55 protein-coding genes and 1 riboswitch (2 of these 56 only partly in view) are annotated in these 55,573 nt (G+C 70.8%); of the genes, 33 read left to right on the forward strand and 22 right to left on the reverse strand.

The window, feature by feature from the left end; translation table 11 throughout:
• The 5 genes from mctP (AB0L53_RS33545) to AB0L53_RS33565 all read right to left on the reverse strand — a co-directional run.
• Positions 1–1,037, reverse strand: partial view of a monocarboxylate uptake permease MctP gene (gene mctP / locus AB0L53_RS33545; protein ID WP_364002520.1) — the 5' portion only. The gene continues 574 nt to the left of window position 1, outside the view; 1,037 of the gene's 1,611 nt are visible here — the first part of the coding sequence; it begins with the start codon at positions 1,035–1,037; its stop codon lies beyond the left edge, outside the window.
• Positions 1,034–1,243 carry a DUF3311 domain-containing protein gene (locus AB0L53_RS33550; protein ID WP_358439938.1) on the reverse strand — a complete coding sequence of 70 codons (210 nt, stop codon included), beginning with the start codon at positions 1,241–1,243 and terminating at the stop codon, positions 1,034–1,036. The genes mctP (AB0L53_RS33545) and AB0L53_RS33550 overlap by 4 nt, the downstream gene beginning before the upstream one ends.
• 133 nt (positions 1,244–1,376) lie before the next feature.
• Positions 1,377–2,987, reverse strand: a complete 1,611-nt coding sequence (gene mctP / locus AB0L53_RS33555) for a monocarboxylate uptake permease MctP (protein ID WP_364002524.1) — start codon at positions 2,985–2,987, stop codon at positions 1,377–1,379.
• Positions 2,984–3,190 (reverse strand): DUF3311 domain-containing protein, encoded by a 207-nt coding sequence (locus tag AB0L53_RS33560; RefSeq protein WP_358542951.1) that lies wholly within the window; start codon positions 3,188–3,190, stop codon positions 2,984–2,986. The genes mctP (AB0L53_RS33555) and AB0L53_RS33560 overlap by 4 nt, the downstream gene beginning before the upstream one ends.
• A gap of 131 nt (positions 3,191–3,321) precedes the next feature.
• Positions 3,322–3,870, reverse strand: a complete 549-nt coding sequence (locus tag AB0L53_RS33565; RefSeq protein WP_358542953.1) for a VOC family protein — start codon at positions 3,868–3,870, stop codon at positions 3,322–3,324.
• A 77-nt stretch (positions 3,871–3,947) separates the two neighbouring features.
• On the opposite strand from AB0L53_RS33565, the gene AB0L53_RS33570 reads away from it, so the two are divergent.
• The gene (locus tag AB0L53_RS33570) at positions 3,948–4,838 is read left to right on the forward strand and encodes an SDR family oxidoreductase (RefSeq protein ID WP_364002528.1); all 891 of its coding nucleotides are present in this window, start codon (positions 3,948–3,950) and stop codon (positions 4,836–4,838) included.
• A gap of 83 nt (positions 4,839–4,921) precedes the next feature.
• Here the strand turns inward: AB0L53_RS33570 and AB0L53_RS33575 are convergent, their stop codons facing one another.
• The 3 genes from AB0L53_RS33575 to AB0L53_RS33585 all read right to left on the reverse strand — a co-directional run bounded on the left by AB0L53_RS33575 (position 4,922) and on the right by AB0L53_RS33585 (position 8,940).
• A complete protein-coding gene (locus AB0L53_RS33575; protein WP_364002531.1) occupies positions 4,922–5,863 on the reverse strand; it encodes a WYL domain-containing protein in 942 nt (313 codons plus the stop codon).
• The gene (locus tag AB0L53_RS33580; RefSeq protein WP_364002534.1) at positions 5,845–7,428 is read right to left on the reverse strand and encodes a CocE/NonD family hydrolase; all 1,584 of its coding nucleotides are present in this window, start codon (positions 7,426–7,428) and stop codon (positions 5,845–5,847) included. Before AB0L53_RS33580 ends, AB0L53_RS33575 begins: the two co-directional genes overlap by 19 nt.
• Before the next feature lie 63 nt (positions 7,429–7,491).
• Positions 7,492–8,940 carry a glycosyltransferase family 39 protein gene (locus AB0L53_RS33585; RefSeq protein WP_364002537.1) on the reverse strand — a complete coding sequence of 483 codons (1,449 nt, stop codon included), beginning with the start codon at positions 8,938–8,940 and terminating at the stop codon, positions 7,492–7,494.
• A 294-nt stretch (positions 8,941–9,234) separates the two neighbouring features.
• On the opposite strand from AB0L53_RS33585, the gene AB0L53_RS33590 reads away from it, so the two are divergent.
• The 4 genes from AB0L53_RS33590 to AB0L53_RS33605 all read left to right on the forward strand — a co-directional run bounded on the left by AB0L53_RS33590 (position 9,235) and on the right by AB0L53_RS33605 (position 14,389).
• Positions 9,235–11,364 (forward strand): anthranilate synthase component I, encoded by a 2,130-nt coding sequence (locus AB0L53_RS33590; protein ID WP_364002540.1) that lies wholly within the window; start codon positions 9,235–9,237, stop codon positions 11,362–11,364.
• Positions 11,365–11,511: 147 nt separating this feature from the next.
• A complete protein-coding gene (locus tag AB0L53_RS33595) occupies positions 11,512–12,660 on the forward strand; it encodes an amidohydrolase family protein (RefSeq protein ID WP_364002542.1) in 1,149 nt (382 codons plus the stop codon).
• A 56-nt stretch (positions 12,661–12,716) separates the two neighbouring features.
• Positions 12,717–13,610, forward strand: a complete 894-nt coding sequence (locus tag AB0L53_RS33600; RefSeq protein WP_364002545.1) for an ATP-binding cassette domain-containing protein — start codon at positions 12,717–12,719, stop codon at positions 13,608–13,610.
• The gene (locus AB0L53_RS33605) at positions 13,610–14,389 is read left to right on the forward strand and encodes an ABC transporter permease (RefSeq protein ID WP_364002548.1); all 780 of its coding nucleotides are present in this window, start codon (positions 13,610–13,612) and stop codon (positions 14,387–14,389) included. The genes AB0L53_RS33600 and AB0L53_RS33605 overlap by 1 nt, the downstream gene beginning before the upstream one ends.
• Here the strand turns inward: AB0L53_RS33605 and AB0L53_RS33610 are convergent.
• Both AB0L53_RS33610 and AB0L53_RS33615 read right to left on the reverse strand, forming a co-directional pair.
• Entirely contained in the window at positions 14,386–14,874 is a 489-nt protein-coding gene (locus tag AB0L53_RS33610) for a MarR family transcriptional regulator (protein WP_357953048.1), read from the reverse strand. The genes AB0L53_RS33605 and AB0L53_RS33610 overlap by 4 nt on opposite strands.
• Before the next feature lie 13 nt (positions 14,875–14,887).
• A complete protein-coding gene (locus AB0L53_RS33615) occupies positions 14,888–15,238 on the reverse strand; it encodes a DoxX family protein (RefSeq protein WP_364002551.1) in 351 nt (116 codons plus the stop codon).
• A 153-nt stretch (positions 15,239–15,391) separates the two neighbouring features.
• Here AB0L53_RS33615 and thyX point away from each other — a divergent pair, with 153 nt between their 5' ends.
• Positions 15,392–16,174 (forward strand): FAD-dependent thymidylate synthase, encoded by a 783-nt coding sequence (thyX, locus tag AB0L53_RS33620; RefSeq protein WP_364002554.1) that lies wholly within the window; start codon positions 15,392–15,394, stop codon positions 16,172–16,174.
• 19 nt (positions 16,175–16,193) lie between these two features.
• Here thyX and AB0L53_RS33625 read toward each other — a convergent pair whose 3' ends face one another.
• Both AB0L53_RS33625 and AB0L53_RS33630 read right to left on the reverse strand, forming a co-directional pair.
• Entirely contained in the window at positions 16,194–16,502 is a 309-nt protein-coding gene (locus AB0L53_RS33625) for a hypothetical protein (RefSeq protein ID WP_225292858.1), read from the reverse strand.
• Positions 16,503–16,505: 3 nt separating this feature from the next.
• Positions 16,506–17,585 (reverse strand): exo-alpha-sialidase, encoded by a 1,080-nt coding sequence (locus tag AB0L53_RS33630; RefSeq protein ID WP_364002557.1) that lies wholly within the window; start codon positions 17,583–17,585, stop codon positions 16,506–16,508.
• 140 nt (positions 17,586–17,725) lie between these two features.
• Between AB0L53_RS33630 and AB0L53_RS33635 the strand changes: the two genes are divergently transcribed.
• Positions 17,726–18,544, forward strand: a complete 819-nt coding sequence (locus AB0L53_RS33635; protein WP_364002560.1) for a helix-turn-helix transcriptional regulator — start codon at positions 17,726–17,728, stop codon at positions 18,542–18,544.
• Positions 18,545–18,808: 264 nt separating this feature from the next.
• On the opposite strand, the gene AB0L53_RS33640 is transcribed toward AB0L53_RS33635, so the two are convergent.
• Both AB0L53_RS33640 and AB0L53_RS33645 read right to left on the reverse strand, forming a co-directional pair.
• Entirely contained in the window at positions 18,809–19,927 is a 1,119-nt protein-coding gene (locus AB0L53_RS33640) for a globin domain-containing protein (RefSeq protein WP_364002563.1), read from the reverse strand.
• A gap of 321 nt (positions 19,928–20,248) precedes the next feature.
• Entirely contained in the window at positions 20,249–20,743 is a 495-nt protein-coding gene (locus AB0L53_RS33645; RefSeq protein WP_364002566.1) for a CAP domain-containing protein, read from the reverse strand.
• A gap of 604 nt (positions 20,744–21,347) precedes the next feature.
• Between AB0L53_RS33645 and AB0L53_RS33650 the strand changes: the two genes are divergently transcribed.
• From AB0L53_RS33650 to AB0L53_RS33690, 9 genes are all read left to right on the forward strand, one after another.
• Positions 21,348–22,892, forward strand: coding sequence for an ATP-binding protein (locus AB0L53_RS33650; RefSeq protein ID WP_364002569.1), 1,545 nt, complete (start codon positions 21,348–21,350; stop codon positions 22,890–22,892).
• 31 nt (positions 22,893–22,923) lie between these two features.
• Entirely contained in the window at positions 22,924–23,322 is a 399-nt protein-coding gene (locus AB0L53_RS33655; protein WP_358439993.1) for a roadblock/LC7 domain-containing protein, read from the forward strand.
• On the forward strand, positions 23,319–23,675 hold the full coding sequence (locus AB0L53_RS33660) for a DUF742 domain-containing protein (protein ID WP_357953033.1): 357 nt from the start codon (positions 23,319–23,321) through the stop codon (positions 23,673–23,675). The genes AB0L53_RS33655 and AB0L53_RS33660 overlap by 4 nt, the downstream gene beginning before the upstream one ends.
• Entirely contained in the window at positions 23,653–24,249 is a 597-nt protein-coding gene (locus AB0L53_RS33665; protein WP_358542997.1) for an ATP/GTP-binding protein, read from the forward strand. The genes AB0L53_RS33660 and AB0L53_RS33665 overlap by 23 nt, the downstream gene beginning before the upstream one ends.
• Positions 24,246–25,442: a cytochrome P450 gene (locus AB0L53_RS33670; protein WP_364002574.1), complete on the forward strand. Its 1,197-nt coding sequence runs from the start codon at positions 24,246–24,248 to the stop codon at positions 25,440–25,442. Before AB0L53_RS33665 ends, AB0L53_RS33670 begins: the two co-directional genes overlap by 4 nt.
• Positions 25,439–26,662, forward strand: a complete 1,224-nt coding sequence (locus tag AB0L53_RS33675; RefSeq protein ID WP_364002577.1) for a cytochrome P450 — start codon at positions 25,439–25,441, stop codon at positions 26,660–26,662. Before AB0L53_RS33670 ends, AB0L53_RS33675 begins: the two co-directional genes overlap by 4 nt.
• Positions 26,663–26,789: 127 nt before the next feature.
• Positions 26,790–27,476, forward strand: coding sequence for a gamma-glutamyl-gamma-aminobutyrate hydrolase family protein (locus AB0L53_RS33680; protein WP_364002580.1), 687 nt, complete (start codon positions 26,790–26,792; stop codon positions 27,474–27,476).
• A gap of 9 nt (positions 27,477–27,485) precedes the next feature.
• Positions 27,486–28,400 carry an alpha/beta hydrolase gene (locus AB0L53_RS33685; protein ID WP_364002583.1) on the forward strand — a complete coding sequence of 305 codons (915 nt, stop codon included), beginning with the start codon at positions 27,486–27,488 and terminating at the stop codon, positions 28,398–28,400.
• Positions 28,397–29,188: an enoyl-CoA hydratase/isomerase family protein gene (locus AB0L53_RS33690; protein ID WP_364002586.1), complete on the forward strand. Its 792-nt coding sequence runs from the start codon at positions 28,397–28,399 to the stop codon at positions 29,186–29,188. The genes AB0L53_RS33685 and AB0L53_RS33690 overlap by 4 nt, the downstream gene beginning before the upstream one ends.
• A 208-nt stretch (positions 29,189–29,396) precedes the next feature.
• Here the strand turns inward: AB0L53_RS33690 and AB0L53_RS33695 are convergent, their stop codons facing one another.
• Both AB0L53_RS33695 and AB0L53_RS33700 read right to left on the reverse strand, forming a co-directional pair.
• On the reverse strand, positions 29,397–30,578 hold the full coding sequence (locus AB0L53_RS33695) for an acyl-CoA dehydrogenase family protein (RefSeq protein ID WP_364002589.1): 1,182 nt from the start codon (positions 30,576–30,578) through the stop codon (positions 29,397–29,399).
• A 26-nt stretch (positions 30,579–30,604) separates the two neighbouring features.
• A complete protein-coding gene (locus AB0L53_RS33700) occupies positions 30,605–31,195 on the reverse strand; it encodes a methyltransferase domain-containing protein (protein WP_364002592.1) in 591 nt (196 codons plus the stop codon).
• Between the two features lie 175 nt (positions 31,196–31,370).
• On the opposite strand from AB0L53_RS33700, the gene AB0L53_RS33705 reads away from it, so the two are divergent.
• The 4 genes from AB0L53_RS33705 to AB0L53_RS33720 all read left to right on the forward strand — a co-directional run bounded on the left by AB0L53_RS33705 (position 31,371) and on the right by AB0L53_RS33720 (position 35,269).
• Positions 31,371–33,035, forward strand: a complete 1,665-nt coding sequence (locus AB0L53_RS33705) for a histidine kinase (protein WP_364002595.1) — start codon at positions 31,371–31,373, stop codon at positions 33,033–33,035.
• Positions 33,032–33,754 carry a response regulator transcription factor gene (locus AB0L53_RS33710; RefSeq protein WP_364002597.1) on the forward strand — a complete coding sequence of 241 codons (723 nt, stop codon included), beginning with the start codon at positions 33,032–33,034 and terminating at the stop codon, positions 33,752–33,754. The genes AB0L53_RS33705 and AB0L53_RS33710 overlap by 4 nt, the downstream gene beginning before the upstream one ends.
• A gap of 88 nt (positions 33,755–33,842) precedes the next feature.
• Positions 33,843–34,430 (forward strand): phosphoribosylanthranilate isomerase, encoded by a 588-nt coding sequence (locus tag AB0L53_RS33715; protein ID WP_364002600.1) that lies wholly within the window; start codon positions 33,843–33,845, stop codon positions 34,428–34,430.
• Between the two features lie 62 nt (positions 34,431–34,492).
• Positions 34,493–35,269 carry a GNAT family N-acetyltransferase gene (locus AB0L53_RS33720; RefSeq protein ID WP_364002603.1) on the forward strand — a complete coding sequence of 259 codons (777 nt, stop codon included), beginning with the start codon at positions 34,493–34,495 and terminating at the stop codon, positions 35,267–35,269.
• A gap of 270 nt (positions 35,270–35,539) precedes the next feature.
• On the opposite strand, the gene AB0L53_RS33725 is transcribed toward AB0L53_RS33720, so the two are convergent.
• Positions 35,540–36,910, reverse strand: a complete 1,371-nt coding sequence (locus tag AB0L53_RS33725; protein ID WP_364002606.1) for an MFS transporter — start codon at positions 36,908–36,910, stop codon at positions 35,540–35,542.
• Positions 36,911–37,141: 231 nt separating this feature from the next.
• Between AB0L53_RS33725 and AB0L53_RS33730 the strand changes: the two genes are divergently transcribed.
• From AB0L53_RS33730 to AB0L53_RS33765, 8 genes are all read left to right on the forward strand, one after another.
• Positions 37,142–37,723, forward strand: coding sequence for a CDP-alcohol phosphatidyltransferase family protein (locus AB0L53_RS33730; RefSeq protein WP_357953009.1), 582 nt, complete (start codon positions 37,142–37,144; stop codon positions 37,721–37,723).
• 4 nt (positions 37,724–37,727) lie between these two features.
• Positions 37,728–40,232 carry a mannose-1-phosphate guanyltransferase gene (locus tag AB0L53_RS33735; RefSeq protein WP_364002611.1) on the forward strand — a complete coding sequence of 835 codons (2,505 nt, stop codon included), beginning with the start codon at positions 37,728–37,730 and terminating at the stop codon, positions 40,230–40,232.
• A gap of 293 nt (positions 40,233–40,525) precedes the next feature.
• A complete protein-coding gene (locus AB0L53_RS33740; RefSeq protein ID WP_357645236.1) occupies positions 40,526–41,038 on the forward strand; it encodes an FHA domain-containing protein in 513 nt (170 codons plus the stop codon).
• Positions 41,039–41,096: 58 nt separating this feature from the next.
• On the forward strand, positions 41,097–41,759 hold the full coding sequence (locus AB0L53_RS33745) for a MerR family transcriptional regulator (protein WP_364002614.1): 663 nt from the start codon (positions 41,097–41,099) through the stop codon (positions 41,757–41,759).
• A 109-nt stretch (positions 41,760–41,868) separates the two neighbouring features.
• Entirely contained in the window at positions 41,869–42,339 is a 471-nt protein-coding gene (locus AB0L53_RS33750; protein WP_214634355.1) for a bifunctional nuclease family protein, read from the forward strand.
• Positions 42,340–42,487: 148 nt separating this feature from the next.
• Positions 42,488–43,108 carry a MerR family transcriptional regulator gene (locus AB0L53_RS33755; protein WP_357953000.1) on the forward strand — a complete coding sequence of 207 codons (621 nt, stop codon included), beginning with the start codon at positions 42,488–42,490 and terminating at the stop codon, positions 43,106–43,108.
• 34 nt (positions 43,109–43,142) lie between these two features.
• A riboswitch (glycine riboswitch) is annotated at positions 43,143–43,235 on the forward strand.
• A 156-nt stretch (positions 43,236–43,391) separates the two neighbouring features.
• Positions 43,392–46,229, forward strand: coding sequence for an aminomethyl-transferring glycine dehydrogenase (gene gcvP / locus AB0L53_RS33760; protein WP_364002618.1), 2,838 nt, complete (start codon positions 43,392–43,394; stop codon positions 46,227–46,229).
• A 223-nt stretch (positions 46,230–46,452) separates the two neighbouring features.
• Positions 46,453–47,253: a tetratricopeptide repeat protein gene (locus tag AB0L53_RS33765; protein WP_364002621.1), complete on the forward strand. Its 801-nt coding sequence runs from the start codon at positions 46,453–46,455 to the stop codon at positions 47,251–47,253.
• Between the two features lie 133 nt (positions 47,254–47,386).
• On the opposite strand, the gene AB0L53_RS33770 is transcribed toward AB0L53_RS33765, so the two are convergent.
• Complete coding sequence (locus AB0L53_RS33770) at positions 47,387–48,277, reverse strand: helix-turn-helix transcriptional regulator (protein ID WP_364002623.1); 891 nt, start codon at positions 48,275–48,277, stop codon at positions 47,387–47,389.
• Between the two features lie 175 nt (positions 48,278–48,452).
• Here AB0L53_RS33770 and AB0L53_RS33775 point away from each other — a divergent pair, with 175 nt between their 5' ends.
• The 3 genes from AB0L53_RS33775 to AB0L53_RS33785 all read left to right on the forward strand — a co-directional run bounded on the left by AB0L53_RS33775 (position 48,453) and on the right by AB0L53_RS33785 (position 51,310).
• Positions 48,453–49,469, forward strand: a complete 1,017-nt coding sequence (locus AB0L53_RS33775) for a zinc-dependent alcohol dehydrogenase family protein (RefSeq protein ID WP_364002626.1) — start codon at positions 48,453–48,455, stop codon at positions 49,467–49,469.
• A gap of 102 nt (positions 49,470–49,571) precedes the next feature.
• Positions 49,572–50,849 carry a multidrug effflux MFS transporter gene (locus tag AB0L53_RS33780; protein ID WP_364002629.1) on the forward strand — a complete coding sequence of 426 codons (1,278 nt, stop codon included), beginning with the start codon at positions 49,572–49,574 and terminating at the stop codon, positions 50,847–50,849.
• Between the two features lie 227 nt (positions 50,850–51,076).
• Positions 51,077–51,310 (forward strand): hypothetical protein, encoded by a 234-nt coding sequence (locus tag AB0L53_RS33785; protein ID WP_364002632.1) that lies wholly within the window; start codon positions 51,077–51,079, stop codon positions 51,308–51,310.
• 94 nt (positions 51,311–51,404) lie between these two features.
• On the opposite strand, the gene AB0L53_RS33790 is transcribed toward AB0L53_RS33785, so the two are convergent.
• Positions 51,405–51,758, reverse strand: a complete 354-nt coding sequence (locus AB0L53_RS33790) for a hypothetical protein (protein ID WP_364002635.1) — start codon at positions 51,756–51,758, stop codon at positions 51,405–51,407.
• Between the two features lie 82 nt (positions 51,759–51,840).
• On the opposite strand from AB0L53_RS33790, the gene AB0L53_RS33795 reads away from it, so the two are divergent.
• Entirely contained in the window at positions 51,841–52,431 is a 591-nt protein-coding gene (locus AB0L53_RS33795) for an alpha/beta family hydrolase (protein ID WP_364002637.1), read from the forward strand.
• A 169-nt stretch (positions 52,432–52,600) separates the two neighbouring features.
• Here the strand turns inward: AB0L53_RS33795 and AB0L53_RS33800 are convergent, their stop codons facing one another.
• Positions 52,601–52,798 (reverse strand): DUF5999 family protein, encoded by a 198-nt coding sequence (locus AB0L53_RS33800; protein WP_214634349.1) that lies wholly within the window; start codon positions 52,796–52,798, stop codon positions 52,601–52,603.
• 203 nt (positions 52,799–53,001) lie between these two features.
• Positions 53,002–53,562: a TetR family transcriptional regulator gene (locus tag AB0L53_RS33805; RefSeq protein WP_357645222.1), complete on the reverse strand. Its 561-nt coding sequence runs from the start codon at positions 53,560–53,562 to the stop codon at positions 53,002–53,004.
• 113 nt (positions 53,563–53,675) lie between these two features.
• Here AB0L53_RS33805 and AB0L53_RS33810 point away from each other — a divergent pair, with 113 nt between their 5' ends.
• The gene (locus AB0L53_RS33810; RefSeq protein ID WP_364002642.1) at positions 53,676–54,074 is read left to right on the forward strand and encodes a hypothetical protein; all 399 of its coding nucleotides are present in this window, start codon (positions 53,676–53,678) and stop codon (positions 54,072–54,074) included.
• A gap of 253 nt (positions 54,075–54,327) precedes the next feature.
• Here AB0L53_RS33810 and AB0L53_RS33815 read toward each other — a convergent pair whose 3' ends face one another.
• Positions 54,328–55,573, reverse strand: the 3' portion of a protein-coding gene (locus AB0L53_RS33815; RefSeq protein ID WP_364002645.1) for an RNA polymerase sigma factor. The gene runs 80 nt beyond the window's last position; only the last 1,246 of its 1,326 coding nucleotides appear in the window; the start codon falls outside the window, past its right edge — the gene reads right to left on this strand; its stop codon occupies positions 54,328–54,330.

Consider the following 55,573-nt stretch of genomic DNA (forward strand, 5'->3'; position numbering starts at 1 on the left):
GCCGGGACGAGCGCGCCGATGCCGACGGCGGCGTAGGCGACGCCCGCGAACCAGTCGGGGAACATCTGGTCGAACAGCGCCGGGATGATCGTGTTGGTGTCCGGCTTGCCGTTGGCGCCCATGACCGGCTTGGTGCCCGCCGCGATCGCCATGAAGCCGAGCAGCGCGATCAGGCCGAGCAGGAAGCTGTAGGCGGGCAGCGCCGCCATGTTCCGCTTGATGACGCCGCGGTTCTTGGAGGCCAGCACGCCGGTGAGGCTGTGCGGGTAGAGGAAGAGCGCCAGCGCCGAGCCGAAGGCCAGCGTGATGTACTGGAGCTGGTTGTTGGCGTTGAGGGTGATCCCGTCGCCGGGCGCCGGGCTCGCGTCGAACTTGGCCTTGGCCGCGTCGAAGATCGACCCCCAGCCGCCCAGCTTGGCCGGGATGTAGATGACCGCCGCCAGGATCACGATGTAGATCAGCGTGTCCTTGACGAAGGCGATCAGCGCCGGCGCCCGCAGCCCCGACTGGTAGGTGTAGGCCGCCAGGATGGCGAAGGCGATGATGATCGGCAGGTGCCCGGTGATGCCCATCGTCTTCAGCACGGCCTCGATGCCGACGAGCTGCAGGGCGATGTACGGCATGGTCGCCACCAGGCCGGTGATCGCGATGATCAGCGCCAGCGTCGGCGACCCGAACCGGGCCCGGACGAAGTCGGCCGGGGTGACGAACCCGTGCACGTGCGACACCGACCACATCCGGGCCAGCACCAGGAACACCAGCGGGTAGACCACCACCGTGTACGGCAGGGCGTAGAAGCCCAGCGCCCCGGCCCCGAACACCAGCGCGGGTACGGCCACGAAGGTGTAGGCGGTGTAGAGGTCGCCGCCGACCAGGAACCAGGTGATCCAGGAGCCGAAGTTCCGGCCGCCCAGCCCCCACTCGTGCAGGCTCTCGATGTTCTCGGGCCGCCGCCATTTGGCCGCCACGAAGCCCATGACGCTCACCGCGAGGAACAGCACCGCGAAGACGACCAGTTCGGTCACATTGGCGTTCACTTGGTCATCCTGTACACGATCGTGGTGCAGCCGACGCCGACGATGATGAAGGCGATCTGCAGCCAGTAGAACAGCGGGAAGCCGAGCAGCCGGGGCTCGTCGGCGTTGAACAGGAAGGTCAGCAGCGGCAGCACGATGGGCAGCACCAGCAGCCAGTTCCAAGGGCTGCGGTCACTGCGTGCCCGCTCGGGTTCCCCGGTTGTCATCGACCCCTCCGAAGCATGGATCAGGAGCCGGTCTACGCTCTTAACCGGCTCCTGACATCTCGTCAATGGGAGGAGATTAGCTTTTCCAGGGGATTAATCCCAATGTCGGCTGGGTTACGGTTTGGCCTAAATGTCACGTCGAGCCGGCCAGGTCGAGGTCCTTGATGCGCGGGTCTCCCTCGTCGGCCGTGTAGTGCTCGGGGGCGGTGCCGTCGGGGCCGTCGGCGACCTTGAGCGCACGGAACAGCAGCGTGCCGAGCAGCGCCACGATCAGGTTCACGGCCAGCGCCAGGAAGCCCGCGTAGATCGTCATCTTGGTGTCGAGGCCCAGCTTGGACAGCGCGAACGCCGACCCGCCGAAGTGCTCGTGCTTGGTGGCCGGGTTGGCGACGTTGTAGAGCATGAGGATGCCGGCGCCCATCCCGGCGACCCAGCCCGCGATCAGCCCGCCCTTGTGGAACCAGCGGGTGAACAGGCCGATGGCGACCGACGGCAGCGTCTGCAGGATGATCACGCCACCGATGAGCTGCAGGTCGATGGAGAACTGCGGGTCGATGAACAGGATGAACAGCACCGCGCCGACCTTCACCACCAGCGAGGTGACCTTGCTGACCCCGGCCTCCTGGGCGTCGGTCGGATCGCGGTTGATGTACTCGCGGTAGATGTTGCGGGTGAACAGGTTGGCCGCCGCGATCGACATGATGGCCGCCGGGACGAGCGCGCCGATGCCGACGGCCGCGAACGCGACGCCCGCGAACCAGTCGGGGAACATCTGGTCGAACAGCTGCGGCACGACGGTGTTGACGTCGGTGCCGATCGGCTTGATCTTCGCCGAGATCGCCATGTACCCGAGCAGCGCGATGAGCGCCAGCAGCAGGCTGTAGGCGGGCAGCGCCGACATGTTCCGCTTGATCACGTCGCGGTTGCGCGAGGCCAGCACGCCGGTGACGCTGTGCGGGTAGAGGAACAGCGCCAGCGCCGAGCCCAGCGCCAGCGTGACGTACTGGAGCTGGTTGTTGGCGTTGAGCAGGGTCCCGTCGCCGGGCGCCGGGGTCGCGGCGAACTTGGCCGTGGCGTCGCCGAAGATCTGGCTCCAGCCGCCCAGCCGGGCCGGGATGTAGATGATCGCGACGAGGATGACCAGGTAGATGAGGATGTCCTTGACGAAGGCGATGAGCGCGGGCGCCCGCAGCCCTGACTGGTAGGTGTAGGCCGCCAGGATCACGAACGCGATGATCAGCGGCAGGTCGGTGAGCAACCCGCTGCCGGACACGCCCATCGTCTTCAGCACGGCCTCGATGCCGACCAGCTGCAGCGCGATGTACGGCATGGTCGCCACGATCCCGGTGATGGCCACCAGCAGCGCCAGCGTGGGCGAGCCGAACCGTACCCGCACGAAGTCGGCCGGCGTGACCAGGCTGTGCACGTGCGACACCGACCACAGCCGGATCATGATGAGGAACACGATCGGGTAGGTGATCACCGTGTACGGCACCGCGAAGAACCCCGCGGCGCCCGCCCCGAACAGCAGCGCGGGCACGGCCACGAAGGTGTAGGCGGTGTAGAGGTCACCGCCGATGAGGAACCAGGTGATCCACGCCCCGAAGTTGCGCCCGCCCAGCCCCCACTCGTTGAGGCTGGCCAGGTCGGTGGGCCGGCGCCACCGGGCGGCGACGAAGCCCATGCCGCTGACCACCAGGAACAGGACGGTGAAGACGATGATCTCGGTCAGGTGCTCGCTCACCGCTGCCTCCGCTTGGTCATCTGGTAGACCAGCGTGGTCGTGATCACGCCGAGGGCGATGAAGGCGATCTGCAGCCAGTAGAACAGCGGGAAGCCCAGCAGCCGGGGCTCGTCGGAGTTGTACAGGAACGTCAGCAGGGGGATGGCGATGGGGAGGAGCAGCAGCCAGTTCCAGGGGCTGCGGTCACTCTTGTCATCGGGCAAGGCGGTCTCCTAGGGGAGATGCGGCTCTTGCCCTCGCAGACTAGTGAGGTGATTATTTCGGTCAGGTCACCGATCGACGAGTGGTCGGCTCCCCGCGACGAACGGTCGCTTCCACGATGGGGTCCGGCCGCTCAGACGGTCCGCTCGGCGGCGGTCCTCGGCTCGTGCCGTACGTCACCGGGCTGCCCGACCGGCCGGGTCCAGGCGGCGAACTCCACCAGCACCCCGTCGGGGTCCTTGAAGTAGATCGACCGGACGAACACGCCCTCGTGCATCTCCGGCGCCACGCCGAACTCGCTGTCGTCGTGGTTGAGCAGCACGCCCACATCGATGCCCTTGGCCAGCAGCCGTTCGCGGTATTCCTCGATCCGCTCGGGCGGCACGTCGAAGGCGATGTGGTTCATCGACCCGACGGCCGACAGCAGCTCGCCCCGATCGGGCAGGTGGCGCGGCGCCGACACGCCGGGCACGCCCTCGGGCGCGTCGGGGAACCAGAAGAAGGCCAGCGCGTTGCCGCCGCCGCAGTCGAAGAAGAAGTGCTGCCCCCAGCCCATCGGCAGCTCGATCGTCTTGATCAGTGGCATGCCGAGCACGCCGGAGTAGAAGTCCACGGTCTGCTTCATGTCCGAGCAGACCAGGGCGACGTGGTTGACCCCGCGTAACTCGAATTCGCTGTTCATAGTAACTATCTACTTATCACAGGGGTCCCACGGAAAACATGACAGGAGATGTCCTCTTTCCGGGCGAGCATGGACCCATGATTGCTCTGGTGGCGGGCGCGACCCGCGGTACGGGACGAGGAATAGCGGTTCAGCTGGGCGCGGCCGGCGCGACCGTCTACTGCACCGGCAGATCGACGCGGGAAAGCCGCTCGGAGTTGAACCGGCCCGAGACCATCGAGGAGACGGCCGAGCTGGTCACGCGGGCGGGCGGCACCGGCATCGCGGTGCGGGTGGACCACCTGGACCCGGCGCAGGTCCAGGCGCTGGCCGAGCGGATCGAGCGCGAGCAGGGGCGGCTCGACGTGCTGGTCAACGACGTGTGGGGCGGCGAGCCGCTGTACGAGTGGGACACGCCGGTGTGGAAGCACGATCTGGACAACGGGCTGCGCCTGCTCAGGCTGGCGATCGACACCCATCTGATCACCAGCCATCACCTGCTGCCGCTGCTGATCCGCCACCCGGGCGGGCTGGTGGTCGAGGTGACCGACGGCACCACGGGCTACAACGACACCCACTACCGGGTCTCGCCGTACTACGACCTGGCCAAGGTGTCGGTGAACCGGCTGGCCTTCAGCCAGGCGCACGACCTGGAGCCGTATGGCGGCACGACGGTGGCGCTCACCCCTGGGTTCCTGCGCTCGGAGGCCATGCTGGAGCTGTTCGGCGTCACCGAGGAGACCTGGCGCGAGGCGGCGCCCGACCCCGCGTGGGCGGTGTCGGAGACCCCGGCCTACGTGGGCCGCGCGGTCGCCGCCCTGGCCACCGACCCGGACAAGCGGCGCTGGTCGGGCCGGTCGGTCTCCAGCGGCGAGCTGGCCCAGGTGTACGGGTTCACGGACGTGGACGGCAGCAGACCGGACGTGTGGCGCTTCATCACCGAGGTCCGGGAGGCCGGTAAGGAGGCCGACCCGGAGGACTACCGGTAGAGAGCCGCCCGCCGGTAAGGACTACCGGTAGAGAGCCGCCCGCCGGTAAGGGCTACCGGTAGAGAGCCGCCCGCCGGTAAGGGCTACCGGTAGAGGGCCGCAAGCCGGGCCGCCGCCCCGGCCACCAGGGCGCGCAGCTCCGGTGGTTCGAGCACCTCCGCCTCCGGCCCGAAGCGCAACACCTGGCCGTAGGCCACCTGGACCGACTCCACCCCCAGCCGGACCGTGCCGTCGGGCTGGAGCGAGGCCAGCGCGTCGGGCAGGGCGGCCGGGTCGGCGATGTGGCGCAGCAGGCGCACGCCCGCCTCGCTCAGCCGCAGCGTGATGGTCTCGCGCAGCAGCGAGCGGGTGAACGCCGCCGACTGCCCGGCCCAGAAGGCCGCCAGGTCGAACCCCGGGTCACGCTCGAAGACCCGGCCCAGCACGTCGATCTCCCCGAACCGGTCCACCCGGTAGATCAGGAACCGCTCGCCGCTCCTGGCCGCCAGATACCACGCGCCGGCCTTGAGCACGAGCCCGTACGGCTCCACTGTCCGCTCCGCGCCCTTGTACCGGGCCGTCACGGCGAGGTCCCGCCAGACGGCCCTGGCCAGCGGCGCGAGCGCGGCCGGGGGCGGGGAGTCGCCGGCGAACCAGCCGGGCGCGTCCAGGTGGAAGCGCTGCGCCGCCGTCGCGGGCGCGTCGCGCACGCCCGGTGACAGCGCCGCGGCGGCCTTCAGCCGGGCCGTCGCGGCCACCTCCTCCAGCCCCATCTCGCGCAGCGCCGCGGGCACCCCCGACAGGAACAGCGCCTCCGCCTCGGCCCGGTCGAGCCCGGTCAGCCGGGTACGGTAGCCGTCCAGCAGTCGGTAGCCGCCGCCGCGCCCCCGATCGGCGTAGACCGGCACCCCCGACTCCGACAGCGCGAGCACGTCGCGGTGGATGGTCCGCTCGGACACCTCCAGCTCCCCGGCCAGCTCCGCGGCCGTCATCCCGCCGCGCCCCTGCAGCAGCAGGAGCAGCGACATCAACCGCGCGGCGCGCACAGCGGCAGGATCATGGCCGAGGGATGCTCGGGGGAGTGGAACACCTCGACGTCGGCGGGCACCATCTTCCCGCCCAGCCCGAGCGACTGGCCGGTGCCCGGATTGCGGGCGATCGTCGGGTAAGCCCCGGCGGCGACGTGCACCCGGATCCGGTGGTCGCGGGCGAACCGGTGCCCGACCGGCCACAGGTCCACCAGCACCCGCCGGATGTCATCGGCCGCCGAGTCGGGACCCAGGCGCCGCACACCCTCGCACACGTTGAGCGAGCGGCCGTCCGGATGCACGTCGCAGACACGCACGACCACGTCCACGTGCGGCGTGCTCGACCTGACGAACAGCTCGGCGCCGACCGGCCCGATCAGCTCCACGTCCGACTCCAGCGCGGCGGAGCTGTAGACCAGCACGTCGCGCCGCGCCTCCAGCCGCCGCTGGTCCCTCGGCCTGGAATCGGCCAGCAGCACCGGGCCGCCGAGCACCGGCGTCGGATGGTCCGGGTGGTAGCGGAAACGGTCGGGCTCGTCCTCCTGCGGGAGCTCGGTGCCGAGCCCGAAGCCGTGCTGCAGATGCCACCGCTCCGGCCGCATCTCAGGCACCGGCCAGTCGGGGTAGTCGCGCCACTCCTCGGCCCCCGTCACGTACAGCCGCACCGGATCGGGGCGCAGCCCGGACGGATCGTCCAGCAGATGCGCGCGGAACCAGGCCAGCGCGTCGGCCATGGCCGGCCGCCCGTGCCGGCGGTCCACGTGGTACCAGGGCCCGATCGTCAGGTACGGCCGCCGCCCGGCCGCCCGCATCGCCTGGTAGTCCTTGAGCTGCCACGGCAGGAACACGTCGTACCAGCCGCCCAGCATGGTAACGGCCGCCTCCACCTCGCCGACCTTCGGGGAGAAGTCACGCTTGTCCCAGTACGGCACCGCCGGGTCGGCATGGTGCTCCAGGAGGTTCTGGAAGAAGGGCAGTGGCCGCCCGGCCGACACCTGGTCCAGTTCGGCCACCGGCCGCCCGGACAGGACCGCCCGGCGGGTGAGCCGGGGCGCCGTCAGCATCGCCGTACCTCCGAAGGGGCGGGACATGGCGTCGGTCAGCGTCGTCCAGCTCAGCGCGGACTCCAGGGCGAACGCCCCGCCCACGTAGGCGGCGTCCCTGAACTGCGAGGCGGTGATCTGCGTGGCCATGGCCTTCAGCTCCGGCCCGGCCTCGGCCGCGATGGCCCACTGCGCGTAGCCGAGATAGGAGGGGCCGAACATCGCGAACGAATCGCCGTACCAGGGCTGGGCGCGCATCCAGGCGACGGTGGCCAGGCCGTCGTCGTGCTCGTCGCCGAGGGGGTCCAGCGTCCCGCCCGAGCCGAAACCGCCCCGGCAGCTCTGGATCACCACCTGGAAGCCGCGCCGGGCGAAGCCCCGGCCGCACATCCAGCCGAACAGGCCGCGCCGGCCGTACGGGGAGCGGATCAGGATCACCGGCGCCCGGTCCCCCCTGACCGGCGCGTAATGGTCGGCCAGAAGGGTCACGCCGTCGGGCATCGGAATGGGAAGGTCACGCCGGACCCGCACACGTCGCATTACCTACCAGTAACAGATGCCCCCGGGGTCCGGTAGCCCGGGGGCACCCCAACGGCCGGGGCGTCAGTCGAAGTGCTGGTAGCGGGGCCAGGCCACGCTCCACGGCTGCTTGAGCCCCCGGCACAGGAAGATGCCCATGCCCTGCAGTTCGTTGTCGACGCCGACGCCGTTGTCGACGCGGTCCTTCTGCTCGCACTTGTCGTACTGGAAGTCCATGCCGCGTGGGCCGATGTTCACCATGACCGCGACGGTGGCGTTCTCGGGCGGTGGACCGTACTCGTGGAGCTGGTTCTGGCCGCTGTAGACGCGCGGGACCCCGGCGCGCACGAGCGCGCCGTGCTCGCCGTAGCTGCCGGTCATGACGATGGCCCGCGCCTGGTCCTCCGGAGGCAGCGCGCGCAGCACGTTCTGGACCTTGGCCGCGAACTGCGGCCAGCCGATGGACTCGCGCACGACCTCGTCGATCGCCGGCACCGGGGTGGCGGCCAGGCTGGCGGCCGGGATGAGCGGCAGCGCGATCACGGCCGACACCAGGCCGTTCACCACGAGGGACCCGGCGGCCAGGCGTACCTTGCCCAGACCCGCCGCCTCCACGCTCACGCAGCCCGCCGCGAACAGCAGCAGGATCAGGCCGGCCGTGTAGTCGAAGCGCCCGCCGCTGATCAGCGTCGCCACGGCCGCGGCGGGATAGGCGACGGCCAGCGCCCGCACCCGCCGGTCCCGCCACAGGCGCACCCAGCCGAACGCGCCGATGATCGTCACGACCGGCCCGAACAGCGTGAGCTGCATGGGCACGAACAGCGCCCGCAGCTCGCCGCCCCGCTCCGAGCTCAGCGCCGCCGCCATCTTGAGCTGCGGCCAGTCGTGCGTGGCCTGATAGAGCAGGTTCGGTACGGCCAGCGCCGCCGCGATCAGCGCGCCACCCCACAGCCAGGGGCTGGCCAGGACCCGGCGCGGCCCCACGGCCACCAGCCCGACCGCGAGTCCCAGCAGCAGCATGACGATCAGGTGCTTGTTGTAGGTCGCCAGCCCGGCGATCACGCCGACGGCCGGCCACCACCGTGGCTGCTCGCGCATGAGCGCCTTGGTCATGAACAGGATGGCCGCCGCCCAGAACGGCAGGTCGAAGCTGAGCGTCAGCAGCGTGTGCCCGGCGATGAAGGTGTAGGCGCCGGTGGCCGTGCCGAGCGCGGCCAGGATCTGCGCGACGCCACGGCCGCCCAGCTCGCGGGTGATGAGCGTGACGAGCACGACGAGGATCGCCGCGGCCAGCGCGGGCAGCACCCTGATCCCGAAGAGCGTGTCGCCGAACACGGCGATCGACAGCTTGGCCGCCATCGGCGCGAACGCGGGCTGATCGACGTACCCCCAGGCGGGGTGCTCGGACAGCACACGGAAGTACATCTCATCGCGGTGATATCCGTAGCTCCCACTGAGCAGCAGCAGCACCGCGAACAACAAGATCGAGATCAACGTGACCGAGCGCCACGCTAGTAACGGGGGGCGTTCCATGATTGCTAAAGTTAGCCGTTCGTCAGAACTCCCGTCAGGAGTTGCGCACCCCTATTTGCCGGGCGTTTCGCCCATCTGGGGGCGTCTCGGCGCGGGCGCGTTGCGTGATCATCGCGAGCCGGTTACGCTTGCCACATGCGAATCTCGTTGCAGCTTCAGTGGTGGCGCCGCTAGTAGGCGGCGCGTGATTCGCATTCCTCAACGGACGGCCGCCCCGGAAGGCGGCCTTTCTCGTGTCCGCCCCCGGGGCATCAGTGTCGGTGTTCGATCATCGGTTTTCGACAAGGGGCAGCAGTGGAGACGAGCGGATATACCACCGCCGGGGGCATCGGCGTCGAGCGCGAGGTACGCCAGGTGCCTGAGGAAGCGCTCGAAGAGATCGTGACGGCGCTCGGAGAGAGACGCGGCGGCGCCTTCTCCTCCGGGATGGACTACCCGGGCCGCTACAGCCGATGGGCCTTCGGCTACGTCGACCCGTGCCTGGAGCTGGTCGCCAGGGGCCGCCACATCTCCGCCAGGGCGCTCAACGCCCGCGGCAGGGTCGTGCTGCCCGCCGTGGTCTCCTGCCTGCTGGCCGCCGGCAAGCCCGTCGAGGAGCCGACCGCCGACCACGTCGAGGTCTACGTGCCCGAGTCGGGCGACCTGCTCACCGAGGAGATGCGCAGCCGCCGGCCCACCGTGTTCACCGCGATCCGCGAGGTCATCGCCGCCTTCCGGGGCGACGACCCGCACCTGGGCCTCTACGGCTCCTTCGGCTACGACCTGGCCTTCCAGTTCGAGCCGATCAGGCAGGAGCTCGTCCGCCCCGACGACCAGCGTGACCTGGTGCTGCACCTGCCCGACAGGCTGGTGGTGATCGACCGCCAGCGCGAGACCAGCGTCGAATACCGCTACGAGTTCACCGTCGACGGCGCCACCACCCGCGGCCTGGAGCGCACCGGCGAGTCCGTGCCCCTCACCGAGCCCGCCGAGGTGCCCGCCGACCCCAAGAGAGGCACATACGCCAAGGTCGTGGCCGCGGCCAAGGAGAAGTTCAAGCGCGGCGACCTGTTCGAGGTCGTGCCCGGCCAGGTCTTCCACGCTCCCTGCACCGACCCGTCGGCCTTCTTCCGCGGCCTGCGGCACAGCAACCCGGCGCCCTACGAGTTCATCATCAGCCTGGGCGAGGGCGAGCACCTCGTCGGCGCCTCGCCCGAGATGTACGTCCGGGTGAGCGGCGACCGCGTCGAGACCTGCCCCATCTCCGGCACGATCGCTCGCGGCAGCAACCCGATCGAGGACGCCGAGGCCATCCGCACTCTCCTGACCAGCGTCAAGGAGGAGTCGGAGCTGACCATGTGCACCGATGTCGACCGCAACGACAAGTCGCGCATCTGCGTGCCCGGCTCCGTCCGGGTCATCGGCCGCCGCCAGATCGAGCTCTACTCCCGGCTGATCCACACCGTCGACCACATCGAGGGCCGGCTGCGGCCGGAGTTCGACGCCCTCGACGCCTTCCTGACCCACATGTGGGCCGTCACGGTCACCGGCGCGCCCAAGACCTGGGCCATGCAGTTCATCGAGGACCACGAGGCCACCACCCGCAGGTGGTACGGCGGCGCCATCGGCTTCATCGGCTTCGACGGCTCCATGAACACCGGCCTGACCCTGCGCACCGCCCAGATCAAGAACGGCCTGGCGACCGTCAGGGCCGGCGCCACGCTGCTGTTCGACTCCGACCCCGAGGCCGAGGAGCGCGAGACCGAGCTCAAGGCCAGCGCCCTGCTCGGCGCCCTGGCCGCGGTCAACCAGCCGCACGCCAAGCCGGTCGTCCCGGTTCGCGAGCAGCCCGGCCAGGGCATGAAGGTGCTGCTCGTCGACCACGAGGACTCCTTCGTCAACACCCTGGCCGACTACTTCCGCCAGGAGGGCGCCGACGTCGTCACGCTGCGCCACGGCTTCCCCTCGGCCATGCTCGACGACATCGCGCCCGACCTCGTCGTCCTGTCGCCGGGCCCCGGCTGGCCGTCCGACTTCGGCATGTCGGCGCTCATCGATGAGATCTACGCCCGTGACCTGCCGGTCTTCGGTGTCTGCCTCGGCCTGCAGGCGATGGTCGAGCACGCGGGCGGCTCGCTGGAGCTGCTCGACTACCCCGAGCACGGCAAGCGCGGCCAGGTCACCCGGCTGGGCGGCGGCGACGCGCTGCTCGACGGGCTGCCGGAGGAGTTCGTCGCGGCCCGCTACCACTCCCTGCACGCCAAGCGGGTCGGCGTGGTCGGCTTCACCCCGACCGCGCTGACGCCCGACGGCAACGTCATGGCGATCGAGGACACCGAGCGGCGCCGCTTCGCCGTGCAGTTCCACCCGGAGTCCATCCTCACCGCCGAGGGCGGCGCGGGCGCGCGTGTCATCGCCAACGTGCTCCGCCTCGCCCGCCGGTGAGGGCCGGGTCTGGGGCGGTTTCACACGTGCGGACCGGAGCATTCGCACGTGCGGTCCGGAGCGCGCTTTCACACGTGAGGATCTAGCGCGTCTTTCGGGTAGGTAAAACGGCCGCGGGAGCGTGCGGAGGCCACCTAGAGTCTCCGCATGCTCCCCGTAGATCTTCCCGATACGGTGCGTGACGCCCTCCTCGCCCCGCTCGTCGACCACCACTGTCACGGGGTGCGCCGCGACGACCTGTCCAGAGCCCAGTTCGAGCTGCTGATCAACGAGGGCGGCTGCCCCGCGCCGCCGGGCACCACCCACTTCGACACGCCGATCGGCGCGGCCATCCGCCGCTGGTGCGCACCCGTGCTCGGTCTGGAACCGCACGCGCCGCCCGCCGTCTACCTGGCGCGCCGGGCCGACCTCGGCGCCGACGAGGTCAACCGGCTGCTGCTGCGGGCCGCCGGGGTCGGGGCGCTCCTGGTCGACACCGGCATGGAGGGCGCCGAACTGCTGACGGCCGCCGAACTGGCCCGCCACGGCGACGCGAGCGCGAACGAGGTCGTCGGCATCGAGCAGATCGAGCAGGACGTCGTGGAGATGGCCGAGACGGCCCTCGACTACATGGACAGCCTGGCCGAGGAGCTCACCGCCAGGGCCGCCAGAGCCATAGGCATGGCGACGGTCATCGGTCACCGGTGCGGCCTCGACTTCGACCCGTCGAGGCCGAGCAGGGGCTCGGTCATCGCGGCGGCCAACCGCCGGCTGTCCGACCCCAAGGAGCCGCTGACCGACCCGATCCTGCTGCGCCACCTGCTGTGGATCGCGGTCGACGTGGCCAGGGACCGCGGCCTGCCCCTGCAGTTCCACGCCGGATTCGGTGATCCGTCCTACTCTGGTTTGCATCGCACCGACCCGGCGCGGATGACCACGTTCGTCAGGGCGCTGCAGCCGGCCGGCGTACCGGTGGTGCTGCTGCACGGCTACCCGTTCCACCGCCAGGCCGTCTACCTGGCCGGCGTCTTCCCGCACGTCTACGTCGACGTCGGCCTCGCGCTGACCCACAGCGCCGCCGGGTCGGCGCGGATCATGGACGAGCTGCTGGAGCTGGCGCCCTTCCACAAGCTGCTCTTCGGCTCCGGCTGCCACGGCGTGGCCGAGACCGGCCACCTGGGCACCCTCTACTTCCGCCGAACCCTGGCCGCCGCGCTGAAGTCACGGCTCGACGCGGGGGAGTGGAGCGCCGCCGACGCGGCCAGGGTGGCCCACATGATCGGCTCCGGCAATGCCCGCCGGGTCTATCGCCTCTGAACTCCTCCTTGGGTAGGAGGTGCCATCAACTCCACATTCGTGATAATTACCCCACGATGAGTGCGATCGAGATTCGAAACCTTTGCAAGGCGTTCGGACCGGTACGCGCGGTCGACGGGGTGTCGTTCACAGTGGAGCCGGGCACCATCACCGGCTACCTTGGCCCGAACGGGGCGGGCAAGACCACCACCCTGCGCAGCCTGCTCGGGCTGTGCACCGCCGATTCCGGCACGGCGCTGGTCAACGGCCAGCGCTACGTCGAGTTACCGCATCCCCTCAGCGAGGTGGGCGCGGTGCTCGAAGCCACCAACTTCCATCCGGGCCGTACGGCCCTCAACCATCTCCGGGTGCTCTGCGCGGCGGCCCGGCTGCCCCGCGAGCGCGCGACGGAGGCGCTGGACCAGGTCGGCCTCGCCGACGTGGCCGGCAAGCGGGTGCAGGTCTTCTCGCTCGGCATGCGGCAGCGGCTGGCGCTGGCCACCGCGCTGATCGGCCATCCCAAGGTGCTCATCCTCGACGAGCCCGCCAACGGGCTCGACCCGGCGGGCATCCAGTGGCTGCGCGGCTTCCTGCGCTACCTGTCCCACGACCAGGGCGCCGCCGTCCTGGTCTCCAGCCATGTGCTGGCCGAGGTCGAGCAGATCGTCGACAACGTGGTGATCATCGCCAAGGGCCGTCTCGTACGCCAGGGCAGCCTGGCCGAGCTGGTCTCCAACGGCGACGCGGCCGTCAGGGTGCGTACCACGGGGACCGCCGAGCTCGTCCCGGCCCTCGAAGGCGCCGGAGCCACGGTCGAACAGCAGGACGGGTTCCTGCGCGTACGGGGCCTCGGCGCCGAGAACATCGGCCGGATCGCGCTCGACGCGAAGGTCGTGCTGAGCGAGGTCACAACCGAACGCTCCGACCTGCAACAGGTCTTCCTGGAGCTGACGGGGGAGGGGCAGGGCTGATGACGCTGATCAGGGCGGAGCTGCTCAAGCTCCGGACCACCAGGCTCTGGTGGGTGATGCTGGGCGTCACGGTCGCCTATGTGCTGCTGCAGCTCGGTCTCACGATCGGGTTCGCCGGCCAGACCGGCCAGAACGGCCAGCAGGTCTTCCCCAGCAGGGGCACCGTGCCCTTCCAGGAGCTCCTGTGGGGGCTCGGCTCGAGCGGCGCGTTGTTCCCGATGATCCTCGGGGTCGTCATGATGACCGCCGAATACCGCTACCAGACCATCACCACCACGTTCCTCGCCACGCCCCGGCGCGAGCGGGTGGTCGTGGCCAAGCTCGGGGCGGGAGTGGTCGTCGGGCTGGCCTTCGGGCTGATCGTGCTGGCGCTGACCGCCATCGCGGTGGTGGTGTCGGTCCTGCTGTCCGGCGGTGATCTGGTCCTGTCGGCGAAGGTCCTGCGCATTGCCACGGGCGTGCTGCTCGTGCTCGTCCTCTACACGCTGTTCGGTGTCGGGCTGGGCGCGCTGATCAAGAACCAGCTCGGCGCGATCATCGTCGCGGTGGTATGGGTGTTCATCGTCGAGGCCCTGGTCAACGCGATCCCGGCGTTGCAGCCCGTCGGCAAGTGGACGCCGGCCGGCGCGGGCGGCGCGGTGACCAACAGCGGCGTCGACCTCGGTCTGGGCACCGACTACCTGCTGCCGGCCTGGGCGGGCGCCCTGGTGCTGCTCGGGTACGCGGTGCTGTTCTCGGCGGTCGCCTCGGCCACGACGATCCGGCAGGACATCACCTAGCCGCACCCGGTGGGGTCGTGGCCTTCTCTCCCGCGGTCGTCCGCCATGCAGGCGCCGAGCTTGGCCCCGACGCTCTGCATGGCGTCGGCCAGCGCGGCGACCTGCTCGGGCGACAGGTGGTCGAACAGCACCTCGCGCAGGGCCCGCGCGTGGTCGGGCGCGATCGCGGTGATGACCGCCCGCCCCTCGGGGGTGATCTCGGCGACGCTGGCCCGGCCGTCGTTCTCGTCGGGCCGCAGTCGTACGTAGCCGCGCTCGACCAGCTTGCTGACCCGGTGGCTCAGGCGGCTGATCGAGACGTTGCCAAGGGTGGCCAGGTCGCTCAGCCGCAGCGGCCCGGCGGTCAGCGTGTTGAGCAGGCCGTATTCGATGTGCACCAGCCCGTACGCGCGGAAGGTGCGCTCCACTTGCGGAATGCCGACGAGCATCACCGCGAGCAGGCCCTGCCACGCTCGCTGCTCGTCATGGCCGAGCCCTTCGACCAACGGACCCCCAGTGTCAGAATCGGCCGATCGCGACGATGACCGTCAGCGCCAGCAGTACCAGGTTAACCGCGAAGCTCTCCTTGCGCCGCCGGTGCACCTGGGCGGCGACGATCATGGTGATGCCGAGGCCGACCGCCGCCAGGGGCGTGAGGATCTGGGCGATGCCGGTGGCCCAGGGCAGCACCAGGCCGAGCGCGCCGAGGACCTCCACCGTGCCGATAGCCCTGACCTGCGCCTGGCTGAAATCGTCCACCCATCCCATGCGCGACTGGAACTTCTCCTTGGGCTGGGTGGCCTTCATGAACCCTCCCAAGAGGAAGGCGGCGGCGAGCAGGATCTGGAGGACCCAGAGGACGACGTTCATAAGTTGTCCCTTCAAGTATCGAGGGTGCTGACTGTAGGGCGAAAAACTTGAAGGGACAAGTGTTCAGCCCCGCCCCGCGCCGAGTCGCGCGCGGGTCCGCGACCTGGTTTGCTGGGGGCCATCACATCGCCTAACCCGAGCGGGGGCTCGCCCATGCGCACCGTCGAACCCGAGGTCTTCCTCGTCGCCCGTCCAGACCTCGACTACGACGAGCTCGCCCGCTACCTCGGCGAGGTCGGCGGCGAGAGCTGGCTGGAGCGGCTCGACCGTGGCGACCTCGACGCACAGAACCTGGCCGAGTTCGCCGGGCGCCTGTGCTACCGCTCCTTCGAGCCCGGCCTCAACCCCAACGTCGTGCGCATCCGCGAGGACCAGGGCGACTACCTGCGCAACATCCTGGCCAGCGCCCACGGCTCGGTGCTCGAGCACCTCAACTTCAGCTTCGTGCTGCACAACGTCAGCCGCGTGCTCACCCACGAGCTCGTCAGGCACCGCCCCGGGGTGGCCATCTCGCAGGAGTCGCTGCGCTTCGTCCGCCTCGACGAGCTGCCGTTCTGGTTCCCCGAGTGGGCCCAGTCCGACCCCGAGCTGATGAAGCGGGCCACGGCCCTGCTGGAGCAGATGGAGCAGTTCCAGGTCTGGATGGCCGGCCACTTCGGGCTCGACGAGGAGGGCGTGCCGTTCTCGGAGAAGAAGCACCGCACCTCGTTCATGCGCCGCTTCGCCCCGGAGGGGCTGGCCACCGGCCTGGTCTGGACGGCCAACGTGCGCACGCTGCGGCACACGATCGAGGCGCGCACGGCGGTGGGGGCCGAAGAGGAGATCCGGCTGCTGTTCCAGCACATCGGCGCGCTCATGGTCAAGGAGGCGCCCGCCCTCTTCGGTGACTACGTCATCGAGGACGGGGCCTGGGTCCCGGGCTGGCGCAAGGTGTGAACTGAATCAGTGCGGGTGATCAGGCCAGGGCCGGCATGACGTAGACCTCGGCGCCCGGCGGCAGCGCGCAGTCGAGGCTGCCGAGGCCGCGGGCGTTCTCGCCGCACACGATCATGTTGATGTGCCGGCGGATGCGCCCGTAGTCGTCGCGCAGCCGCTCCTCCAGCAGCGGATGCGTACGCCGCAGCATGTCCAGCGCGGAGCCCAGCGTCGGCGGGGTGTGCTGGTCGGCGGCGACGGCGAAGACCTTCACCTCGCTGTCGCCGCTCACCCAGCGGCGCAGCGAGTTGGGCAGGACGAAGACCACCATCATCACGTTCTTGGCCATGGGCTACAGCACCGCCGCACGCACGCTGAGCACGTCAGGCAGGTGCCGGACGACCGTCGACCAGGTGCCGCCGTCGTCCCGCGAGCAGTAGACCTCGCCGTCGCGGGTGCCGAAGAACACCCCCGCCTCGGAGGCGGCCATCGCGTCACGCAGCACGCTCGCGTGCACCGGCCCCTCGGGAAGCCCGGCCTCCAGAGGCTGCCAGGTGCCGCCCGCGTCCTGGCTGCGGAAGACCCGGTAGCGGTGATCGACCGGGGTGCGGTCGATGTCGGCGGTCAGCGGCAGCACGTAGACCGTGTCGGGCCGGGTGGGATGCACCACGATCGGGAAACCGAAGTCGGACGGCAACGACGAGCCGATGTCGTGCCAGGAGCCGCCGAAGTCGTCGCTGCGGTAGACGCCGAAGTGGTGCTGCAGGAAGAGGCGCTCGGGCCGGGACGGGTGGATGCTCACCTTGTGCACGCACTGCCCGTATTCGGGATATTGCTGCCCCTCTGGCATGAACGGCGCGCGGATGCCCTGGTTGGCGGCCTCCCACGACAGGCCGCCGTCGGCGGTGCGATAGAAGCCGCCCGTCGACACCGCGACGCCCATGACCTGCGGGTCGGTGGGATGGCTGACGACCGTGTGCAGGCACAGCCCGCCGCCGCCCGGCTGCCAGTGCCGGCGGTGCGGGTGCTCCCACAGTCCTTCGGCCAACTCGTAGGTGACGCCGCGATCCTCCGAGCGGAACAGCGCGCCCGGCTCCACCCCGGCCCAGACCACCTGGGGCTCGGCCGGAGACGGCATCAGCTGCCACACCCTGGTCAGGGTCGCGCCCGTCTTCTCGGGGAAGGCGATGGGGGGACGCTCGGCCTCCTGCCAGGTCTCGCCGAGGTCGTCGGAGTACATCACCGAGGGGCCGAAGTGGCCGTACTCGATGCCCGCCAGGATCCGCGGCGTGGCGGCGCGCGTGTCGATCGCCACCGAGGTCACGCCGACCGTGGAGAACTGGATCGGCGCCACCTCGAACGGGCCGCCGTCCGTCGAGCGGGCGAGGAACAGGCCCTTGCGGGTGCCGATCGCGAGCACTGCGTCGCTCATAACAAGCTCCCATCGCTCCCGTGTTCGCTTCCCGGCCATCGTGCCACGCCGTGACCAGGAGCGCCGAGGACTGGGCGATTTGCTGCGCGATTACGCACGAGGTAATCGCGGCGCTTCCCTCCTGTCGGTAGCGTTGCCGTATGGGGTCGGTCAATGGCGCGTACGCGGTGGGGGATGAGTCGTTCGGGGAGCTGCTGCGGTCCTGGCGGCAGCGGCGGCGGGTGAGCCAGCTCGACCTGGCGATCGAGGCCGAGGTGTCGGCTCGCCACGTCAGCTTCCTGGAGACCGGGCGCGCCCGGCCCAGCCGGGAGATGGTGATGAAGCTGTCGGAGGAGCTGGAGGTGCCGCTGCGCCACCGCAACAGGCTGCTGGTCGCGGCCGGTTTCGCGCCGGTCTTCCCCGAACGTGAGGTACGCGCCCCGGAGATGCAGGCCGTCCGGCAGGCGCTCGACAAGATCCTCGCCGGGCACGAGCCCTACCCCGCGCTGGTCGTGGACGCCGCCTGGAACCTGGTGGCGGCCAACTCGGCGACCGCCCTGTTCATGGACGGAGTGCCCGCTGAGCTGCTCAAGGAGCCGGTCAACGTGATGCGGCTGTCGCTGCACCCCGAGGCGATGGGCGGCCGGTTGGTCAACCTGGCGGAGGTACGCGCCCACCTGCTGCACCAGCTGCGCAGGCAGGCGGAGGCGTCGGGCTCGGGGCAGCTGGCCGAGCTGCATGATGAGCTGGCCGCCTACACCTACCCCGGCGTGGATCTGAACGTGGCGCACGTGCCGGGTCCGGGCGACCTCCTGGTGCCGCTGCGGATCAGGCACGGCACGCGGATCCTGTCGATGTTCACCACGATCGCCACGTTCGGCACGCCTCTGGATGTGACGGTCGCCGAGCTCGCCATCGAGACGTTCTGGCCCAACGACGACGAGACCGCCGCGGCGTTCCAGCGGCCCGCCGCCTCGTAGCGCGCCGCCGGGTCTGGTGCGGTTACCAGGCTCGTCACGCGACCGTCTCATTCGCCTGCTGGTCCGTTGTGGCTGGTGTCCTTGGGGAGGGATACCCCCTTCGGGGGAGCGGAAGGAGACGGCCCGTAGGGGCAGGGGCCCCATAGGCGGATACCCCTCCGGGGAGAGGAAGAAGGCGGTCCGTTGTGGCAGAGGTCCCCATGGGGGCGTCTCCTTCGGAGAGAGAGCGGCACGGAGACTCGGTGAACGGTCGTGGGCACCGCGTTAGCGCTCTCCCTGCACGATGTCGCGGTGGATGCGGGACAGTGGCACGCCGTCGATCCGCAGGCGCCGGACCGTCTCGCTGACCATGCCGGACGGTCCGCACACGTACACCTCATGCTCGGCCCACGAGTGGAAGCGTTGCGTGACCTCCGGTAGCCGGCCGCGCATCCCCTCATAGCCGGCCTGGCCGGACACCACCGGCAGCACCCGCAACCAGGGGAACGTCGACTCCATCCGGATGAGGTCGGGCAGGTCGTACAGCTCCGCCGCCGTCCGTGCCCCGAACAGCAGGTGGATGTTGGGGCGGCGGCCCGAGGCGATGATGTGCTCGATGATCGCCTTGATCGGTGCCAGCCCGGTGCCGCCCGCCACGCACAGCACGTCGCGCGAGCTGCGGTCGCACAGCGTCATCGTGCCCATCGGTGGCCCCAGCATGATCGTGTCGCCGATGCGGGTGTCCCGGGCCAGCGTGGTGGACACCCAGCCGCAGGGGACCGAGCGCACGTGCAGCGTGATCGTGTTGTCCGGGCGCGGTGCGTTGGCGATGGAGAACGTGCGCCAGACGCGCGGCCACCGCGAGACCTGCACGTTGACGTACTGGCCCGCCGTGTACGGCAGGCGCTGCGTCGGCCGCAGCGTCAGGACGGCGATGTCGGGGGCGCGGAGCTCGTGGTCGATGACCTCGGCCAGCCACCACGCGGGCGAGACCCCGGAGTCGGACTCGGCCGACTCGATCATGAGGTTGGCGGCGGCGGTGTAGGCGGCCGCCCAGGCGGCCTCGATCTCCTCGTTCCAGATGTCGGCGGCGAACCGCTTGATGGTCGCGAGCAGGGCGTTGCCGACCGCGGTGTAGTGTTCCGCGATCACGCCGTACTTGCGGTGGTCCCGCCCGAGCTGGCCGAGGAAGGACGCCAGGCTGGCCGGGCTGTCCAGGCTCCACACGATGCGGGTCAGAGCGCCGAAGAGCCGGTCGCGCTGCAGGTCCATTGCCGGGGGGAACATGCCCCGCAGCTGCGGACTCTCGGCGAACAACCGGCCGTAGAAGTAGGCGGCGGCCTTGTCGGCCACCGGCTCCACGACGGAGAAACTCTCCTTTACCAGGCGCGGATTCAACGACATGAAATTAACCCCACCCTTTGACCGGAATATTCTTCCGGTCGTGTCGTTAACACCTCCCTGACGGCTCCGGGTAATGAGCGTGCGGCGGGCCCCGGCACGACTGCTCGCTCGAATTCGAGTCTTACACCACCTCCTGAGCGTCACAACCGTTTCGCCCCGATACAGTGCGGAGAAAAACTGTCCGTGACGATAACGTGATTTTCCGCGTTCGAGGTGGGGGAGATTTCTGTCATCAAAGTGAAAGTGTGTTTTATTCGCATATGTGACTGAGGTGATCGGGGTGAGGGGGAGCCGTCGGCGGCACGGCTCCCGGGCCGGAAGTCAGGCGGGACGTACGTTCTCCGCGAAGTGGCCGGGCTTATTGCCGGGCGCCTCGAAAACGAAGACGATGTAGGTCTCGAAGAAATCCGGGCCCCGTCCGGCCACACGTCCGGCGCCCATCCGCCGGCTCTCCCTCCATACCAGTTGGGTGAAGTGTCCGCAGTCGGCGACGTTTTCCGGGTCGGTGAAGTCGTAGCCTTTGTTTTCCTCGTACCATTCGGCAACCGCTTTCCCCGCGTCGAGCGGCCGTTGTTTCGAGCCGGCGCCCCAGAAAAGGTTCTCCCCGGTGCCTTCCCGTAACCCGTTGTGCCCGGCCTCGGTGTCCGGGTATTCCGATCGCGACGCGGCGCGGGATCTGGCGTACTCGACCAGCTCCTGGTCCAGGACCAGCGGCGGGGCGTGGTGCTCGGCGCGGAGGGCATTGGCCTCGGCCAGCGCCTCGGCGAGGAAGGCGGCGCTCGTGGCGTCCGGCAGGGGGGCGCGGTAGCGGGCCACGCTCAGCACCTCGTTTGCGAGGGGCCGTAGGCGAATACGTCATTGTTCGCACGCACGATGAGTTTCCTTCCTGTGGTCCGGCGGTGTCCTTTGGATTGTGGGCGACGGGTTTTACCCGGACAAGGGCCATAGGGGACTCATATCTTATGACGATGACATTTCGGGTGGACCTTATCGGGCTATTCTTGGCCGGATATGAAGACGCGATTCATTGACAGGAGCGGCCGCGAATTGTCAGACGCGCCGCCGCCCTCAAGCCGGACATATCATGACAAAGTGGGATAAAATGCATCTTTGGTATATATCTGACAGGCGGCGGGGAATGGATTGACTCATTCAGTAGAGTCGGAATAATCGGATCTTGGCGGACGCGTCGCCACTGGGAGTGACGCAGAGGCAACGGACTGGAAGGGGAGATGCCGCTTGCTTCGGCAGAGGGGGTCTCCGTAGCCGCCTCCCGCTTGAGACCAGCGCATACTCCAGCCCGTTCGCGAAGGTGACCATGGCTCGTTCCCAACCCCCACCGCCCCAAGCTCCGGCCCGCCGGACGCCGTCACCTCAGCGGCCCGCTCCTCAGCCGCCGGCGCCGGCCACTCAGACGCCGGTGACCCCGTCACCTCAGGCGCAGTGGCTCTGGCCGGCGGCGCTGGCCCTGCCGGTGGTCGCCGCGTGCTGCGCCTTCACCGCCCTGCTCCTCGACAGCCGCACCGGCGTCGTCTGGGCGTGCGTCGGCGCCGCCGCGCTCTCGCTCCTCGCCCTGGCCGCCGTGGCGGCCCTGCGCCAGGGGCACCAGGAGGCCCTGCGGACGATGAGCCGCCGCGAGAGCGCCATGCACCAGCGCGAGGCCGAGTTCCAGCACCACCTCCAGCAGCGCAACACCCAGTGGAGCAAGCACGTCGCGGCCCGCTCCAAGGCCCTGCAGGAGGCGGTCAGGCACCTGGTGCACAAGCGGATCCCGGCCGTGATCGCCCAGGGCGAGGTGCCCCCGCCGTACCAGAGCCAGGGGCTCGATGAGGACGCGGCCGAACTGCTGGAAGAGGTGCTCGACGTGGTCGGCGAGGCCGCCGAGCAGGACCGCGAGCGGCAGGAGTCGCTGCGGCTGGCCCTGCTGGCGCTGGCCCGGCGCGTACAGACCTCCGCCCACCGCATCCAGGAGAACGTCTCGGTGATGGCCGAGCGCCACCCCCACAACCCGGACGTGCTCGAGACCAGCATGCAGGTCGACCACGCCGCCGCCCAGCAGGGCCGCCACGCGCAGAGCCTCGCCGTGCTGTGCGGCGAATGGCCGGGACAGCAGTGGCCCAATCCGCTCGCGCTGGTCGACGTGGTGCGGGCCGCCTCCTCCAGGATCGTCGCCTACAAGCGGGTGGAGGTGTCGGGCGACCCGGACACCGCCGTCGCGGCCCACGTGGTCGAGCCGCTCATCCACCTGGTGGCCGAGCTGCTCGCCAACGCCACTCAGTCCTCGCCGCCGGCGACCACGGTGCTCGTGGCGGTGCGCAACGTGCAGCGCGGCGCCGTCATCGAGATCGACGACGGCGGCGTCGGCATGGACGACCACCAGTTGGAGCAGGCGCGCGAGATCGTCTCCGGGCGCCGCTCCGTCGACGTGGGCGAGGTGGGGGAGATCCCGCAGACCGGGCTCGCGGTCATCGGGCACTACGTACGCCGCCACGGGTTCCTGGCCGACCTGCTGCCCTCACCGTACGGAGGGGTGCGCGCGGTCGTCCTGGTGCCCGGCCCGATCGTGGAGACGCTGGAGCCGGCCGAGGCGCCGCCCCGAGCCCGGCCCGCGCGCCACGAGGTCCGGCCGATCGACCCGGCCCAGGACCACCTTACCCAGGACCACCTCACCCAGGACCACCTCACCCAGGACCACCCCACGCTGGACGAGCCCGTGCCGAACGAGCCGGTGCTGGACGCGCCCGCCCCCTTGAGCGAGCACATCGAGGGGGCGGGGGAGGACACGGGCGGCGGCGGCGCGCTGCCGCGCAGGCGCTCACGCCGTGGCGAGGCGGGCTCCGACGCCGAGCGGCTCGCCGCGGCGGGACCGGCCGCCGAGCCGGCCGCCACCCCGGAACAGGCGGGCGAGTGGATGGCCGCCTTCTTTGACCACGACCCCGAAGCAGGGGAACACCACGGCGGATGACGGACAACGAACGATGACGAACGGGGTACCGATGCACCAAGATCAGGACTGGATGATCGCCGAGGTCGTCTGGGTCCCCGGGGTGCGCCACGTGGTCGTGCTCAGTTCCGACGGCCTGCTGAAGGCCCGCTCGGCCGGTACGGACAGGGACGTCGCCGACCGCCTGTCGGCCGCCTGCTCCGGACTGCAGTCGCTGGCCCAGAGCGTGGGGCGCGAGTTCGGCGGTGGCAATCGGGCCGTCAGGGAGCTGATGGTGGGCTTCGAGGGCGGCTTCCTGTTCGCCCGCGCCGCCGGATCCGGCTCCCATCTGGTGGTCATCACCGATCCGGTGGTCGACCCGAGGCTCATCGCGCAGCAGATGCAGGCCCAGGTCATCAAGATCGGCGAGAGGAACTTCAGTACCCCCGCACGCCGGGCCGCGCGGAAATGAGCGGCGAGTACCACGACAGCGCGGTACGGCCCTACGTCCTGACCCAGGGCCGGGCCCGCCCCACCCGCAACACCATCGGCCTCGACACACTCCTCGTCGTGGCCGACGCCGGCAAGCCCCTGCCGCCCTCGGCCACTCGCCAGGCGCGCGACCTGCTGCGCATGTGCGGGCGGCTCCTGTCGCTGGCGGAGGCGGCGGCGCACCTCAAGCTGCCGCTGAGCGTGGCCGGGATCTTAGCCTCCGACCTGGTCGACTCCGGCCACCTGATAGCCCGCTCCCGCATCCCGGAGGCCGGGCGTCCCGACCTGACGACCCTCCAGGAGGTGCTCAATGGGCTCCGCCGGCTCAGCTGACCGCTACCTGCCCGACACCGTGCAGCAGGCGGTCAAGATCCTCGTGGTCGGCGACTTCGGTGTCGGCAAGACCACGATGATCGGCGCGGTCAGCGAGATCGAGCCGTTACGCACCGAGGAGACCATGACGCAGGCCAGCGTCGGCGTGGACGACCTGGCCGGGCTGGGGAGCAAGACCACGACCACCGTGGCGATGGACTTCGGCCGCATCACGCTCAGCCCGTACACCGCGCTCTACCTGTTCGGCACGCCCGGCCAGCGGCGCTTCTGGGACCTGTGGGCCGGCCTCGGCGAGGGCGCCGTGGGCGCGCTCGTCCTGGTCGACACGCGCCGCATCGAGGGCAGCTTCGAGGTGATCGACCAGCTCGAACTCCGCGGCGACCTGCCCTTCGCCGTCGCCGTCAACCACTTCCCCGACTCCGCCGACCACAGCGCGCAGGCGCTGCGGGAGGCCCTGGACCTGGAGCCCGGCACGCCCATCGTGAACTGCGACGCCAGGAGCCGCTCCTCCTCGGTGGACGCGCTGATCACTCTCGTCGAGCACGCGCTCGCCCTGCAGAAGGGCCCCTCATGATCCCCCTGTCCGCCACCACGACCTGCCCCGACCCGCGCGGCGTCTTCCGCAGGCTGCGCCGCGAATGGGGCGACGTCGCCTGGGTGGAGCTGGAGCCGGGCGTCGGCGCCTGGCTGGTCATGGGCTACCACGAGCTGCTGACCATCACCCGGCAGGAGAAGCTGTACTCGCGCGACGCCCGCAACTGGCGGCTGTTCCAGGAAGGCGTCGTGCCGCCCGACTCGGGGCTGGGGCCGATGATGTTCTGGCGGCCCAACGTGATCGGCGCCGACGGGGCCGAGCACCGCCGCCTGCGCCGCCCGATCGACGACGGGGTCGCCGCGATCGATCAGCGCCGCATGCGCCGCTCCGTCGAGTCGATGTGCCGCGAGCTCATCGAGGGCTTCGCCGACCGCGGCGGTGCCGACCTGGTGGGCGACTACGCGGCCATCGTCCCGATGCTGGCCATCGCCGGGCTGTTCGGCCTCGACACCGGCCAGGGCCACGAGCTGCTGGCGGCGTTGCGCGCCCTGTTCGGCAGCGCCGAGGACTCCCAGGCGGGTAACAAGAAGTTCGAGGAGATACTCGGCGGCCTCCTGCGGGCCAGGAAGGAGACCCCGTCCGACGACCTGACCAGCCACTTCCTGGCCCACGCCGACCTGCGCGACGAGGCCGAGGTGCTGCAGTCGATGGTGGTGATGATCTCCGCCGGGCAGGAGACGACGACCACGTGGATCGCGCAGACCTTCCGGCTCATGCTGACCGACCCGCGCTTCGCCGGCCGGGTGCGCGGCGGGCGCATGGGCGTCGACGACGCGCTGGACGAGGTGCTCTGGCGCGACCCGCCCATGACGAACATGCCCGCCCGGTACGCCCTGCGCGACACCGAGCTGGGCGGCCGGCGCATCGCCCGCGGTGACGCGCTCGTCCTGGGCCTGGGGGCGGCCAACGACGACCCGCGCGTCCACGGCGGCGCGACGGAGATCGAGCTGGGCAACCGCGCCCACCTGGCCTGGAGCGCCGGTCCGCACGTCTGCCCGGCGCCCGTCCCCGCCCGCCTCATCACCCGCACCGCGGTGGAGACGGCCCTGCACCTGCTGCCCGACGTGCGCCTGTCCGTGGATGCCGCGGAGCTGACCCCGCACCCGTCACCGTGGACCCGCTGCCCCGCCTCGCTGCCCGTCCACTTCCGCGCGCTTGGAGACCGTTCATGATCCCTGTAGTCACCCTCGACCCCGCCGGGACCGACCACCATGGCGAGGCCGCCCGGCTGCGGGAGCTGGGCCCCGTCGTCCGCGTCGTCCTGCCGGGCGGTGTGGAGGCGTGGTCGGTCACCCATCACGCGCTGCTGGCCGACCTGCTGACCGACCGCAGGGTCAGCAAGGACTGGCACAACTGGACGGCCGTCCGTGACGGCCGCATCACCGACGACTGGCCGCTCATCGGCATGGTCAAGGTCACCAACATGGTCACCGCCGACGGGCGGGAGCACCACCGGCTGCGTAAGTTCGTCACCCAGACGCTCACGCCGCGCCGCGTCCAGAGCATGCGGCCGCGCATCGCCGGGATCGTCGGCGGGCTGCTGGATGACCTGCCCTCGCACGCGGCCGCCGACGGGACCGTCGACCTGCGCAAGCACTTCGCCTACCCGGTGCCGATGCAGGTGATCTGCGAGCTCGTCGGGGTGCCGGAGGAGGAGCGCCCGGAGCTGCGGGAGCTGGTGGACAGCATCTTCCGCTCCACCACCGCCCCGGAAGAGGTGCTCAAGACCCAGCGCGACATCTACCTGCTGCTCGACCGGCTCGTCGCCGCGCGGCACGCCGAGCCCGGCGACGACCTGATCAGCGACCTGATCGCCGCCCAGCGCGACGACCCGGAGCGGCTCACCGACGAGGAACTGGTCGGCACGATGTGGCTGATGCTCGCCGCCGGGCACGAGACCACGCTCAGCCTGATCGTCAACGGCGCCCGCGCCCTGCTCACCCACCCGGACCAGCGCGGGCTGGCGGTGGCCGGCGGCGAGGAGACCTGGTCGGCCGTGGTGGAGGAGACGCTGCGCTGGGACGCGCCCATCGGCAACTTCATGGCCCGTTACCCGCTGGAGGACATCGAGATCGCCGGCGTCACCATCCCCGCCGGAGAGGCCATCCTGGCTCCGTACAGCGCGGCGGGACGCGACGAGGCGCACCACGGCCAGGACGCCGCGCGGTTCGACATCACCCGCGAGCAGCGCAGGCACCTGGCCTTCGGCGGCGGTCCCCACCTGTGCCTGGGCGCCCCGCTGGCCCGCCTGGAGGCCACCGAGGCGCTGCCCGCCCTCTTCCGCCGCTATCCGGGCCTGTCGCTGGCCGTCCCGCCCGCGGCGCTCGTCCCCGTACCGTCCCTGTTCTCCAACTCCGCGGCGGAGCTGCCGGTCCTTCTCACGGTGCCGTGAATACCCCTTATGCAGCAGGGATCTTCAGGAGAGGTGACATAACCGAAATGGTGTACGCCATGATGGGCGTGCGGCCGTCGTTACCACCGGCGGCGGCACGTACTCCACCAGGCACCCTGGAGATCGCATGTCCCGACCGCTGATCGGCATCACCGCCTACTTCGAAGCCGCCCGCTGGGGCGATTGGGTGCGGGAGGCGGTGCTGTCGCCCCCGTCCTACGCCAAGGCCGTCGAGCGCGCCGGGGGCGCCCCCGTGGTGCTGCCGCCGCTGAACCTGCACGCGATCGACGACTACGTACGAGGGCTGCGGGGCTTGGTGCTGGCCGGCGGGGTCGAGGTGGGCGGCGGCGCCTACGGCGAGGAGCAGGACGAGCGGGTACCCGAGGCACAGGGGCACCGCGACAGGTTCGAGCTGGCCCTGGCCCGCGCCGCCGTACAGGCCGATGTGCCGATCCTGGCCATCGACCGCGGCATGCACGTGCTGAACGTCGCCCAGGGCGGCACGCTGATCCCCTGGCTGCCCGAGGTGCTCGACAACGAGCGGCACGCCGAGCCGGGCACGCCGCACGTCATCCAGGTGAGTGTGTCGAGCAAGCTCGGCAAGGCGGTGGGCGACAAGGTCGAGGTGGTCGCGCCGCACACCCAGTCGGTACGCCGGCTCGGCAACGGGCTGCTGGCCGTGGCCTGGGCCGAGGACCAGATCGTCGAGGGCATCGAGCTGCAGGGCCACCGGTTCGGGGTCGGCGTGCAGTGGCACCCGGAGCGGGCCGAGGACGGACGGCTCTTCGATGCGCTCGTGGAGGCGGCCCGCTAGGCTTCGATCATGCCACTGCACCCCCAGGCGCAGGAGTTCGTCGAGCGCTACATGTCCGATCCCGGCCCCGGCCCGGCCGGGATGGACCTGGCCGGGATCCAGGAGGCCCGGGCCCGGGACGACCTCGCGCCCCAGCGCGGGCCGCTCACCCACCTGCCCTTCGTCCGCGACGAGAGCGCCGAGGACGTGCCCATCCGCGTCTACCGCGCCGACCGGGGCGACGGCGCGCTGCCCGTGGTGGTCTTCTTCCATGGCGGCGGCTGGGTGAGCGGCGGCATCAAGCGCAGCGACGCGCTCGGCCGCGACCTGGCCATCCGCACCGGCGCGGTGGTCGTCTCCGTCGACTACCGGCTGGCCCCCGAGCACCCGTTCCCGGCCGCGGCCGACGACGCCTGGACCGTGGTGCGCGACATCTTCGCCCGCCCCGCCTTTTACCAGTGCGACGGCGGCGTCGCGGTGATGGGCGAGAGCTCCGGCGGCAACCTCGCCGCCGTGGCCGCCTGGCAGGCCCGCGACGCCGGGCTGCGCCTGGCCCACCAGGTGCTCATCTACCCGGCGCTCGACGCGGCCATGGATTCCCCCAGCCACACCGAGTTCGCCACGGGCTTCGGCCTCGACGGCGAGGAATTCGCGTGGTTCCTGGGCACCTACGCCGGCCAGGCCGACCCGGCGGATCCGCGGCTGTCCCCGCTGCGGCTGCCGTCCGTCGCGGGGCTGGCGCCCGCGACCGTGGTGACCGCCGAATACGACGTGCTCCGCGACGACGGCGAGCGCTACGGCGCGCGGCTGGCCGAGGCCGGGGTGCCCGTCGAGACGCGCAGGTTCGACGGGGCGGTCCACGGCTTCTTCGGCCTGCCCGGCCTGTTCGACCAGGCCGTGGAGGCCCGCGACTACGTCGCTGACCGGCTGCGGGAGGCTCTGTGACGTACGGGAGCGCGTACGAGAAGCTGAAGATCGACACGCCCGCCGACGGCGTGCTGCGGATCACGATCAGCGAGCCGCGCAGGCGCAACGCCGTCGACATGACCGGCCACCGCGAGCTGGCCGAGATCTGGCGCGACATCGACCGCGACGACTCCGTCCGGGCGGTGGTCATCAGGGGAGAGGGCGAGGCGTTCTCCGCGGGCGGCGACCTGTCGATGATCGAGGAGATGACCCGCGACCACGCCACCCGGCTGCGCGTGTTCGCCGAGGCCCGCGACATCGTCTACAACGTGCTCAACTGCGCCAAACCGATCGTCTCGGCCGTCCAGGGGCCCGCGGTGGGCGCCGGGCTGGCCGTCGCCCTGCTGGCCGACATCTCCGTCGCCGGGCGCACCGCCCGCATCATCGACGGCCACACCAGGCTCGGCGTCGCGGCGGGCGACCACGCCGCGATCATCTGGCCGCTGCTGTGCGGGCTGGCCAAGGCCAAATACCATCTGCTGCTGTGCGAGCCCGTCACCGGCGCGGAGGCCGAGCGGATGGGCCTGGTGAGCCTGTGCGTCGACGACGACCAGGTGCACGACAAGGCGATGGAGATCGCCATGCGGCTCGCGGCCGGCTCCCAGGAGGCCATCCGCCTCACCAAATACTCCCTGAACAACTGGCTGCGCATGGCCGGGCCCACCTTCGACGCCTCGCTGGCCATGGAGTTCCTCGGCTTCAGCGGCCCCGACGTGGTGGAGGGTGTGCGGGCGGTGCGCGAGAAACGGTCACCGGAGTTCGGCTGACCTGCGGTTTCACCCGCGTGCCCAGGGTAGGCGTGACCCTTGGACGGTGTGGAAGGGCTGCTGCCGCACCAGTGCCGGATCGGGCTTGTCCGCCGAGGCCGAGAACGCCGCCCCGGGAGACGAAGCCGCGGCCCGCGCCGGTCGCTGGTGCGCGTGGCAGATCGGCCACACCGTCGGCCACACCACGTCGGTCAGTGCCGTCGATCGGTCAGAAGCTGCGTGGCAGCCCGAGCACCTGGGTCGCGAGGTAGTTGAGCAGCAGCTCCTCCGTCACGGGCGCCACCTTCCCGATGCGGGCGTCCGTGAGCAGCCTGGCCACCGGATACTCCAGCGAGTACGCCATCCCGCCGTGCGTCTGGAACGCGGCGTCGGCCGCCTCCCACGCCGCCTGTGAGGCGGTGAGCTTGGCGATGTTGGCCTCGGTGCCGCACGGCAGGTGCCGGTCGAACGACCACGCCGCCTTGTAGATCATCAGGCGGGCCAGCTCGATCTTGGCCTTGACCTGGGCAAGCGGGAACGCGATCGCCTGGTTGGCGCCGATCGGCCGGCCGAACACCTCGCGCTCCTTGGCGTACCGCACCGCCACCCGCAACGCGACCTCGGCCCCGCCGAGCGCGGAGGCCGCGAGCAGGACCCGCTCGGGATTGAGGATGTCCCACAGCACCGCGGCGCCCTGGTCGATCTGCCCCACCACGCTGGAGGCGGGCACCCGGAGGTCGTCGATGAACACCATGTTCGACGGCGTCGTGTTGGCGCCGAGCTTCGGGATCGGCTGGTAGGACAGCCGCCCGGCCGCCACCGCCTCCGGCACGTTCACCAGGAAGACCGTCAGCCCGTGCGTACGCGGCCTGGCCTCGGCCGCCGGGACGGTCCTGGTGACCAGCAGCATCCAGGTGGCCCGCTGCACGCCGGTGATCCAGATCTTCTGACCCTTGATCACGTAGTCGTCGCCGTCACGCCTGGCCGCCGTCGTGATCGCCAGCGAGTTGGAGCCCGCGTCCGGCTCCGTCAGCGCGAAACACGTCTCCACCTCACCCGTGGCCAGCCGGGGCAGCAGCTCCGCCCGCTGCTCGGCAGCGCCGTGCCTGGCCAGGGTGAGCGCGCCGAACCCGGGCGTCAGCACGTACGTGAACGCCGAGCCGCCGGCCGCCCCCGAGGCGGCCAGCGTCTCCGTCGCCACCGCCAGCTCCAGCAGCCCCTGGCCGCCCCCGCCGAACTCCTCGGGCACGGCCAGACCCAGCCACCCGCCCTTGGCCAGCTCCGCCCAGACCTCCTCTGGCCAGCGCTTGTCCGCCTCGCACCGCTGCCAGTAGTCAAGGTCATAGCGTGAACAGATGTCGCCGATGCCGCGCTGGACGGCCAGGGCGCTCTCAGGAAGCGTGAAATCCATCACACCATCGTAGAAGTAAGTTCTGTTCAGGGTCGAGGCCGGCGGGCGTGGAACACGAACGCCGGAGGCGCGTTGCGCCACACCGTACGGCCCCGCACGACCTCCTCGAACCGCTCGGCAAGCAGCGCCCGGAAGCGGCGCGCCGAGTTCAGCGGGACGGCGTGGATGTAGGAGAAGGTGGTGAACGCCCCCGCCGGGCTCAGCGTCGCGGCCACCGCGCCGAGCAGCCCGCGCTGCAGGTCATCGGGGAAGGCCGCCCAGGGCAGCCCGCTGACCACCACGTCCGCCTGCCGCAGGCCGCGCTCGCTGAGCAGGCGGCGCAGGTCGGTCGCGTCGTCGTTCGCGACGTCCACGGTGGGGAACCGCTCGGCCAGCAACGCCGCCAGCGACTGGTTGACCTCCACGGCCAAGTGGTGGCCGCGCCCGTCCAGCCGGCGCTGGATCTCGGCGGTGAAGGGCCCCGTACCAGGGCCGAGTTCGACCACGGTCGGCTCGCCGCGTTCCGGCACCGGCGCGCAGACCGCCGCCGCGAGCCACCGTGAGCTGGGCGCGAGCGCCCCGATGGTGGCCGGAGCGCGCAGGAACTGGCCGAGGAACATTGCGGTGTCATTGGGCATACCACAAACGTAAGGGAGTTCTCGCCCCGATTTCGTCCCCCCAAGGGACGAAGCTGCGGCCACTTGGAGGAGACCGCCTCCTCCGGCGGGAGGAGCGGCGGGCTTCGGCGAGAGCAGCGGCGGGAGGTCCGGCTGTAGGTCCGGCGGGTGCGCGGCACCCGGATAACGTGGGCGCATGCGATGGCGTGGAGTGCCGCTCGACCTTGTGCTCGCGGCCGCGGGGACCGCTCTCGACGTGTTGCTGTCGGCCAAGGGCGGCGGCTCCGCGCTGCTGCCGGGCAACGAGGTGATCCCGATGGCCGTGGGCGTGGGCGCGCCCATGGGCCTGGTCAGGCGGGCGCCGCTGGCGGTGAGCCTCTACCTGGCCGCCTTCCTCGTCTTCACCGACCAGGTGGGGTCGTTCACCTCCAACACCGCCCAGATGCTGCTCTGCGTCTCCGTCGGCCTGGTCGCCTACCGCTCGGGCTGGCGGCCGACCTGCTTGGGGCTGGGCTCGGCCATCGTCGCGACCGCGGTCAACCTGGCCGACCCGGGCATCGCGTTCACCACGAACGCGTGGATGTACTCGGTACTCGTCCCCGCCCTGCCCGTCCTCATCGGCGCCTACCTGCGCGGCCCCGCCGGGCGGCTGAAGGACGCCGACCTCACCCCGGACGTGCTGCTGGCCGGCGGCGGGGTGGCCTTCACGGTGCTGAGCACCTGGACCGACTGGCACAACGGCACCCAGCCGGTCTGGGTCGTGGGACTGCTCGCGGTGCTGGGCGGGCTCTCCCTCGGCGTCGCGCGGCGCTTTCCCGGACTGGTGTTCATGTTCCAGAGCGTGCTGCTGATCGCCGCCGACCAGTATCTCAACGACACGGTCACCACCTGCCTGATCCTGACGCTGATCGCGCTCTGCGTGTTCGCGATGCGGATCGCCTCCTGGGCCTGGATCACGGTCACCTACGTGACCTGCACCATGCTCGCCTCGATCGCGATCGTCCAGGACTCGACCGAGGTCACCGCGTTCCGCGTCGCCGTCCTGATGGCCTTGGTGACCACACCCGTCGCGATCGGCCGTTACCTGGGCCTACGGCAGGCGGCCGCCGAGGCCGAGGGGCTGCGGCTGCGCGAGTCGGCGCGGCTGGCGGTCGCCCAGGTACGCGCCGACCAGCTCCTCGAGCGCGAGAACATCGCCCGCGAGGTACACGACATCGTGGCTCACCACGTGGGCGCGATGGTCCTGCGCGCCAGTGCCGCCCGCTACGCCGCCCCCGAGGGGCCGGTCGCCGACGCGCTGGCCGACATCCGCGAGACCGGCCACCAGGCGCTGGAGGATCTGCGCGGGCTGCTCGACGTGCTGCGCGACCCCGGCCGCCGCCCCGACATGGCCGCCGACCCCGCGGCGCTCATACGCGAGTCCGCCGAGCGGATGACCGCCGCCGGCCTCCAGGTCGAGCTGGAGCTCGACCCCGCCACCGCGCACGCTCCCCTCGTGGCCCGCGCCTCCGCGGCCCGCATCGTCCAGGAAGGTCTCACGAACGTGCTCAAGCACGCCGGCCCCGGCACTCAGGTGAGTGTCGCCGTCACCTCCGCCGGCCAAGGGCTGACCGTACACATACGCAACGGCTCCCCGCCCACCACCATCGAACGCCTGCCCTCGTCCGGCCGCGGCCTGGCCGGCATGCGCGAGCGCGTCCGCGCGCTCGGCGGCACGCTGACCGCGGGCCTCGACCAGGACGGCGGCTGGCTGCTCACCGCGACCATGCCCACCGCCCCGCACGCCACCGAGCCCGTGGCCGGACGCGTGGGGTGCGTCACCGACCGCTTTGCCGGGGGCCTCACGGGAGGTGGCGCGTGATCCGCGTGCTGGTCGCCGACGACCAGGCGCTGGTACGCGCGGGCGTGCGCATGCTCCTGCAGGTCACGGGCGACATGGAGGTCGTGGCCGAGGCCGTGGACGGCGCCGAGGCCGTACGCCTGGCCGACCTCCACCTGCCCGACGTGATCCTGATGGACCTGCGCATGCCCAGGGTCGACGGGCTGGAGGCGAGCAGGCGGATCCTGGTGGCGCGGCCGGCGGCCAGGATCGTCGTGCTCACCACGTTCGCCGAGGACTCCAACGTCTACGCCGCTCTGCGCGCGGGCGCCGTCGGCTTCCTGGTCAAGGACGACGAGCCCGAACGCATGGTCGACGCCGTACGCAGGGCCGCGACCGGTGAGCAGCTCCTGGCCCCCTCCGTGCTGCGCCGGGTGGTCGCCCGCTTCCTGGCCGCCGAGGAGGCGGCGAGCGTACCGGTCCCCGCCGGGCTCACCGACCGCGAGCTGGAGGTGCTGGCGCTGGTCGGCACCGGCCTGTCCAACGCGGAGATCGCCGAGGAGCTGCGTGTCGGCGTGACCACGGTCAAGTCCCACGTCGCCGCCGCCATGGACAAGCTGGGGCTGCGCAACCGGATCCAGGCCGCCGTCGTCGCCTACCGCACCGGCCTGGTGGACGCGGCGTTCCGCCCGGTACACCACCCCTTGCGCCAGCCCCTCCGCCACTCCCGCGGCGGCCCTCCGGGTGATCCCCCGAGCTGACCCGCACGCTGGTCGAGGCCCCTGACCCGCGCGCTGTTCGGAGTTGCCGGGGTCCTGGTCGCGGCCGTTCGCCGTTAGGGTCGACGGTGTGTACGTGAAGATCTGCGGGTTGAGCGAGCCCGAGCACGTGGCGGCCGCCGTCGAGGCGGGCGCCGACGCCATCGGGTTCGTGCTGACCCGAAGCCCTCGTCAGGTGACCCCCGAGCGGGCCGCCGAGCTGGCCGCGGCGGTCCCCGCCCACGTCCTCACGGTCGGCGTGTTCCGCGGCGAGACCCCTGAGGCCGTCCGCGCCGCCACGCTCGCCTCCGGGGTGCGCGGCGTCCAGCTGCACGGCCGGCATCCGCACGGCGATTTCACCGCGCTGAAGGATCTCGGCCACACCCTGGTCAGGGCCGTCGACGCCGAAGCCGACCTGCGCTGCGGCGCCTACGACGAGGACCTGCTCATCGTCGACGCGCCCCGCCCCGGCTCCGGCGAGCCCTGGGACTGGGCGGCGGTACGCGGCCGCCCCTCGGGGCGCTGGCTGCTCGCGGGCGGCCTCGACCCGTCCAACGTCGCCCAGGCGGTCGCCGCCGCGGCACCGTGGGGCGTGGACGTGTCCAGCGGGGTCGAGGTGGCGCCCGGGGTGAAAGACTCCGACCTCATCAAACGCTTCATCACGGCGGCCCGCCCATGACCGGCGGTTTCGGCGGTGTGGATGCCAGGTCTCAGGATGACCTCGCCCATAGCGACGCGTTAATGCCCGACTCCGCGCGTAGTGCCGCCTTCGCGCACGACTTCGCCCGTAGTGTCGCCTTCACGCACGACTTCACCCGGCGGAAGGCGGGGCGGATCGTCGAGGTGCCCGGCGGATTCGCCGTCCTCAACGACCGTTACCCCGGCTCGTACGACGACAACAAGCTCGTCATCTGGTCCGGCGACGATCCCGGCGCGGCGCTGAAGGCGGCCGACCAGGTGCTCGCCGGGCACGCCCACCGGCTGGTCAACGTCGACGACGACCGCCTGGGCCGGGCGTACGCGCCCGCCTTCGAGGCCGCGGGCTACACGCACGAGACGAACCTGGTCATGGTCTTCCGCGGCGAGTTCCCGCACGACGCGGCACCCGTGGAGCACCTCGACCTGCCCGCGCTGCTGCCCACGCTCCGGGCCGGCTGGCGCGAGACCCTGCCCGAGGCCACCACCGACGTGATCGACCAACTCGCCAGGCGTGTGGAGGAGCGGCTACGCGGCGCCGACACGGTGGGCTTCCGCGGCGTACGGACCGAGGACGGCGAACTCGCCGCCCGAGCCGACATCTACCGGAACGGCGCCGTCACACAGATCGAGGACCTCTACACGGGGGATCGCCACCGGGGCCGGGGGCACGCCCGCACGTTGATGAGGGCGCTGCTCGCCGAGGCGGCCGGCAGCGAGCTGGTGTTCCTGCTGGCCGACGCCGCCGACTGGCCCAAGGACTTCTACGAACGGCTCGGCTTCGAGCCGGTAGGCCACACCCACAGCTTCCTCCGCACCTGACCCGCCCGCCCTGACCGCCCGCCTCCGGCCAACCGTCCCGCAGGCCGACTGACCCCGCCCACCGATCACCTCCGTCGGCCTCAGCGATCGGGGCCCGATCCCCGGTGGCGGAGGCTCCCGATGGCGGTGGCGGATCTCGGGTGGCGCGGTCCGGCCCAGGGCGGTCCGGCCCAGGGCGGTCCGGCCCAGGGCGGCTCGGGGCGGGGCGGCTTGGCGTCGGTCGTCGGACGCGGGTCTTGGGGCGGGCGGTCAGATGCGGGCCTGGAGTTGTCAGGTGCGGGTCTGGGAGCGTTCAGACGATGGGGTTGTGGGGTGGCCGGTGGTGAGGCCGAGGGCCAGGGTCAGGGCCGTCACGCCGAGGTAGGCCACTCCCGCCACCACCGCCGCCCCATGCAGCCCGCCGATGAAGCGGGGCCCGCCGGGAGCGCCCGCCATCGCGCCGAAGACCGCGACGCCTATCGCGCCGCCCGCCTGCCGGGCGGTGTTGTTGATCGCGCTCACCAGCCCCTCCCTGCCGGGCGGTGGGTCGCTCATGGCCAGGGCGACCACGCTCGGTGTCAGCAGCGCCGCGCCGAGTCCGATGACGGCCAGCGCCGGGAGCAGCACCAGGTACGACGTGGCCGGCCGTACCAGGAGCAGCAGCCCCATGCCCACCGCCAGGACCAGCAGCCCGGCGACCATGACGGGACGCGGCCCGTACCGGCCGGCCAGGCGCCCGAACGGGGCGGCCAGCAGCGCCAGCGGCGCGAACAGCGGCAGCAGCGCCGCGCCCGCCGTCATCGGGGACAGCCGCAGCACGCCCTGGAGGTACAGGGTGATCAGCAGCATCATGCCGTTGATCCCGAAGTTCATGGTCGCCGAGCCGATCGTGCCGACCGCGATCGAGGGGCGCCGCAGCAGCCCCAGCGGCAGCATCGGCTCCTCCCGACGGCTCTCGATCACCACGAACGCGGCCGGCAGCGCAGCGGCGACCGCGAACAGCCGCCAGTCGGGCCCGTCACGCCCCGCCTGGATCACCGCGTACGTCAGGACCAGCAGCGTCCCCGCGCCCGTCACGGTGCCCGGCAGGTCGATCGGCCGGCGCTCGGGCTCGTCGGCCGGAGCGACCCGGAGTACCGCCACGAAGATGATCAGGATGATCGGCACGTTGATGGCGAAGATCGACGGCCAGCCGAACACCTGGATCAGTACCCCGCCGAGCAGCGGCCCGGCGGGCAGGGCCGCGCTGCCCACCGCGGCCCAGACCCCGATGGCTCTGGCCCGTTCCCGGTCGCCGGGGAAGGTACGGGTGATGACCGCCAGCGTGCCCGGCAGGAGCAGCGCGGCGCCCACGCCCTGCACCGCCCGCGCCGCCACCAGGGCCCCGACGCCAGGCGCGAGCGCGCAGCCCGCCGACGCCACGCCGAACAGGGCGAACCCCGCCAGCACCACCCGCCGGTGTCCGAAGCGGTCGCCCAGCGTGCCACCCGTCAGCAGCAGCCCGGCCAGCGCGATCTGGTAGCCGTCGACCACCCACTGCAGGTCGGCGAGCCCGGCGTGCCGGCCGGCCGCGATGGACGGCAGCGCCACGTTCACGATGGTCACGTCCAGCAGGACGACGAACAGACCCGCGCACATCACGATCAGGATGTTCCGCTTCATCCGCTACACCTGCGCAGTGAGGGCCGACGCTAACCTCTCGCGACGCGCCGATCCGCGTGGCGTCGCCCAGAGAGCTGCGGGGGAGCAGCCGAGAGAGCCGCGGGGAGTGCCGGCGGGAAAGTTGCCGGGAAGGTCGTCGGGAGTGCCGCCAGGTCGTCGGGAGTGCCGCCGGGAAGGACGAGCCGATGCCTACCCCGCTGCGGAGAAAGCCGACGCAGTAGGGTCGGCAGCGTGAGCGAAACTTCCGCCGAGGATCGGATCTGGACGGTTCCGAACCTGCTGAGCTTCCTGCGCCTCCTCGGCGTCCCTGTCTTCCTCTGGCTGGTGTTGGGACCCAAGGCGGACGCCTGGGCGATCCTTGTGCTCGCGGTCGCCGGATTCACCGACTGGCTGGACGGCAAGATCGCTCGCGCCTTCAACCAGATGAGCAGGCTCGGCCGGATCATCGACCCGGCCGCCGACAAGCTCTATGTCTTCGCCACGATCCTGGCGCTGCTGGTGCGCGACGTCATTCCCTGGTGGCTGGTGGCGATCATCCTGGGTCGCGAACTCTTCGTCGCGTGTTTCTTTCCCGTACTTCGGAAGAGCGGTTACAAGGCACTTCAAGTGCATTTCCTGGGCAAAGCCGCCATGTTCAACCTGATGTACGCCTTCCCTCTGCTCTTCCTTGCCTCCCACACTGGGTGGTATGCCGATATAGCACGAATTGTCGGGTGGGCCTTTGCGCTCTGGGGAACGGGCCTGTACTGGTGGTCGGGGGTGCTGTATGGGGTACAGGTACGACGGCTCGTAACCGCGGCCAAGGAGGAGTGATCGGGTGAAGGCGGTCGTCATGGCGGGTGGAGAGGGCACTCGGCTGCGTCCGATGACGGCCAACCAGCCCAAGCCCCTGCTGCCCGTGGTCAACCGCCCGATCATGGAGCACGTGCTGCGGCTGCTCAAACGGCACAGCATCACCGAGACCGTGGTCACCCTCCAGTTCCTGGCCGCGCTCGTGCGCAACTACTTCGGCGACGGCGACGAACTCGGCATGAGCCTGCAATACGCCACCGAGGACGTTCCGCTGGGCACGGCGGGCAGCGTGAAGAACGCCGCGGCCCGCCTGCGCGACGACCGATTCCTGGTGATCTCCGGCGACGCCCTGACCGATATCGATTTGTCGGATATGGTCCGTTTTCATCGTGAAAATTCGGCGCTTGTCACTATCGGGTTGAAACGGGTGCCCAACCCCCTCGAGTTCGGCATCGTGATCGTCGACGAGGGCAACCGGGTCCAGCGCTTCCTGGAGAAGCCCACCTGGGGGCAGGTCTTCTCCGACACCGTCAACACCGGCATCTACATCATGGAGCCCGAGGTCCTCGACGCGGTCGCCTCGGGAGAGCCCGTCGACTGGTCGGCCGACGTCTTCCCCACCCTGCTGGAGCGCGGAGCCCCCATCTTCGGCTACGTCGCCGAGGGCTACTGGGAGGACGTCGGCACCCACGAGAGCTACCTCAAGGCCCAGGCCGATGTCCTGTCCGGCCGGGTCGCCGTGGACATCGGCGGCTTCGAGGTCTCGCCGGGCGTCTGGGTGGCCGAGTCGGCCTCGGTCGACCCCGACGCGGTGCTCAAGGGCCCGCTGCTCGTCGGCGCGTACGCCAAGGTCGAGGCCGGCGCCGAGCTGCGCGAGTACACCGTGCTCGGCAACAACACGGTCGTGCGCGAAGGCGCATTCCTGCACCGGGCGGTCGTCCACGACAACGTCTACCTGGGCCCGGGCAGCCACCTGCGCGGCTGCGTGATCGGCAAGAGCACCGACGTGATGGCCGGGGCCCGCATCGAGGAGAACGCCGTCATCGGCGACGAGTGCGTCATCGAGCCCGAGGCGTACGTCTCCAGCGGCGTCAAGGTCTACCCGTTCAAGACCATCGAGGCCGGCGCCGTCGTCAACACCAGCGTCATCTGGGAGTCGCGTGGCCAGCGCAGCCTGTTCGGTCCCCGCGGCGTCAGCGGCCTGGTCAACGTGGAGATCACCCCCGAGCTGTGCGTACGGCTGGCCAGCGCGTACGCCACCACCTTGAAGAAGGGCGAGCACGTCGTCACCTCGCGCGACTCCTCGCTGGCCGCCAGGGCGCTGAAGCGGGCCGTGATCGGCGCGCTCAACGCCAGCGCCATCAACGTCCTCGATCTGGAGGCCGCGCCGCTGCCGGTGGCCCGCTTCCACACGGCCAGGGAGTCGGCCGCGGGCGGCATCGCGCTGCGCACCACCGCCGGCGACCCGCAGAGCATCGACATCGTCATCATGGACGACCGCGGCGCCGACCTGCCCCCGGCCGCCCAGCGCAAGCTGGAGCGCGTCTTTTCCCGCCAGGAGTTCCGGCGCGCCTTCCCAGGCGAGATCGCCGAGCTCCGCTTTCCCGCCAGGGCGGTCGAGGACTACGCGTACGAGCTGCTGCGCTGCGTGGACATGACCGGCATCAGGGACATGAAGGTCGTCGTCGACTGCGCCGGAGGGACCTCCGCGCTGGTCCTGCCCACGCTGCTGGGCCGCCTCGGCGTCGACGTGCTCACCGTGAACGCCCGCCTGGACGACATCTCGCCCACGGAGACGTTCGCCGAGCGCCGCAGGGACCTGCAGCGCCTGTCGGAGCTCGTGAGCTCCTCCAGGGCGGCCTTCGGGGTGCGGTTCGACCCCGTGGGGGAGCGCATCGCGCTGGTGGACGAGATGGGCCAGCTGATCGGCGAGGAGCGGGCCCTGCTCGTCGTGCTGGACCTGATCGCCGCCGAGCGCAGGACCGGCCGGGTGGCGCTGCCCGTCACCACCACCAGGGTCGCCGAGCAGGTCTGCCGCTTCCACGGCGTGCAGGTGCGCTGGACCTCCACGGCGGTCGACGCCCTCACCTCGGCCGCGGTGGACGAAGACATGATCTTCGCGGGCGACGGCAGGGGCGGCTTCGTGGTGCCCGAGTTCGGTCCGGCGATCGACGGGGTGGCGGCGTTCATGCGGCTGCTCGGCCTGGTCGCCCGCACCCGGCTCTCGCTCAGCCAGATCGACGCGCGCATCCCCGAGGCCAAGCTGCTCAAGCGTACGGTGCCGACCCCGTGGGCGGCCAAGGGCGCCGTCATGCGCTCGGTCATCGAGGCGGCCGAGGCCGAGCCTGACGGCTGCCGCGTCGACACCACCGACGGGGTGCGGGTGGCCGCCGAGGACGGGAGCTGGGTGCTGATCCTGCCCGCCGCCACCGAGCCGGTCACCGATCTGTGGGCCGAGGCCGCCGACGTGGACACCGCGCAGTCGCTCCTGGAGCACTGGGCCCGCGTGGTCGAGGAGGCGGCCTCCTGAGCCTCGGGACCGAAATCCGTACGGCAATTCGCATAGAATCATCACGGAGGGTGACACTGGTGGATCGGTGGCGCCGGAACGTGCAAGATCGTAATGTTAGAACGCGCGGCGGCATGGACCTTGGGGCTCGGGCGGCGGTAACTTTGTCACCGTCCGAACCCGTCGTCCAGCGCCCCGCCTTGACCTTTGCCGCTGATCAGCGTAAGTTGCGGCATTCGCAAACTTGAAGAGCGAAGCGAGGCGCGCCCAGATCCCCGTTGCCGCGTCTTCGCGGTAGGAGGCCGAGCCGATCGATGCCGAGCGTCTACTGCACGCAGTGCGGGCACGCCAACCCCGAGGATGCCCGTTTCTGTTCCCGTTGTGGGTCACCGCTGACCAGAACCGAGGTCGCCGGCGACACCACATCGACGATCTCTGTCGCGGGAATCGAGGCGTACGAGGCTGAGACCGGTGACATGCTCCTCGCCGAGCGCGCGCTGGTGGAGCAACTGCCGCCTGGCGCGGCGTTGCTCACCGTGACCAGGGGGCCCAACGCCGGGAGCCGTTTCCGCCTCGACAAGGACCTCACCACCACGGGGCGCCATCCCGAGAGTGACATCTTCCTGGACGACATCACGGTCTCCCGGCGGCACGTGGAGTTCTACCGCCTTCGCGGCGGCCAGTTCTCCGTGCGCGACGTGGGCAGCCTCAACGGCACCTACGTCAACCGGGAGCGCATCGAGGAGGTGCCGCTGCACTCCGGTGACGAGGTGCAGATCGGCAAGTTCCGCCTCGTCTTCCTGATGCGGACCGCCGCCGGCGCATGAGCGAGCCCAGCGAGCGACCGATAGTCACAGCGTTCATGCGGCTCGCGGAGGAAGCCGCATGAGCGCGCAGGCGGCACGCTCGCACATGAGCATCGGGGAGGTGCTCGCCATGCTCCAGGGCGAGTTCCCCGATGTGTCGATCTCCAAGATCCGTTTCTTGGAGGGCGAGGGGCTCATCGAGCCGGAGCGCAGCCCGTCGGGCTACCGCAAGTTCACCCACCTGCACGTCGAACAGCTCCGCTACATCCTCACCGAGCAGCGCGACCACTACCTGCCGCTGCGGGTGATCAAGGACAAGATGGCCGAGCACTTCGGCCGCCCGCGTGCCGTGAGCGACCGGCCGGAGACGCGGGAGGTGCGGCTGAGCCGCGCCGAGCTGCTGGAGGCGGCCGGGCTCGACGAGGACACACTGGCCGAGCTCGAGGACTACGGGCTGCTCTCGGCGACGGCCAGGCGCTACGACGAGGAGGCGCTCAACGTGGCGCGCAGCGTCGGCGCCCTGGCCCGGTTCGGCCTGCACGCCCGGCATCTGCGCGCGGTCAAGGCCGCGGCCGAGCGCGAGTGCGGTCTGGTGGAGCAGACGGTCGCGCCCATACTCAAACGCCGGGCCCCAGGGGCCATCGGAGAGGCCGACGAGGCCGCGAGGGAGCTGTCGGCGCTGCTGCTCGACCTGCACGCCGCTCTGGTGCGTACGGGCGTGCGAACCGTTCTAGGCCGATGACCGGACCAGCGGGACATACAAGGCCCCTCGGGTGTTACGTTGAAATGCAGAAGCGGACCGGCTCAATAGCTGTGCCGGGGTCGCCGACCAGTCGAATATGGAGCAGCCCGTGTTGCAGATGGAGGTCGTGGGCGTCCGCGTAGAGATGCCCACAAATCAGCCGATCGTCTTGCTCAAGGAGGCACACGGGGAGAGGTTCCTGCCGATTTGGATTGGGATGACCGAAGCCACGGCCATCGCTCTGGCCCAAGCGGAGGAGCCTCCAGCCCGGCCACTGACGCACGACCTGTTCAGGGACGTGCTGAGCGCTCTTGGCGTGGGCCTGCGCGCGGTCAACATCGTCGCCCTGCGTGACGGTATCTTCTTCGCCGACCTGGTGTTCTCCAACGGCGTCGAGGTGAGCGCGCGGCCCTCCGACTCGATCGCGCTCGCCTTGCGCACCGGAGCACGAATCTTCGCTAGTGAGGAGGTCGTCCAGGAGGCCGGGGTGATCATCCCCGACGACCAAGAGGACGAGGTGGAGAAGTTCAGGGAGTTCCTTGACACGATCACCCCCGAAGACTTTGGCCGGGCGGGGTAGGTATTTCAGTGCATTTACGCTTCACGACGCGCCGAGCGGGATCGTTGACTGCGCATGGTCACGGTCCTACGGTGCAAGTGAAACCCATGGCCGCGCTTTTACGAACCCCCAGATCAGGCCATGGGATGAGAGAAAGCCGGAGGTCCGCGTGGCGGTCAGCAGCGGCGAGGGAAAGACGGCCGGCCAGGAAGATCCGGTGCGGCGTGAGAGTGCGCGGCAGCGTGCCGGAGAGCAGGGCCTGCTCTTCGACGAGCAGCCCACGACACTGCCGAGTGACATCGGATACCGCGGCCCGACGGCGTGCGCGGCGGCCGGCATCACCTACCGGCAGCTCGACTACTGGGCGCGCACGGAGCTGGTCCAGCCGACGATAAGAGCCGCGCACGGCTCGGGCTCCCAACGGCTCTACAGCTTCCGCGACATCCTGGTGCTCAAGGTCGTCAAGCGGCTCCTCGACACCGGAGTCTCCCTCCAGCAGATCCGTACGGCCGTACAACACCTGCGTGACCGCGGGGTCGGCGACCTCGCGCAGATCACGCTCATGAGCGACGGCGTCAGCGTCTACGAGTGCACCTCGGCCGACGAGGTGATCGATCTGCTCCAGGGCGGTCAGGGCGTGTTCGGCATCGCGCTCGGCCGGGTCTGGCGCGAGGTCGAGGGCTCCCTCGCGGAGCTGCCGGGGGAAAGGGCGGCGGTCGAGGACAGCGTCCCGGCCGACCACCCCGCTGACGAGCTGGCCCAGCGGCGACGGGCGCGCCGCATAGGGTAGCAATCCGGTAGTAACCTTAGAGGCGCAAGGCTGACGACCCCCTGCGGGAGAGTCCCGGGCTGGTCCCGGGGCGCCGAAGGAGCAACCCTCCCCGGAATCTCTCAGGCACCCGTACCGCTCGGGGTAGGCAACTCTGGAAAGCAGGCACGCCCGCCAGGCGCGCCTCACCGACGGTGCAAGCCCTCATGGGGGTGAAGCTCTCAGGTCGCCATGACAGAGGGGGAGATCCGGCACTCGCCCGCGCCCAGGCGCCGGTCTCCATAGCCCTCGGGAGGCACCTTCCATGACCGATCTGTCAGCTCCGCCGTTCTCGACCCGGCACATCGGCCCGTCCGAATCCGAGCAGCAGCGCATGCTCGAGGCCGTGGGTTTCGAGTCCGTGGCCGACCTGGTGGCGGTGGCCGTCCCCGAGTCCATCAGGATCAAGGACCGTCTCTCGCTGCCCGCCGCGGCCAGTGAGACCGAGGTCATCGCCGAACTGCGGGCCATCGCGGACCGCAACCGGGTGCTCACCTCGATGATCGGCCTGGGCTACCACGACACGATCACCCCAGCGGTGATCCGCCGCAACCTGCTGGAGAACCCGGGCTGGTACACCGCCTACACCCCCTACCAGCCGGAGATCTCGCAGGGTCGCCTGGAGGCGCTGCTCAACTTCCAGACCGTCGTCTCCGACCTGACCGGGCTCGACGTCGCCGGCGCCTCCCTGCTCGACGAGAGCACGGCCGCCGCCGAGGCGATGACACTGGCCAGGCGCGCGGGCAAGTCCAAGAGCGACGTGTTCGTCGTCGACGCCGACGCCCTGCCCCAGACCAAGGCGGTGCTGGCCACCCGCGCCGAGCCGCTGGGCATCACGCTGGTCGAGGACACGCTCGACGGCGAACTGCCCGAGTGCTTCGGCGTGCTCGTCCAATACCCGGGCGCCTCCGGCCGGCTGCGCGACTTCCGCGCCGTGGCCGAGCGGGCGCACGCCGCGGGCGCGCTGGTCGTGGCCGCCGCCGACCTGCTCGCGCTGACCCTGGTCACCGCGCCGGGCGAGCTCGGCGCCGACATCGCGATCGGCTCCTCCCAGCGCTTCGGCGTGCCGTTCGGCTTCGGCGGGCCACACGCCGCCTACATGTCCGTACGCGAAGGACTGCAGCGGCAGATGCCCGGCCGCCTCGTGGGCGTCTCCGTCGACGCCGACGGCGCGCCCGCCTACCGGCTGGCCCTGCAGACCCGCGAGCAGCACATCAGGCGGGAGAAGGCCACCAGCAACATCTGCACCGCGCAGGTCCTGCTGGCCGTCATCGCCGGCATGTACGCCGTCTACCACGGGCCCGACGGACTGCGCCGCATCGCCGGCCGCGTGCATCGGCACGCCGCCGCGCTGGCCGAGTGCCTGCGCCGCGGTGGCGTCGAGGTCGTCCACCGGGAGTTCTTCGACACCATGCTGGCCAGGGTGCCCGGCCGGGCCGCCGAGGTCGTCCGGCAGGCCGCCGAGCGCGGCGTCAACGTGTGGCAGGCCGACGCCGACCACGTCTCCGTCGCCTGCGACGAGAAGACCACCGCGGCCGACCTCGAGCAGGTCGCGGCCGCCTTCGGCGTCAGCGGGCCGGTGGCCGGCCTCCTCGCCGACGACGGGTTGGACACGCTGCCCGCCGCGCTGACGCGGGAGTCGGGCTACCTCACCCACCCCGTCTTCCACAGCCACCACTCCGAGACCGCGATGCTGCGCTACCTGCGCAGGCTCCAGGACAAGGACATCGCCCTCGACCGGTCCATGATCCCGCTCGGCTCCTGCACGATGAAGCTCAACGCCACCACCGAGATGGAGCCCATCACCTGGCCGGAGTTCGCCGGGATCCACCCCTTCGCGCCCGTCGGGCAGGCCGCGGGCTACCGCCACCTCATCGAGACCCTGGAGGAGTGGCTGGCCGAGGTGACCGGTTACGACGCGGTCTCCATCCAGCCGAACGCCGGGTCCCAGGGGGAGTTCGCCGGGCTGCTCGCGATCCGGGCCTACCACCGCGACCACGGTGACGAGCACCGCGACATCTGCCTCATCCCCTCCTCCGCGCACGGCACGAACGCGGCCAGTGCCGTCATGGCCGGCATGCGCGTCGTGGTCGTGGCCTGCGACACCGAGGGCAACGTGGACCTGGCCGACCTCGACGCCAAGATCGACAAGCACCGCGACGCGCTGGCCGCGATCATGCTCACCTACCCCTCGACGCACGGCGTCTTCGAGGAGACGATCACCGAGGTCTGCGCCAAGGTGCACGACGCGGGCGGCCAGGTCTACGTCGACGGGGCCAACCTCAACGCCCTGGTCGGGCTGGCCAAGCCGGGCGAGTTCGGCGCCGACGTCTCCCACCTCAACCTGCACAAGACCTTCTGCATCCCGCACGGCGGCGGCGGCCCCGGCGTCGGCCCGGTCGCGGTCCGCGGCCACCTGGCCGCCTACCTGCCGGGCCACCCGCTGCGCCCCGGCTCACCGGTCGGCGCGGTCTCCGCGGCCCCGTACGGCTCGGCGGGCATCCTGCCGATCTCCTGGGCCTACGTCAGGATGATGGGCGGCGACGGCCTGGCCGCGGCCACCGAGCAGGCGATCCTGTCGGCCAACTACCTCGCCCGGCGGCTGGCCCCGCACTACCCGGTGCTCTACACCGGGCGCGGCGGCCTGGTGGCCCACGAGTGCATCGTCGACCTGCGGCAGATCACCAAGGAGACCGGCGTCACGGTCGACGACGTGGCCAAGCGGCTCATCGACTACGGCTTCCACGCCCCGACCATGTCCTTCCCGGTCGCCGGCACGCTGATGATCGAGCCGACCGAGAGCGAGGACCTGGCCGAGCTCGATCGGTTCGTGGACGCGATGGTGGCCATCAGGGGCGAGATCGCGCGGGTCGCCTCGGGCGCCTACGACCGGGCCGACAACCCGCTGCGCAACGCCCCCCACACCGCCGAGGCCGTCGCGGCCGACGAGTGGGCCCATCCCTACAGCCGCACCGAGGCGGTCTACCCGCTGCCGTCGCTGCGGGAGGGCAAGTACTGGGTGCCGGTGCGGCGCATCGACCAGGCTTACGGCGACCGCAACCTGGTCTGCTCCTGCCCGCCGCTGGAGGCGTACGAGGACTGACCTGGCGTCGCGTCCACTCGCCCGGCTGGCGCGTCCGCGAGTCGCCCGGCCGTAGCGTCCGTGACCGACCCGCCCGTGGCCCTCTCCACCGCTGTGCTCGGTGGGGAGGGCTACGTCCGTTTTCCGGGATTTTTTCCCGCCACCCAGGCCGAACGTGGCCAGTGAGAAGACATGATCACCGGAACTCGTTAGGCTCTGTCCGACCGTCGCCTAAGGAGCTCTCTTGACGTTCTCAGAGCTGCAGGTCCCGCCTCTCGACACCGCTCGCCGCCTGGCCGAGCACGGTGACCTCGACGGCGCGGCGGCCATACTCAGCGAGCTGGCCGCCGACCCCGAGGAGCCCGACCGGGCGCAGGCCGCCGTGGGCCTGGCCGTGGTGCTCGACGAGAGGGGCGACCCGGAGGGAGCCCGGGCGGCCGCCCGGGTCGCGCTGGCCACCGGGCATCCGGAGTTCGCCGCTCAGGCGGCCTGCCACCTCGCGCAGGGCTTCGAGCGCGAGGGCCGCGCCGAGCAGGCCAGGGGGGCGTGGCAGGCGGTCCTGGGCGTCGGCACGGCCGCCTACGTCCCGCTCGCGCGTCTCGCCCTGGCCCGGCTGGCCGTGCTGGCCGGCGACTACGACGAGGCGGAGAACGAGCTGCGAGCCGCGCTGGCCGCCGCCGGGCCGGACGACGTAGGCGCGCACGCCGCGCAGCAACTGGCCGAGCTGCTGCTGGAGCGGGGCGAGCCGGGGGAGGCGGCCGAGGTGCTGCTGGAGGCGCTCGAGGTGGCCCCCCAGGACGACGTGGCCCGGCTGCGCGTACAGCTCGGCATCGCGCACCTGGAGCTCGCCTGCGCGGAGTTCGCGGGGGCGGTGGAGGACGGCGGTGACGCGTCGACGAGCGGGCTGGCCATCGAGCTGCTGGCCAGGACCCTGCCGCTGCGTGGCCGCGTCGACGACGCGGGCCGCGTCTGGACGTACGGGCTGGAGCACGAGGACGAGGCGTTGGCCGCGGAGGTGCGCCTGCGCTACGACCGCGACACCTGACCGACCTACCCGCCCCGCGAGCGTCTCCAGGATGCCCGCGAGCGCCTTCAGGACGCCCGCGCCCGCCTGCCGCTCCATCCGCCGGCGCTACGCAGTCGGTGAGGTCTCCCTCGCCGACCTCGCCACCAACCGGTCAGTCCGCCGCCAACGGCTCCGTGTGGGTCCGGGCTTCCTGAGTGGCCGCCCAGGAGGCGAGCAGTCGCAGGCCCTCTTCGGAGGGTGAGCCGGGTTCGGCGGTGTAGATGGTGATGGTGAGGCTGGGGTCGGCGACCATCTGCAAACCCTCGAAGGCGAGGGTGAGCTTGCCGACGATGGCGTGGTCGAAGCGCTTGGTTCCGGTGCCGTGCCGGCGGACGTTGTGCGCGCCCCAGCGGGTGCGGAACTCATCGCTGCGGGTCGACAGTTCGCCGACGAGGTCGTGGAGCTCTTTGTCATGGGGGTTGCGGCCGGCTTCGGTGCGCAGCATGGCCACGCACATGTCCGCGAAGGGGCCCCAGCCCGGGTAGAAACGGCGCGAGGCCGGATCGAGGAACGCGAACCGGGCCAGGTTCTCCTGATTGGCCGGGGAGGCGTACAGGTCGGCGAAGAACGCGCGGGCGAACTGGTTGACGGCGAGCACGTCCATGCGGCTGTTCTGCACGAAGGCGGGTCCGGCGGTGATCGCGTCCAGCGTCCACTGCAGGCTGCGATGGAGCGTCTGCGGCCGGGCGGCGCGGCGCCGGGGGCGGGTCAGGACGTCCGAGCCGTCGGCGGTCTGGGCCAGGTGCAGGAGGTGGGCGCGCTCGGCGTCGTCGAGCCGCAGGGCGCGGGCGAGGGCTTCGAGCACCGCCGCGGAGGCGCCGGCGAGGTTGCCTCGTTCGAGCTTGGCGTAGTACTCGGCGCTCAGGTCGGCCAGGGCCGCGACCTCACTGCGGCGCAGACCGGGGACGCGCCGCCGGGATCCGGCGATCAGGCCGGCCTGCTCCGGGGTGATCTTAGCTCGCCGCGAGGTGATGAACTCGCGGACCTCGTCACGATTGTCCACACCTCGACCGTACGGCCTCACCGCCAAGCGAGGGATGTACTGGGAGTACACCCCTCACTGGTAACTCGTAACCACCGCGGAATGCCGGTTAGGTGAATCGCGGCGGACACCTGCGCCTTCGGTACGACCGGGCGGCAGCCGCATACCAGACGCCTGACCACGTAAGGAAACTTTGATGCGCGGAGCAGTGATCCACGCCCCCGGCGATGTGCGCTTCGAGACCCTGGCGGACCCGAAGATCCTCAAGCCGACCGACGCGATCATCCGGACGGCCGTCACCTGTGTGTGCGGCTCGGACCTGTGGCCCTACCGCGGCCTGGAGCCGGCCCAGGAGGCTCACCCGATGGGTCACGAGTACGTGGGCTTCGTGGAGGAGGTCGGCAGCGGGGTCACCGCGGTCCGGCCCGGCCAGTTCGTCGTCGGCTCCTTCGCCACCTCGGACAACACGTGCGCGAACTGTCGCAACGGCTTCCAGTCCAGCTGCCTGAACCGCGAGTTCATGAGCACCTGCCAGGCCGAGTACGTACGCATCCCCAACGCCCAGGGCACCCTGGTCGCCACCGGCCAGGTGCCGGACGAGCAGCTGTGGCCCGGCCTGCTGGCCGTCTCCGACGTCATGGGCACCGGCTGGTACGCCGCCGACGCCGCCGAGGTCAAGCCCGGTTCGACCGCCGTGGTGGTCGGCGACGGCGCGGTCGGCCTGTGCGCGGTCATCGCCGCCAAGGAGATGGGCGCGGAACGGATCATCGCGATGAGCCGCCACGAGCCCCGGCAGCGGCTGGCCAGGGAGTTCGGCGCCACCGACATCGTCACCGAGCGCGGCGAGGAGGGCATCGCCCGGATCAAGGAGCTGACCGGCGGCATCGGCGCCGACGCGGTCCTGGAGTGCGTGGGCACCGCCGAGGCCATGCGGCAGGCCCTGCGCTCGGCGCGGCCCGGCGGGAACGTCGGCTTCGTCGGCGTCCCCCACGAGGTCGCCGTCGACGGGCAGGAGCTGTTCTTCTCCCACGTCGGCCTGCGCGGCGGCCCCGCCCCCGTGCGCCGCTACCTGCCCGACCTGATCGACCACGTCCTGTCGGGGCGGATCAACCCCGGGAAGGTCTTCGACCTCACCCTGCCGCTGGAACAGGTCGCCGAGGGCTACAAGGCCATGGACGAGCGCCGCGCCATCAAGACCCTCCTCAAGCCCTGACCCCGTGTGTCAGCGGACATGTGCGCGCATGGCCGAATGACAGCCCGGTAGCGACCTTCGCCCAGCCTCCCTCCCGTCGACCTCGCGAGGAAAGCAAGAACGATGCCAGAGACCACAACGCCGTCCAAGCCTGTAGCGGGGCGATTTCTGCCGCCCCTGTTGCTCTTGCTGACGGTGTTCGGGCCGATCTCGATGGACCTGTACCTGCCCGCGCTACCGGCACTGACGGTCGAACTCGGTGCCGCGACCTCCATCGCGCAGTTGACCATCACCGCGTGCCTGATCGGGCTGGCCGCCGGGCAGTTGATCGCAGGACCGATCTCGGATCAGTTCGGGCGGCGAGGGATCCTGCGCCTCGGCGTCGCCGCGTACATCGTCACCTCCGCGCTCTGCGCGATCAGCCCCAGCGTCGAGGTGCTCATCATCGCCCGGCTCGTGCAAGGTCTCACCGGCGGAGTCGGAATCGTCATCGCTCAGGCCGCGGGCCGCGACGTCCACTCCGGCGGCGAGCTGATCCGCTTCTACGGCCGGCTCACCGTGGTCGGAGCGTGCGCCGCGATCGTCGGCCCGCTGCTGGGCGGACTGCTCACCGCGCTCGTCGACTGGCGTGGCCTGTTCGGGGTCCTCGCGGTCATCGGCGCCGCCATCCTGATCGCCACCCTGTTCATCTTCACGGAAACACTTCCGGCCGACCACCGCGTCCGAGGCGGATTCGCCCAGACCATGCGCGACTACCGCACGCTGCTCGCCGACCGGGTCTTCCTCGGCGCCCTCCTCAATCAGGGCTTCCTCTGGGCCGCCGTGTTCGCCTATCTCGCCGGCGCCACATACGTCCTGCAGAACATCTACGGCCTTTCCCCGCAGTGGTACGCGGCCGCCTTCGGACTCAACTCAGCCGGCTTCGCGTTCTTCGGGTGGTCCGGGGGTCGCGGCGCCGAACGATGGAGCATCACCGGCACCCTCGCCATCGGCATCCTCGTCGCCGGCGTCGGTGCCGCCGGGCTCCTCACTTCCGGCCTCACCCCGATGCCGCTCTGGGTGGTCATCGCGTCCTTGTTCTTCCTGGCCGGCGGCGTGGCGATCTCCTCCGCACCCGCCAGCACCCTCGCTCTGGCGGATTACCCGCAGATGGCGGGAACGGCGTCCTCCCTGCTCGGCACGGTCAGGTACGGCTTCGGCGGGGTGGCCGCCCCGTTCGTCGGCATCGCGGGCGCCACCAGCATCCTCCCGCTCGGCGTCGTCACCGTCGTCGCCGTCCTCCTCAGCGCGAGCGCCTGCCTCCTCATCGCCCGCCGGCACACGTCAACCGCGGATGCCATGGCTGGGGCGGCCGAAACGACGGCGATGGCCGGGACGGCCGAAACGATCACGCCTCCATGAACGCGGTGACCCAAACGCGCGGCGCGACTGCGACGTCGCCGTTCCGGAGCCCCCGGCCGGTCACGGGAATCGGCCTCGGCTCCTCGGACGCCCACGCCCCCGGCCGATGCTCGCCAAAGCCCGAGATGGGCGCCGGAGCCCATCGGCGCGAGGAGCCGAGCTCCCGTCCCGCGAGCGCCTTCAGGATCCGATTGCCCCCGCGCCCCCCGGTTCCTTAGGGTTGCCGGGTGCCAGAGCCGACATCGCCGCCCCCGCGGATCGGATCCCCCGAATGGGACCGGGAACGCGCGAACATCGGGCTGGACCGGCGATGGGTCGACGCCGATGTGGATGCCGTGCTGGCGACCGCGGACGCCCATGGCGACCCTGATGGCCTCCAAGACGGGCACGAACTGCGGCACATCCCCTCGCTGGCCGGCGGTGAGCAGGAACGACAGCGGCTTCTCGCGGTGGTCGCGTAACGGCGTGTTCGCGGTTGCGGCTGGGCGGGCAACCGGCACGCCCACCACCGCTTGGGGCACGCCAGTGCGAATCACGTTCACTGTTCGGGAAAGGTCAGCCGCGGCGCATGATGGCGGCCGCTGCCGCGACGTTGATCAGGACGATGGCGAACCAGGCGATGGCCAAGCCGAGCCCGCCTCCGCGGGACGCCGCGATGGCCGTCAGTGGGATGCCGATGCCCATCGACCCCAGCGCGATCGGGATCATGGCCGCCCCCGGGTTCTTGGACCTGGCCGGGACGGGACCGCTGCCGTGGGCCTGGAGCTCGGCGCGCACCCGGGCGGCGATCGTGGCGTCGAGCCGCTCCACGAACGACTCGACCAGGGCGGCTTCGTATTCGGGGCCGAGGTCGCGGCGGGCGTCGAGCGTCGCCTGCAGGTCCTCGCGGATGGGGCGCATGTCTGGCATGAGGCTCATCATCGCGGCTGCGCGACGCGCCGTCATCAACCCTGGGGGCCATGGTGAACTCATCCCCAGGTACGGTTCTGACATGCGGATCATGACCCCGCGCGGCCCGGCGCAGGTCGAGTTCGACGAGGTGGAGCGGCCCCGGCTGCTGCTGGTGCTGACGCACGGGTCGGCCGGGGGAGTGGACGCGCCCGATCTGCTGGCGGTGCGCGACGCGGCGCTGAAGGTGGGGGCCGTGGTGGCCAGGGTGACGCAGCCGTTCCGGCTCGCCGGGGCGCGGGCGCCGGGCTCGGCCGTACGGCAGGACGAGGCGTGGGAGGTCGTCCTGAGTGAGCTGCGGGCGCGCTGGCCGGGGCTGCCGCTGGTGCAGGGCGGCCGGAGCAACGGGGCCAGGGTGGCCTGCCGTACGGCCGAGGTGGTCGGTGCGGTCGCGGTGGTGGCGCTGGCGTTCCCGCTGCACCCGCCGGGCAGGCCCGAGAAGTCGAGGGCCGGCGAGCTGCGCGAGGCGGGCGTGGACGTGCTGGTGGTCAACGGGGACCGGGATCCGTTCGGCGTGCCCGACGCTGCCGACGCGGCACGCCTGGTTGTGCTGCCGGGCGAGGGGCACGACCTGAAAAAGGACCCCGCCCGGGTGGGCGAGGTGGTCGCCGAGTGGATCGTCGGCTATGGGTGAGTGGCGTTCCCAAGGGGCGCCAGCGAACGGGTAGCGGCCCAGTGGATGCGGTCCAAGGGCCGCGGTTCAGGAGACGCGGTTCAGAGGACGCGTGAGCGGGTCGTGGCTCCGAGGCTGCGCTGCGTGTGAGCGGTTCGTGGCTCTGGGGTGCCGGTGAGCGGGTAGTGGCTCAGGCGGCGCCGACGAGCGGATCCGGGCGGTGCGGAGCGATGGCGGTGCCGCCAGGCAGGAGCTCCCCGGTGTCCTCGAAAAGGACGACGCCGTTGCAGAGAAGGCTCCACCCCTGCTCGGGGTGGCAGGCGAGGGTACGTGCAGCCTCGCGGTCGGGCGCCTCGGCTGCCGGACAGGCCGGGTCGTGCGGGCACATCGGCGTGCCTCCGATATCTCGTGAATGGCTCCCGCGGGTAGGAAAGGGGCGGGAACACCTTGGGTGTTGTCTTTCTTTCAAGTGTGCGGCGTATGTCACACGTTCGGACATAGTCCGTTAGGACTGTTACAGGAGGATGCGAAAGTGTGACCTTCGACACAGCGTGCCTTATACAGGATAACGGTCCAAGCTCGACACGCCCACTAGCTTTGCAAGCCCTTCAGCAAGGCGTCGAGACCACGCTCGAAGTCGACGTCGGCGCGCTCGTCACGCCTGGTCCACTCATCGACCTCGGGGTCGGCCCAGCCTGACTGCTGGACCTCGACCGCCACGCTGCCGAACACGAAGGCCCGCAGCGCTCGTACGGCCTCAGGCGCGTCGTTCAGGCCCGCGTCGGCGAGTTGCTCCGTCTGCTCCCTGATGGCCAGCGCGGTGCCGCCCTTGGGCGGTTTGGTCAGCGCGAGCGCCAGGACGCCGGGGTGCTCGCGCAGCAGTTCCCGACCGGCCCGGCACCACGCCCTGGCCGTGTCCTGCCAGGTGGGACCCTGCTCCACGTGGACGGCGGTGACGTGCTCGGCCAGCGCGTCCATCAGCGCTTCCTTGCCCCGGGGCAGATGATGGTAGATGGCCATGGCCTCCACCTGCAGGGCGTCGCCGAGCCTGCGCATCGTCAGGCGCCTGAGCCCTTGTGAGTCGGCGATGTGAAGGGCGGCGTCGATGATGCGCTCGCGGGAGAGGGGAACCGGCGGTCTCTTGGCGGGCATGGAGATCATCTTACTATGTAAAGGGTGCGGCGCGGGTCCGATTATGGAGCGTGTCGCGGTCGGGCGTACCCTGGTCGCCTGATAGGAGCCGATTGGGATGAGGGGCAGAGTCGATGGCGTTTTTCCGGCCGCGGGTGAGCCGCGAGGCTGAGGTCCGCTACCACGCGGACGTGGAGATCTCCAAGAGCTACCCCGAGCTGCTCGACCGGGCCAGGCTGGCTGAGGGGACGCTGCGCGACCTGCGGGCCGCCGCCGCGGATGAGCTCGAGTTGCTGGCTGCCGGAGTGGCGTTCGACAAGGCGCTCAGCGAGGCGCTGCGGGCGGCCGAGAGCGGGCAGCGGGCCACGTTCGGGGTCAAGGCCTATGACGACCGCATCGCCCGCCGCAAGGCCAAGGCGACGCCCGCGGGGGCCACGTGGACCGCCGAGGTCGATCGGCTGCGTACGCTGCGCGAGGACAACCGGCTGTGGGGGATCCCGCGCGTGCCACGCCCGGTGCCTGCCGTCCGCTAGCCGTCCGTCGCTCCCCCGGGTGATTCGTCACGCGACCGTCTCGATCCCTGTGACGGTCCGTGGGGGCTGATGTCCCTTTGGAGGGATACCCCCTTCGGGGGAGAGGAAAGGCGGGGGGAGGGATACCCCGTCCGGGGCGAAGGAAGACGGTTTGTCGTGGGGGTCCCTCGGGGGGAATGCCCTCAGGGCGAAGACAGTCCGCTGGAGACATGACGAAGCCCCGGCACGAGGAGTGCCGGGGCTTCGTCGCGGATCAGCTGGCCCAGTCGAGCAAGGGGCGGGTATTGCTCGGGTGGCGCAGCTTCGAAAGCGATTCCTTCTCGAGCTGCCGGATGCGCTCCCGGGTCAGGCCCAGGTGCTTGCCGATCTCGTCGAGTGTGTGCGGTTTGCCGTCGACCAGGCCGAAGCGCAGGGCCATGATCTTCGCCTCGCGCGGCGTGAGGTTGCCGAGCACGCCGCGCAGCTGGTCGCCCAGCAGCTGGCGGTCGACGATCTCCGACGCCTCGGGGGAGTCGACGTCCTCGATGAGGTCGCCGATCGTGGTCTCGCCGTCCTCGCCGATCGTCGCGTTGAGCGAGATGGGCTGGCGGCTGGTGCGCAGCAGCTCTTCGATCTGGTCGGGGGTCTTGTCGAGCTCGATCCCCAGCTCCTCGGGCGTGGGCTCGCGGCCCAGCCTCTGGTGCATGTCGCGCTCGATGCGCGACAGCTTGGAGAGCATCTCCAGCACGTGTACGGGCAGGCGGATGGTCCGGGCCGAGTCGGCGAAGCCGCGCTGGATGGCCTGCCTGATCCACCACATGGCGTACGTGGAGAACTTGAAGCCCTTGGTGTAGTCGAACTTCTCCACGGCCCTGATCAGGCCCAGGTTGCCCTCCTGGACCACGTCGAGCAGGGACATGCCGCGGTCGGTGTACTTCTTGGCGACCGAGACGACGAGCCGGAGGTTGGCCTCCAGCATGTGGTCCTTGGCCGCCCTGCCGTCCTCGATGACCAGTTCGAGGTCGTCGCGGGCGGCGGGGGACAGGTCCGGGCCGGTCTCCAGCTTGTACTCGGCGTACAGGCCGGCCTCGATCCGCCTGGCCAGCTCGACCTCCTGGGCGGCGGTGAGCAGCGTACGGCGGCCGATCGACTTGAGGTAGGTGTGGACCGAGTCGCCCATGACCGACTGGTTGTCGTCGAGGTCGATCGTCTCGGACTCCAGCTCGGCCTCGTCCGGGGCCGTGGCGTCCGGGCTCAGCGCGAGGTCGTCGGGGGCGTCCTCGTCCTGCGCGGCGGACTGCGCGGCGGATTCCGTCTTTGGCTCCGCGGCCTTCGAGCGGGTAGACTTCGCTCGCTTGGTCGTGGTCTTGCGGGTGGCCTTACGCGAGGGCGCCCGCCCGAGGGACGGCTCGTCCTCGGCGGCGAGACTGACACCCGCCTCGGTGAGCTCGCGCAGGATCGAACGGCCGTCCGAGGGGCTGATGCCGGCTTCGGCGAACGCGTCACGCAGCTCCGCCAAG

The sequence above is a fragment of the Nonomuraea sp. NPDC052129 genome (assembly GCF_040680095.1).
Lineage (GTDB): Bacteria > Actinomycetota > Actinomycetes > Streptosporangiales > Streptosporangiaceae > Nonomuraea.

Bases quoted from the DNA above. Each gene is read 5' to 3' on its own strand.
- AB0L53_RS33630 (WP_364002557.1), bottom strand. From the start codon at position 17,585: ATGAGCGACGCAGTGCTCGCGATCGGCACCCGCAAGGGCCTGTTCCTC.
- AB0L53_RS33705 (WP_364002595.1), top strand. From the start codon at position 31,371: ATGCGATGGCGTGGAGTGCCGCTCGACCTTGTGCTCGCGGCCGCGGGG.
- AB0L53_RS33635 (WP_364002560.1), top strand. From the start codon at position 17,726: ATGGGGTCGGTCAATGGCGCGTACGCGGTGGGGGATGAGTCGTTCGGG.
- thyX (WP_364002554.1), top strand. From the start codon at position 15,392: ATGCGCACCGTCGAACCCGAGGTCTTCCTCGTCGCCCGTCCAGACCTC.
- AB0L53_RS33600 (WP_364002545.1), top strand. From the start codon at position 12,717: ATGAGTGCGATCGAGATTCGAAACCTTTGCAAGGCGTTCGGACCGGTA.
- AB0L53_RS33595 (WP_364002542.1), top strand. From the start codon at position 11,512: ATGCTCCCCGTAGATCTTCCCGATACGGTGCGTGACGCCCTCCTCGCC.
- AB0L53_RS33775 (WP_364002626.1), top strand. From the start codon at position 48,453: ATGCGCGGAGCAGTGATCCACGCCCCCGGCGATGTGCGCTTCGAGACC.
- AB0L53_RS33790 (WP_364002635.1), bottom strand. From the start codon at position 51,758: ATGCCAGACATGCGCCCCATCCGCGAGGACCTGCAGGCGACGCTCGAC.
- AB0L53_RS33605 (WP_364002548.1), top strand. From the start codon at position 13,610: ATGACGCTGATCAGGGCGGAGCTGCTCAAGCTCCGGACCACCAGGCTC.
- AB0L53_RS33665 (WP_358542997.1), top strand. From the start codon at position 23,653: ATGGGCTCCGCCGGCTCAGCTGACCGCTACCTGCCCGACACCGTGCAG.
- AB0L53_RS33810 (WP_364002642.1), top strand. From the start codon at position 53,676: ATGGCGTTTTTCCGGCCGCGGGTGAGCCGCGAGGCTGAGGTCCGCTAC.
- AB0L53_RS33640 (WP_364002563.1), bottom strand. From the start codon at position 19,927: ATGTCGTTGAATCCGCGCCTGGTAAAGGAGAGTTTCTCCGTCGTGGAG.
- gcvP (WP_364002618.1), top strand. From the start codon at position 43,392: ATGACCGATCTGTCAGCTCCGCCGTTCTCGACCCGGCACATCGGCCCG.
- AB0L53_RS33550 (WP_358439938.1), bottom strand. From the start codon at position 1,243: ATGACAACCGGGGAACCCGAGCGGGCACGCAGTGACCGCAGCCCTTGG.
- AB0L53_RS33670 (WP_364002574.1), top strand. From the start codon at position 24,246: ATGATCCCCCTGTCCGCCACCACGACCTGCCCCGACCCGCGCGGCGTC.
- AB0L53_RS33795 (WP_364002637.1), top strand. From the start codon at position 51,841: ATGCGGATCATGACCCCGCGCGGCCCGGCGCAGGTCGAGTTCGACGAG.
- AB0L53_RS33725 (WP_364002606.1), bottom strand. From the start codon at position 36,910: ATGAAGCGGAACATCCTGATCGTGATGTGCGCGGGTCTGTTCGTCGTC.
- AB0L53_RS33700 (WP_364002592.1), bottom strand. From the start codon at position 31,195: ATGCCCAATGACACCGCAATGTTCCTCGGCCAGTTCCTGCGCGCTCCG.
- AB0L53_RS33800 (WP_214634349.1), bottom strand. From the start codon at position 52,798: ATGTGCCCGCACGACCCGGCCTGTCCGGCAGCCGAGGCGCCCGACCGC.
- AB0L53_RS33655 (WP_358439993.1), top strand. From the start codon at position 22,924: ATGCACCAAGATCAGGACTGGATGATCGCCGAGGTCGTCTGGGTCCCC.
- AB0L53_RS33565 (WP_358542953.1), bottom strand. From the start codon at position 3,870: ATGAACAGCGAATTCGAGTTACGCGGGGTCAACCACGTCGCCCTGGTC.
- AB0L53_RS33740 (WP_357645236.1), top strand. From the start codon at position 40,526: ATGCCGAGCGTCTACTGCACGCAGTGCGGGCACGCCAACCCCGAGGAT.
- AB0L53_RS33615 (WP_364002551.1), bottom strand. From the start codon at position 15,238: ATGAACGTCGTCCTCTGGGTCCTCCAGATCCTGCTCGCCGCCGCCTTC.
- AB0L53_RS33625 (WP_225292858.1), bottom strand. From the start codon at position 16,502: ATGGCCAAGAACGTGATGATGGTGGTCTTCGTCCTGCCCAACTCGCTG.
- AB0L53_RS33680 (WP_364002580.1), top strand. From the start codon at position 26,790: ATGTCCCGACCGCTGATCGGCATCACCGCCTACTTCGAAGCCGCCCGC.
- AB0L53_RS33805 (WP_357645222.1), bottom strand. From the start codon at position 53,562: ATGCCCGCCAAGAGACCGCCGGTTCCCCTCTCCCGCGAGCGCATCATC.
- AB0L53_RS33745 (WP_364002614.1), top strand. From the start codon at position 41,097: ATGAGCGCGCAGGCGGCACGCTCGCACATGAGCATCGGGGAGGTGCTC.
- AB0L53_RS33585 (WP_364002537.1), bottom strand. From the start codon at position 8,940: ATGGAACGCCCCCCGTTACTAGCGTGGCGCTCGGTCACGTTGATCTCG.
- AB0L53_RS33695 (WP_364002589.1), bottom strand. From the start codon at position 30,578: ATGGATTTCACGCTTCCTGAGAGCGCCCTGGCCGTCCAGCGCGGCATC.
- AB0L53_RS33570 (WP_364002528.1), top strand. From the start codon at position 3,948: ATGATTGCTCTGGTGGCGGGCGCGACCCGCGGTACGGGACGAGGAATA.
- AB0L53_RS33580 (WP_364002534.1), bottom strand. From the start codon at position 7,428: ATGCGACGTGTGCGGGTCCGGCGTGACCTTCCCATTCCGATGCCCGAC.
- AB0L53_RS33685 (WP_364002583.1), top strand. From the start codon at position 27,486: ATGCCACTGCACCCCCAGGCGCAGGAGTTCGTCGAGCGCTACATGTCC.
- AB0L53_RS33675 (WP_364002577.1), top strand. From the start codon at position 25,439: ATGATCCCTGTAGTCACCCTCGACCCCGCCGGGACCGACCACCATGGC.
- AB0L53_RS33660 (WP_357953033.1), top strand. From the start codon at position 23,319: ATGAGCGGCGAGTACCACGACAGCGCGGTACGGCCCTACGTCCTGACC.
- AB0L53_RS33720 (WP_364002603.1), top strand. From the start codon at position 34,493: ATGCCCGACTCCGCGCGTAGTGCCGCCTTCGCGCACGACTTCGCCCGT.
- AB0L53_RS33780 (WP_364002629.1), top strand. From the start codon at position 49,572: ATGCCAGAGACCACAACGCCGTCCAAGCCTGTAGCGGGGCGATTTCTG.